Source organism: Nocardia sp. CA-129566 (genome assembly GCF_050956075.1).
Classification (GTDB): domain Bacteria; phylum Actinomycetota; class Actinomycetes; order Mycobacteriales; family Mycobacteriaceae; genus Nocardia.
In genome coordinates this window covers 7,857,210-7,914,285 of record NZ_CP192085.1, presented here as the reverse complement: position 1 = coordinate 7,914,285, position 57,076 = coordinate 7,857,210, and the positions used below count along the sequence as shown (strand labels likewise).

General features: G+C 66.0%; 55 protein-coding genes and 2 rRNA genes (2 of these 57 only partly in view). 39 read left to right on the top strand and 18 right to left on the bottom strand.

The window, feature by feature from the left end:
* The 5 genes from ACQP0C_RS35205 to ACQP0C_RS35185 form a co-directional block, all read left to right on the top strand.
* A 23S ribosomal RNA gene (locus ACQP0C_RS35205) occupies positions 1-2,643 on the top strand (it extends 490 nt beyond the left edge of the window).
* 131 nt (positions 2,644-2,774) lie between these two features.
* Positions 2,775-2,891: ribosomal RNA gene (gene rrf / locus ACQP0C_RS35200) — 5S ribosomal RNA — on the top strand.
* 207 nt (positions 2,892-3,098) lie between these two features.
* Entirely contained in the window at positions 3,099-3,830 is a 732-nt protein-coding gene (locus ACQP0C_RS35195) for a rhomboid-like protein (protein ID WP_433727133.1), read from the top strand.
* A 59-nt stretch (positions 3,831-3,889) separates the two neighbouring features.
* On the top strand, positions 3,890-4,576 hold the full coding sequence (gene nucS, locus ACQP0C_RS35190) for an endonuclease NucS (RefSeq protein WP_433680614.1): 687 nt from the start codon (positions 3,890-3,892) through the stop codon (positions 4,574-4,576).
* A 121-nt stretch (positions 4,577-4,697) separates the two neighbouring features.
* Positions 4,698-5,006: an ATP/GTP-binding protein gene (locus tag ACQP0C_RS35185; RefSeq protein WP_433727131.1), complete on the top strand. Its 309-nt coding sequence runs from the start codon at positions 4,698-4,700 to the stop codon at positions 5,004-5,006.
* A gap of 120 nt (positions 5,007-5,126) precedes the next feature.
* On the opposite strand, the gene ACQP0C_RS35180 is transcribed toward ACQP0C_RS35185, so the two are convergent.
* Entirely contained in the window at positions 5,127-6,131 is a 1,005-nt protein-coding gene (locus tag ACQP0C_RS35180) for a hypothetical protein (RefSeq protein WP_397035204.1), read from the bottom strand.
* A gap of 86 nt (positions 6,132-6,217) precedes the next feature.
* A complete protein-coding gene (gene mce / locus ACQP0C_RS35175; RefSeq protein ID WP_433734738.1) occupies positions 6,218-6,679 on the bottom strand; it encodes a methylmalonyl-CoA epimerase in 462 nt (153 codons plus the stop codon).
* Between the two features lie 224 nt (positions 6,680-6,903).
* Between mce and ACQP0C_RS35170 the strand changes: the two genes are divergently transcribed.
* From ACQP0C_RS35170 to ACQP0C_RS35160, 3 genes are all read left to right on the top strand, one after another.
* A complete protein-coding gene (locus tag ACQP0C_RS35170) occupies positions 6,904-8,082 on the top strand; it encodes an acetyl-CoA C-acetyltransferase (RefSeq protein WP_433727129.1) in 1,179 nt (392 codons plus the stop codon).
* Between the two features lie 106 nt (positions 8,083-8,188).
* Positions 8,189-8,554 carry a DUF3817 domain-containing protein gene (locus ACQP0C_RS35165; protein WP_433727127.1) on the top strand — a complete coding sequence of 122 codons (366 nt, stop codon included), beginning with the start codon at positions 8,189-8,191 and terminating at the stop codon, positions 8,552-8,554.
* A 140-nt stretch (positions 8,555-8,694) separates the two neighbouring features.
* Positions 8,695-9,546: a tetratricopeptide repeat protein gene (locus ACQP0C_RS35160; protein WP_433734737.1), complete on the top strand. Its 852-nt coding sequence runs from the start codon at positions 8,695-8,697 to the stop codon at positions 9,544-9,546.
* Between the two features lie 19 nt (positions 9,547-9,565).
* Here ACQP0C_RS35160 and glgB read toward each other — a convergent pair whose 3' ends face one another.
* The 3 genes from glgB to ACQP0C_RS35145 are packed head-to-tail and all read right to left on the bottom strand — an operon-like array spanning position 9,566 to position 14,402.
* Positions 9,566-11,722, bottom strand: a complete 2,157-nt coding sequence (gene glgB, locus ACQP0C_RS35155) for a 1,4-alpha-glucan branching protein GlgB (protein WP_433727125.1) — start codon at positions 11,720-11,722, stop codon at positions 9,566-9,568.
* Complete coding sequence (locus ACQP0C_RS35150; protein WP_433727123.1) at positions 11,719-13,722, bottom strand: maltotransferase domain-containing protein; 2,004 nt, start codon at positions 13,720-13,722, stop codon at positions 11,719-11,721. Before ACQP0C_RS35150 ends, glgB begins: the two co-directional genes overlap by 4 nt.
* Positions 13,723-13,760: 38 nt before the next feature.
* On the bottom strand, positions 13,761-14,402 hold the full coding sequence (locus tag ACQP0C_RS35145) for a LysE family translocator (protein WP_433727121.1): 642 nt from the start codon (positions 14,400-14,402) through the stop codon (positions 13,761-13,763).
* 319 nt (positions 14,403-14,721) lie between these two features.
* Between ACQP0C_RS35145 and glgP the strand changes: the two genes are divergently transcribed.
* Positions 14,722-17,292 carry an alpha-glucan family phosphorylase gene (glgP, locus tag ACQP0C_RS35140; protein WP_433727119.1) on the top strand — a complete coding sequence of 857 codons (2,571 nt, stop codon included), beginning with the start codon at positions 14,722-14,724 and terminating at the stop codon, positions 17,290-17,292.
* Between the two features lie 250 nt (positions 17,293-17,542).
* On the opposite strand, the gene ACQP0C_RS35135 is transcribed toward glgP, so the two are convergent.
* Entirely contained in the window at positions 17,543-18,235 is a 693-nt protein-coding gene (locus ACQP0C_RS35135; RefSeq protein WP_433727117.1) for a hypothetical protein, read from the bottom strand.
* 216 nt (positions 18,236-18,451) lie between these two features.
* On the opposite strand from ACQP0C_RS35135, the gene ACQP0C_RS35130 reads away from it, so the two are divergent.
* Together ACQP0C_RS35130 and ACQP0C_RS35125 are read left to right on the top strand one after the other, a co-directional pair.
* Complete coding sequence (locus tag ACQP0C_RS35130) at positions 18,452-19,813, top strand: NCS2 family permease (protein WP_433727115.1); 1,362 nt, start codon at positions 18,452-18,454, stop codon at positions 19,811-19,813.
* 110 nt (positions 19,814-19,923) lie between these two features.
* On the top strand, positions 19,924-20,469 hold the full coding sequence (locus tag ACQP0C_RS35125) for a DoxX family protein (RefSeq protein WP_433727113.1): 546 nt from the start codon (positions 19,924-19,926) through the stop codon (positions 20,467-20,469).
* 74 nt (positions 20,470-20,543) lie between these two features.
* Here ACQP0C_RS35125 and ACQP0C_RS35120 read toward each other — a convergent pair whose 3' ends face one another.
* The 3 genes from ACQP0C_RS35120 to ACQP0C_RS35110 all read right to left on the bottom strand — a co-directional run bounded on the left by ACQP0C_RS35120 (position 20,544) and on the right by ACQP0C_RS35110 (position 24,182).
* A complete protein-coding gene (locus tag ACQP0C_RS35120; protein ID WP_433727111.1) occupies positions 20,544-21,254 on the bottom strand; it encodes a methyltransferase domain-containing protein in 711 nt (236 codons plus the stop codon).
* A gap of 192 nt (positions 21,255-21,446) precedes the next feature.
* Positions 21,447-23,492, bottom strand: coding sequence for an ATP-dependent DNA helicase (locus ACQP0C_RS35115; RefSeq protein ID WP_433727109.1), 2,046 nt, complete (start codon positions 23,490-23,492; stop codon positions 21,447-21,449).
* A 123-nt stretch (positions 23,493-23,615) separates the two neighbouring features.
* Complete coding sequence (locus tag ACQP0C_RS35110) at positions 23,616-24,182, bottom strand: nicotinamidase (protein WP_433734736.1); 567 nt, start codon at positions 24,180-24,182, stop codon at positions 23,616-23,618.
* Positions 24,183-24,298: 116 nt separating this feature from the next.
* Here ACQP0C_RS35110 and ACQP0C_RS35105 point away from each other — a divergent pair, with 116 nt between their 5' ends.
* Entirely contained in the window at positions 24,299-24,574 is a 276-nt protein-coding gene (locus ACQP0C_RS35105) for a hypothetical protein (RefSeq protein WP_433727107.1), read from the top strand.
* Here ACQP0C_RS35105 and ACQP0C_RS35100 read toward each other — a convergent pair.
* The gene (locus ACQP0C_RS35100) at positions 24,504-25,799 is read right to left on the bottom strand and encodes a nicotinate phosphoribosyltransferase (RefSeq protein ID WP_433734735.1); all 1,296 of its coding nucleotides are present in this window, start codon (positions 25,797-25,799) and stop codon (positions 24,504-24,506) included. The genes ACQP0C_RS35105 and ACQP0C_RS35100 overlap by 71 nt on opposite strands.
* Positions 25,800-25,918: 119 nt before the next feature.
* Between ACQP0C_RS35100 and clpS the strand changes: the two genes are divergently transcribed.
* The 10 genes from clpS (at position 25,919) to rdgB (ending at position 32,997) form a co-directional block, all read left to right on the top strand.
* The gene (clpS, locus tag ACQP0C_RS35095; protein WP_355182354.1) at positions 25,919-26,239 is read left to right on the top strand and encodes an ATP-dependent Clp protease adapter ClpS; all 321 of its coding nucleotides are present in this window, start codon (positions 25,919-25,921) and stop codon (positions 26,237-26,239) included.
* A gap of 22 nt (positions 26,240-26,261) precedes the next feature.
* Positions 26,262-26,831 carry a DUF2017 domain-containing protein gene (locus tag ACQP0C_RS35090; RefSeq protein WP_433727105.1) on the top strand — a complete coding sequence of 190 codons (570 nt, stop codon included), beginning with the start codon at positions 26,262-26,264 and terminating at the stop codon, positions 26,829-26,831.
* A gap of 64 nt (positions 26,832-26,895) precedes the next feature.
* The gene (locus tag ACQP0C_RS35085; protein WP_433727103.1) at positions 26,896-27,942 is read left to right on the top strand and encodes a P1 family peptidase; all 1,047 of its coding nucleotides are present in this window, start codon (positions 26,896-26,898) and stop codon (positions 27,940-27,942) included.
* A gap of 268 nt (positions 27,943-28,210) precedes the next feature.
* Positions 28,211-28,633 (top strand): Mov34/MPN/PAD-1 family protein, encoded by a 423-nt coding sequence (locus tag ACQP0C_RS35080; RefSeq protein WP_433727101.1) that lies wholly within the window; start codon positions 28,211-28,213, stop codon positions 28,631-28,633.
* 33 nt (positions 28,634-28,666) lie between these two features.
* Positions 28,667-28,939, top strand: a complete 273-nt coding sequence (locus tag ACQP0C_RS35075; protein ID WP_354954923.1) for a MoaD/ThiS family protein — start codon at positions 28,667-28,669, stop codon at positions 28,937-28,939.
* Positions 28,940-28,947: 8 nt separating this feature from the next.
* Positions 28,948-29,910 (top strand): PLP-dependent cysteine synthase family protein, encoded by a 963-nt coding sequence (locus ACQP0C_RS35070; protein WP_433727099.1) that lies wholly within the window; start codon positions 28,948-28,950, stop codon positions 29,908-29,910.
* Positions 29,911-30,013: 103 nt separating this feature from the next.
* On the top strand, positions 30,014-30,736 hold the full coding sequence (locus ACQP0C_RS35065) for a rhomboid family intramembrane serine protease (RefSeq protein WP_433727097.1): 723 nt from the start codon (positions 30,014-30,016) through the stop codon (positions 30,734-30,736).
* Between the two features lie 78 nt (positions 30,737-30,814).
* Positions 30,815-31,579 carry a cyclic nucleotide-degrading phosphodiesterase gene (locus tag ACQP0C_RS35060; protein WP_433734734.1) on the top strand — a complete coding sequence of 255 codons (765 nt, stop codon included), beginning with the start codon at positions 30,815-30,817 and terminating at the stop codon, positions 31,577-31,579.
* Between the two features lie 42 nt (positions 31,580-31,621).
* Positions 31,622-32,392 (top strand): ribonuclease PH, encoded by a 771-nt coding sequence (gene rph / locus ACQP0C_RS35055; protein WP_433727095.1) that lies wholly within the window; start codon positions 31,622-31,624, stop codon positions 32,390-32,392.
* A complete protein-coding gene (gene rdgB, locus ACQP0C_RS35050; RefSeq protein ID WP_433727093.1) occupies positions 32,392-32,997 on the top strand; it encodes an RdgB/HAM1 family non-canonical purine NTP pyrophosphatase in 606 nt (201 codons plus the stop codon). Before rph ends, rdgB begins: the two co-directional genes overlap by 1 nt.
* A 24-nt stretch (positions 32,998-33,021) precedes the next feature.
* Here rdgB and ACQP0C_RS35045 read toward each other — a convergent pair whose 3' ends face one another.
* The 3 genes from ACQP0C_RS35045 to ACQP0C_RS35035 form a co-directional block, all read right to left on the bottom strand.
* The gene (locus ACQP0C_RS35045) at positions 33,022-33,378 is read right to left on the bottom strand and encodes a DUF3817 domain-containing protein (protein ID WP_433734733.1); all 357 of its coding nucleotides are present in this window, start codon (positions 33,376-33,378) and stop codon (positions 33,022-33,024) included.
* A gap of 35 nt (positions 33,379-33,413) precedes the next feature.
* The gene (locus ACQP0C_RS35040; protein ID WP_433727091.1) at positions 33,414-33,896 is read right to left on the bottom strand and encodes a transcriptional regulator; all 483 of its coding nucleotides are present in this window, start codon (positions 33,894-33,896) and stop codon (positions 33,414-33,416) included.
* A 63-nt stretch (positions 33,897-33,959) separates the two neighbouring features.
* A complete protein-coding gene (locus ACQP0C_RS35035; RefSeq protein ID WP_433727089.1) occupies positions 33,960-34,835 on the bottom strand; it encodes an oxidoreductase in 876 nt (291 codons plus the stop codon).
* Positions 34,836-34,969: 134 nt separating this feature from the next.
* Between ACQP0C_RS35035 and ACQP0C_RS35030 the strand changes: the two genes are divergently transcribed.
* From ACQP0C_RS35030 to ACQP0C_RS35005, 6 genes are all read left to right on the top strand, one after another.
* A complete protein-coding gene (locus ACQP0C_RS35030; protein WP_433727087.1) occupies positions 34,970-37,003 on the top strand; it encodes an MDR family MFS transporter in 2,034 nt (677 codons plus the stop codon).
* A 55-nt stretch (positions 37,004-37,058) separates the two neighbouring features.
* The gene (locus ACQP0C_RS35025) at positions 37,059-37,706 is read left to right on the top strand and encodes a helix-turn-helix transcriptional regulator (RefSeq protein WP_433727085.1); all 648 of its coding nucleotides are present in this window, start codon (positions 37,059-37,061) and stop codon (positions 37,704-37,706) included.
* A 225-nt stretch (positions 37,707-37,931) separates the two neighbouring features.
* A complete protein-coding gene (locus tag ACQP0C_RS35020) occupies positions 37,932-39,140 on the top strand; it encodes an FAD-dependent oxidoreductase (RefSeq protein WP_433727083.1) in 1,209 nt (402 codons plus the stop codon).
* Positions 39,141-39,253: 113 nt separating this feature from the next.
* A complete protein-coding gene (locus tag ACQP0C_RS35015; RefSeq protein ID WP_433727081.1) occupies positions 39,254-40,015 on the top strand; it encodes an ABC transporter ATP-binding protein in 762 nt (253 codons plus the stop codon).
* Entirely contained in the window at positions 40,000-41,568 is a 1,569-nt protein-coding gene (locus tag ACQP0C_RS35010; RefSeq protein WP_433727079.1) for a hypothetical protein, read from the top strand. The genes ACQP0C_RS35015 and ACQP0C_RS35010 overlap by 16 nt, the downstream gene beginning before the upstream one ends.
* Before the next feature lie 110 nt (positions 41,569-41,678).
* Positions 41,679-42,602 (top strand): LysR family transcriptional regulator, encoded by a 924-nt coding sequence (locus ACQP0C_RS35005; protein WP_433727077.1) that lies wholly within the window; start codon positions 41,679-41,681, stop codon positions 42,600-42,602.
* A 298-nt stretch (positions 42,603-42,900) separates the two neighbouring features.
* Here ACQP0C_RS35005 and ACQP0C_RS35000 read toward each other — a convergent pair whose 3' ends face one another.
* A complete protein-coding gene (locus ACQP0C_RS35000) occupies positions 42,901-43,707 on the bottom strand; it encodes a helix-turn-helix domain-containing protein (RefSeq protein ID WP_433727075.1) in 807 nt (268 codons plus the stop codon).
* A 133-nt stretch (positions 43,708-43,840) separates the two neighbouring features.
* Here ACQP0C_RS35000 and ACQP0C_RS34995 point away from each other — a divergent pair, with 133 nt between their 5' ends.
* Entirely contained in the window at positions 43,841-44,284 is a 444-nt protein-coding gene (locus tag ACQP0C_RS34995; protein ID WP_433727073.1) for a hypothetical protein, read from the top strand.
* Positions 44,285-44,358: 74 nt separating this feature from the next.
* The gene (locus tag ACQP0C_RS34990; RefSeq protein WP_433727071.1) at positions 44,359-45,378 is read left to right on the top strand and encodes a zinc-dependent alcohol dehydrogenase family protein; all 1,020 of its coding nucleotides are present in this window, start codon (positions 44,359-44,361) and stop codon (positions 45,376-45,378) included.
* 104 nt (positions 45,379-45,482) lie between these two features.
* Here ACQP0C_RS34990 and ACQP0C_RS34985 read toward each other — a convergent pair whose 3' ends face one another.
* Together ACQP0C_RS34985 and ACQP0C_RS34980 are read right to left on the bottom strand one after the other, a co-directional pair.
* Positions 45,483-45,707: a hypothetical protein gene (locus ACQP0C_RS34985; protein WP_433727069.1), complete on the bottom strand. Its 225-nt coding sequence runs from the start codon at positions 45,705-45,707 to the stop codon at positions 45,483-45,485.
* A gap of 35 nt (positions 45,708-45,742) precedes the next feature.
* Positions 45,743-46,525: an HNH endonuclease family protein gene (locus ACQP0C_RS34980; RefSeq protein WP_433727067.1), complete on the bottom strand. Its 783-nt coding sequence runs from the start codon at positions 46,523-46,525 to the stop codon at positions 45,743-45,745.
* A gap of 635 nt (positions 46,526-47,160) precedes the next feature.
* On the opposite strand from ACQP0C_RS34980, the gene ACQP0C_RS34975 reads away from it, so the two are divergent.
* Both ACQP0C_RS34975 and ACQP0C_RS34970 read left to right on the top strand, forming a co-directional pair.
* A complete protein-coding gene (locus ACQP0C_RS34975; RefSeq protein ID WP_433727065.1) occupies positions 47,161-48,033 on the top strand; it encodes a haloalkane dehalogenase in 873 nt (290 codons plus the stop codon).
* An 84-nt stretch (positions 48,034-48,117) separates the two neighbouring features.
* Positions 48,118-49,047: an RNA polymerase sigma factor gene (locus ACQP0C_RS34970; protein ID WP_433727063.1), complete on the top strand. Its 930-nt coding sequence runs from the start codon at positions 48,118-48,120 to the stop codon at positions 49,045-49,047.
* Positions 49,048-49,164: 117 nt separating this feature from the next.
* Here the strand turns inward: ACQP0C_RS34970 and ACQP0C_RS34965 are convergent, their stop codons facing one another.
* Positions 49,165-50,313 (bottom strand): TDT family transporter, encoded by a 1,149-nt coding sequence (locus tag ACQP0C_RS34965; RefSeq protein ID WP_433727061.1) that lies wholly within the window; start codon positions 50,311-50,313, stop codon positions 49,165-49,167.
* 70 nt (positions 50,314-50,383) lie between these two features.
* Between ACQP0C_RS34965 and ACQP0C_RS34960 the strand changes: the two genes are divergently transcribed.
* Complete coding sequence (locus ACQP0C_RS34960; RefSeq protein ID WP_433727059.1) at positions 50,384-51,340, top strand: LysR family transcriptional regulator; 957 nt, start codon at positions 50,384-50,386, stop codon at positions 51,338-51,340.
* Between the two features lie 24 nt (positions 51,341-51,364).
* Here the strand turns inward: ACQP0C_RS34960 and ACQP0C_RS34955 are convergent, their stop codons facing one another.
* Positions 51,365-52,033, bottom strand: a complete 669-nt coding sequence (locus ACQP0C_RS34955) for a phosphate signaling complex PhoU family protein (protein ID WP_433727057.1) — start codon at positions 52,031-52,033, stop codon at positions 51,365-51,367.
* A 100-nt stretch (positions 52,034-52,133) separates the two neighbouring features.
* On the opposite strand from ACQP0C_RS34955, the gene ACQP0C_RS34950 reads away from it, so the two are divergent.
* The 6 genes from ACQP0C_RS34950 to ACQP0C_RS34925 form a co-directional block, all read left to right on the top strand.
* Positions 52,134-52,937 carry a transglutaminase-like domain-containing protein gene (locus ACQP0C_RS34950; RefSeq protein ID WP_433727055.1) on the top strand — a complete coding sequence of 268 codons (804 nt, stop codon included), beginning with the start codon at positions 52,134-52,136 and terminating at the stop codon, positions 52,935-52,937.
* Positions 52,938-53,111: 174 nt separating this feature from the next.
* Entirely contained in the window at positions 53,112-53,504 is a 393-nt protein-coding gene (locus ACQP0C_RS34945) for a nitroreductase/quinone reductase family protein (RefSeq protein ID WP_433727053.1), read from the top strand.
* A 122-nt stretch (positions 53,505-53,626) separates the two neighbouring features.
* Entirely contained in the window at positions 53,627-54,715 is a 1,089-nt protein-coding gene (locus ACQP0C_RS34940) for a calcium:proton antiporter (RefSeq protein ID WP_433727051.1), read from the top strand.
* A gap of 199 nt (positions 54,716-54,914) precedes the next feature.
* A complete protein-coding gene (locus ACQP0C_RS34935) occupies positions 54,915-55,754 on the top strand; it encodes an ABC transporter permease (protein WP_433727049.1) in 840 nt (279 codons plus the stop codon).
* Positions 55,754-56,620: an MlaE family ABC transporter permease gene (locus tag ACQP0C_RS34930; RefSeq protein WP_433727047.1), complete on the top strand. Its 867-nt coding sequence runs from the start codon at positions 55,754-55,756 to the stop codon at positions 56,618-56,620. The genes ACQP0C_RS34935 and ACQP0C_RS34930 overlap by 1 nt, the downstream gene beginning before the upstream one ends.
* A gap of 3 nt (positions 56,621-56,623) precedes the next feature.
* Positions 56,624-57,076: the 5' portion of an MlaD family protein gene (locus tag ACQP0C_RS34925; RefSeq protein ID WP_433727045.1), read on the top strand. 582 nt of this gene lie beyond the right edge of the window; 453 of the gene's 1,035 nt are visible here — the first part of the coding sequence; the start codon lies at positions 56,624-56,626; the stop codon falls past the right edge of the window.

Here is a 57,076-nt window from a genome sequence, read left to right as displayed (position 1 = left end):
TCTGCCGGGACCACCCGGTAAGCCTGAATACTCCCTGGTGACCGATAGCGGACTAGTACCGTGAGGGAAAGGTGAAAAGTACCCCGGGAGGGGAGTGAAATAGTACCTGAAACCGTGCGCTTACAATCCGTCAGGGCCTACGCACAACTTGTTGTGGTGGGTGATGGCGTGCCTTTTGAAGAATGAGCCTGCGAGTTAGTGGCATGTGGCGAGGTTAACCCGTGTGGGGTAGCCGTAGCGAAAGCGAGTCCGAATAGGGCGTTTGTAGTCGCGTGTTCTAGACCCGAAGCGGAGTGATCTACCCATGGCCAGGGTGAAGCGACGGTAAGACGTCGTGGAGGCCCGAACCCACTTAGGTTGAAAACTGAGGGGATGAGCTGTGGGTAGGGGTGAAAGGCCAATCAAACTCCGTGATAGCTGGTTCTCCCCGAAATGCATTTAGGTGCAGCGTCACGTGTTTCACGCCGGAGGTAGAGCTACTGGATGGTCTAGGGGGCCTACAAGCTTACCGAAATCAGCCAAACTCCGAATGCCGGTGTGTGAGAGCGTGGCAGTGAGACTGCGGGGGATAAGCTTCGTAGTCGAGAGGGAAACAGCCCAGATCGCCGGCTAAGGCCCCTAAGCGTGTACTAAGTGGAAAAGGATGTGGAGTCGCGAAGACAACCAGGAGGTTGGCTTAGAAGCAGCCATCCTTGAAAGAGTGCGTAATAGCTCACTGGTCAAGTGATTCTGCGCCGACAATGTAGCGGGGCTCAAGTACACCGCCGAAGCCGCGGCATTCACACAATACATCCGCCGTTTCCTACGGGTTTCGGTGCAGTGGTGTGGATGGGTAGGGGAGCGTCCTACAGCCTTGGAAGCAGCGGCGTGAGCCAGTTGTGGAGGCTGTGGGAGTGAGAATGCAGGCATGAGTAGCGAAAGACGAGTGAGAAACTCGTCCGCCGAATGACCAAGGGTTCCTGGGCCAGGTTAATCCGCCCAGGGTGAGTCGGGACCTAAGGCGAGGCCGACAGGCGTAGTCGATGGACAACGGGTTGATATTCCCGTACCCGTGTATCCGCGCCCAATGGCGAATCAGTGGTGCTAAGTATCCTGAACCGGACCTATCACCTTCGGGTGAAGAGATGGGGATGCATACGACCCCTGCTGTAGTAGTCAAGCGATGGGGTGACGCAGGAAGGTAGCTGGGCCAGTCAGTGGTTGTACTGGTGTAAGCCTGTAGGGCGTTGTGTAGGCAAATCCGCACAACATTCAGCCTGAGAGGTGATGCGTAGCCGATTGAGGTGAATTCAGTGATCCTATGCTGCCGAGAAAAGCCTCTAGTGAGTTGGTACACGGCCCGTACCCCAAACCGACACAGGTGGTCAGGTAGAGAATACTGAGGCGATCGAGAGAACTGTGGTTAAGGAACTCGGCAAAATGCCCCCGTAACTTCGGGAGAAGGGGGACCCGGTCTGGTGATGAGATTTACTCTCGGAGCTGGGTTGGGTCGCAGAGACCAGAGAGAAGCGACTGTTTACTAAAAACACAGGTCCGTGCGAAGTCGTAAGACGATGTATACGGACTGACGCCTGCCCGGTGCCGGAAGGTTAAGAGGACCGGTTAGCGTTTCGGCGCGAAGCTGAGAATTTAAGCCCCGGTAAACGGCGGTGGTAACTATAACCATCCTAAGGTAGCGAAATTCCTTGTCGGGTAAGTTCCGACCTGCACGAATGGCGTAACGACTTCTCTGCTGTCTCAACCACAGACTCGGCGAAATTGCATTACGAGTAAAGATGCTCGTTACGCGCGGCAGGACGAAAAGACCCCGGGACCTTCACTATAGCTTGGTATTGGTGTTCGGTACGGTTTGTGTAGGATAGGTGGGAGACTGTGAAGCATGCACGCCAGTGTGTGTGGAGTCGTCGTTGAAATACCACTCTGGTCGTATTGGACTTCTAACCTCGGACCATGATCTGGTTCAGGGACAGTGCCTGGTGGGTAGTTTAACTGGGGCGGTTGCCTCCTAAAATGTAACGGAGGCGCCCAAAGGTTCCCTCAGCCTGGTTGGCAATCAGGTGTCGAGTGCAAGTGCACAAGGGAGCTTGACTGTGAGAGTGACAGCTCGAGCAGGGACGAAAGTCGGGACTAGTGATCCGGCACCGGCAAGTGGAAGCGGTGTCGCTCAACGGATAAAAGGTACCCCGGGGATAACAGGCTGATCTTCCCCAAGAGTCCATATCGACGGGATGGTTTGGCACCTCGATGTCGGCTCGTCGCATCCTGGGGCTGGAGTAGGTCCCAAGGGTTGGGCTGTTCGCCCATTAAAGCGGCACGCGAGCTGGGTTTAGAACGTCGTGAGACAGTTCGGTCTCTATCCGCCGCGCGCGTCAGAAACTTGAGGAAGGCTGTCCCTAGTACGAGAGGACCGGGACGGACGAACCTCTGGTGTGCCAGTTGTCCTGCCAAGGGCACTGCTGGTTAGCTACGTTCGGAAGGGATAACCGCTGAAAGCATCTAAGCGGGAAGCCTGTTCCAAGATGAGGTTTCTCACCACCTTTGAGTGGTTAAGGCCCCCCACAGACCATGGGGTTGATAGGCCAGAACTGGAAGCCCGGTAACGGGTGTAGGTGACTGGTACTAATCGGCCGAGGACTTACCAACAAAGAAGCTACGCGTCCACTGTGCGGTATCTGAAACAACACACAGATACAGGTAGACAGGAAACACTACCGACCCCCCGACAGGGGGGTTGTGGGGGTTTTCTGGGCTGTCTGTGGATAGTTTCATAGAGTTACGGCGGCTATAGCGGTGGGGAAACGCCCGGTCCCATTCCGAACCCGGAAGCTAAGGCCACCAGCGCCGATGGTACTGCACTCGACAGGGTGTGGGAGAGTAGGACACCGCCGGAACATCCTTGCGAAAGGCCCCCAACACAGTTGGGGGCCTTTCTGCGTTATATGGCCTGTCCTTTTCTGTGGTCCGCATGTTTTGGAGCAATCTCACAGGGAACAGCCAGTCTGTGTGCGATTCGATCACGCATGATGGAGAGAGACAGTAGGTAGTAGTCGACGCGGCATCCTCTGGGCAGGAGGGCGTCGACCCAAACGGAGGTGTTGATGGTCGCAGCGACGACAACCGCTGACCGCGCGCCGGTTGAACCCCTCAGACCGCTTCGCTCGAGCTGGTGGCAACTGAGACTCCCGGCGACGTTCGGATATCTGGCGGCCCTTGTCGCTGTCACCGTGGTCTTCTCCGTGCTGAGTGATTCCGCGCAAACGCGGATGGTGCTGCACGCGAGCACGAATCTGCACAATCTGCTGAACGGCCGCATCAGCACCGTGTTCTCGAGCGCGCTGGTGATCGGTGATGTCAGTGCCGCCTGGGTGCTGATCCCATTGCTCGGCTGTCTGCTCGCCCTTGCGGAGCTGCGGTTCGGCGCGATGCATATGGTGCGTGTCTTCATGGCCGGACATATCGGGGCCACGCTCCTTGTCGCCGTTGGCCTCTGGATCGCCATCGAGGCCGACTGGCTGCCCGCGAGTATCCGCTGGGCCCAGGACGTCGGGGTCAGTTACGGCGCCATGGCGTTGGTGGGTGCGATCGTGGTCGCCATCCCGCATCGCTGGCGTATCGCCTGGTCCACCGTGTGGTTCATCGTCGCCGCCGAGGGCGTGCTGATCGAGCAGACCTTCACCAACGTCGGCCACCTGGTCGCCTTCGGTATCGGAACAGCGGTCGGCTTCGGGATGATCCGGGCCAAAGCGGCGTCGACCCGCCGACTCACCAGGGTCGAATCCGGCCTGCTCGCCGTGAGCGCGATCCTCGCGGCTATCTTGCTCATGGGCTGACAGTCCGATGCGACAGGGCTGACGCCAGGCGGGACCGGGCACTCACCTACAGTGCTTGGGTGCGCCTAGTGATTGCTCGCTGTCAGGTCGACTACGTAGGGCGACTCACCGCCCATCTCGCCATGGCCCGCCGATTGCTGCTGATCAAAGCGGACGGTTCGGTCCTCGTGCATTCCGACGGCGGCTCGTATAAGCCGCTCAACTGGATGAGCCCGCCGTGCTGGTTGGAGGAGCGCGATGGTGACGCGGTACCGGAGGGTGCGAAGGCATTCTGGGTGGTCACCAATAAGGCGGGTGAGGAACTGCGCATCACCATCGAGGACATCGAGCACGACTCCTCGCACGAGCTGGGCATCGACCCGGGTTTGGTGAAAGACGGTGTGGAGGCCCATCTTCAGGAACTGCTCGCCGAGCATGTGCAGACCCTGGGCCCTGGCTACACGCTGATCCGCCGCGAGTACATGACCGCCATCGGCCCGGTGGATCTGCTCTGCCGCGATGCCGACGGCGCCACCGTGGCCGTCGAGATCAAGCGCCGCGGTGAGATCGACGGCGTCGAACAACTGACCCGCTACCTCGAACTGCTGAACCGCGATCCACTCCTCGCTCCCGTCGCTGGCGTCTTCGCTGCCCAGCAGATCAAGCCGCAGGCCCGCACCCTCGCCGAGGACCGCGGCATTCGCTGCCTGACCCTCGATTACGATGCCCTACGCGGCACGGAGAGCAACGAATTCCGCCTCTTCTAGCCCCTCCTTTCCCCGCTGCACAACGAATTGGGGCGTTCACGGATTCGCGCCGCGTAGAGGCGTGCGCGGGGTAGGACGGACTGTGCGCGGTGTGTGCTGGGCCACGACCTAGGCTTATGCCATGCCCCGACGGAAGCCGCGAACGGAACGCCAGGTGGGTCGCTCGCAGCCGGGCGGCTCGCCGATCGGCGATGTGTTCGGTCGGCGGGAGGCGGGGCCGGACAGCGACGAGATGTACATCGTGCGGACCATCCCGGGCAGTCGGGCGAGCAAAACCTATCGCTGCCCGGGCTGCGATCACGAAATCCCGCCCGGGGTAGCGCATGTCGTCGCGTGGGCGGTCGACGACGGTGAGGACGACCGTAGGCACTGGCACCGCGGCTGCTGGAACGGCCGTCGGACACGGCGGATTACGCGTCGCTGGTCGTGAATCGGGTTGGGGCACTGAAGCGCCCGTGCCGCACATTAGGAAGGCCGCCCCGGTTCCGGGACGGCCTTCGGTGTGAATTCGGTTGGGGTGTTGCGTTTGTCGCCGCTCAGCCCGCCGGTGTCAGTTGCTGATTTCGGCGTTCTCGCGCTCGTCGGCGTCGATGTCGTCTTCCTCGGCCGAGACCTCGGGGATCGCCTTGGCGCGCGAACCGCCGGTGACCGACTTGGTGCCACCGCCGATCGACTTGCGCTGATCCGGAACACCGTCCAGCAGTTCGCTTTCCCGGTTGACCGCCGCGAGCATGGCGGGCACCGAGTCGAGCTGACCACGGATACCGAGCAGCTGGGCGAGCACCCGGCCGCGCAGCACGCGCATCTCCTCGGCGAGTTCCTTCGCGTGCGCGATCTTGCGCTCGGAGGTCTGGGTGGCGGAGGTGATGAGGCGGTTGGACTCGTCGGTCGCATCCTTGATCCGCTGAGCGGCCTCGGCGCGGCTGGTGGCCTCGAGCTCCTCCATGGCGCGGGTGAGCTTGGTGCGACGCTCCGCCATGGTGGCTTCGAAGTCCTGCTGGGTCGCCTTGCGCTTGGCGTCGGCTTCCTTGCCGAGACGGTCGGCCTCGGCCTGGGCGGCCTCGATGATCTTTGCGGATTCGGTACGCGCATTCGCGAGAGTCTGCTCGAATTCGATTTCGAGCGCCTCGCGCTTCTCCTTGGTCTCGGCGAGCAGCGATTCGTACTTACCACGCATTTCGGTGGCCTGCTGCTCGGCGATCGACACCATTTCCGCCGCCTCGGCCTGCGCCAGAGCGCGCACCTCGGAGGCCTCGTCGGAGGCCAGCCGCAGCATCCGAGAGATGCGGTCGGACATACCTTCCGCAGTGGTCGGCGGAACCGAAAGGCGATCGACTTCCTTACGGAGTTCGTCGATCTCGTCCCGCGCGTCCTCCAGCTGGCTGGCGAGGTTACGGGCTTGCGCCGCAGCGGCATCCCGATCTGTGGCGGTGACCCTTAACTCGGCATCGAAACGGTCGAAGTAGTTGCGTACCTCGTCTTGCGCATAACCCTTGCGCACAACGGTGAAGGGCAGTGCAACGAAGCGATTGCGATCGGACTCAGGTGACGACATGGCACACAAACTACAGCCTACTTGCACCTCATGGTGACTCGACCGCGAATGTGATCGGGACGAGTTTTTCAGGCCCGATCTTGATACTAGTGCGTAACATTCGAGTTCGGCTCGACCAACTCGATCAGCACACCGCCAGCATCCTTCGGGTGGATGAAATTGATGCGGGAATCCGCGGTTCCGTGCCGAGGGGCGTCGTACAGCAAACGCAGACCTCGATCACGAAGATACGTGGAGACGGCCTCGATATCGGTGACCCGATAGGCGAGTTGCTGAAGTCCCGGTCCGCTGCGATCGATGAACTTGGCGATTGTCGAATCCGCGTTCAAGGGCGCCAGCAACTGCAGAGCAGTCGCGCCGTCGGCTGCGCCGGGCAGCGACAGCATCGCCTCGTGCACACCTTGCGCCTCGTTGACCTCACGATGGGTCTCGATCATGCCGAGATTCTCGGTATACCAGGCGATTGCGGCGTCCAGGTCCGGCACGGCGATGCCGACATGGTCGACGGCGATGACGTAGTCACCTGGGATGAAGTTCGACGGGTCCATATCGTTGCTCACTACTCGAACGTAGCGCCTGATCGGACGCGGTCGGCCGGAAGGCCGTCATTGGTCCCTTGCGCTCGGCCGCGCGCAGGATAAGGCACCGCGTACCTGGAGAGAGTCGGTCGACTAGGACAAGCTACCGTTGAGTACAGAGGTTGACGCCGCGTATGAGTCCGTGCAGTGCGGAGTGCGCGGCGCTGTTCCGATCAATGAATGCGAGGCTCGTCGTGACCACAACCGTGATCGTTTCCGGTGCGCGTACCCCGGTCGGTCGGCTGCTCGGGGGTCTGAAGGACTTCAGCGGTTCGGACCTGGGCGGCTTCGCCATCAAGGCGGCGCTGGAGAAGGGCGGCGTCGCGCCGGAGCAGGTCGACTACGTGATCATGGGCCAGGTGCTGACCGCGGGTGCGGGCCAGATCCCGGCCCGGCAGGCCGCGGTCGCCGCTGGCATCCCGATGGATGTGCCCGCGCTGACGGTGAACAAGGTGTGCCTTTCCGGCATCAACGCGATCGCGCTCGCGGATCAGTTGATCCGCGCCGGCGAGTACGAGATCGTCGTCGCCGGTGGCCAGGAATCCATGAGCCAGGCTCCGCATCTGCTCGAAAAGAGCAGGGAGGGCTTCAAATACGGCGATGTGACGATGCGCGACAGCATGGCCTACGACGGCCTGCACGACATCTTCACCGACCAGCCGATGGGTGCGCTGACCGAACAGCGCAACGACGCCGAGCCGGTCAGCCGGGAGGATCAGGACGCGTTCGCGGCGGCCTCGCATCAGCGGGCCGCGGCGGCGTGGAAGAACGGCGTCTTCGATGACGAGGTGGTTCCGGTAGCGGTGCCGCAGCGCAAGGGCGATCCGGTCCTGGTGAACACCGATGAGGGCATCCGCGCGGACACCACCGCCGAATCGCTGGCCAAGCTGCGCCCGGCCTTCCGCAAGGACGGCACCATCACCGCTGGCACCGCATCGCAGATCTCCGACGGTGCGGCCGCGGTGGTCGTGATGAGCAAGGAGAAGGCGCAGTCGCTCGGTCTGAGCTGGATCGCCGAGATCGGCGCCGCTGGCGTTGTCGCCGGTCCGGACTCGACCCTGCAGGATCAGCCCGCCAACGCCATCGCCAAGGCCTGTGCGCGCGAGGGCATTTCGCCCGCCGAGCTGGATCTGGTCGAGATCAACGAGGCGTTCGCGGCGGTTGGTATCGCCTCGACCCGCAAGCTGGGCATCGATGCGGAGAAGGTGAACGTCAACGGTGGCGCGATCGCCATCGGCCACCCGCTCGGCATGTCGGGTGCGCGCATCCTGCTGCACCTGGCGCTGGAGCTGAAGCGGCGCGGCGGCGGTATCGGCGCGGCCGCCCTGTGCGGTGGTGGCGGTCAGGGTGACGCCCTGATCATCAAGGTCTAGTTCCGGTCTCCGTCGGCCCGGCATATACCGGGTCGACGGGGTCTGCGGGCCGCGGTGTGACGAGTTCAACTACGACCTGTCGTAGCAGTCCGGCACAATGGTGGCCATGGGCAATTTCTTCGACTTGAGCACCGTGGCCAAGCGGTTCCGCTTCATCGCCGTGCTGGAGGCGATCTCCTGGGTCTTCCTGATCGTCGGCATGGTGTTCAAGCGCCTGCCCGAACCGGTCCTGTGGCCGGTCAAGGTGTTCGGGATGACGCACGGCATCATCTTCGTCCTGTTCGTCATCACCGCGATCCTCGCGGCCCGCGAGCTGGCCTGGAACACCAAGACCACCGTGCTCGCGCTGCTGTCCAGCATTCCGCCGTTCTTCACCGTGCTCTTCGAGGTGTGGGCGGTGCGCGCGGGCAAGCTCGGTGAGCTGAGCGAGGTCACTTCCGCGGACACCGGAGCCCCGGCGACCGCGTCGTAACAGCGGGACTCGCAGGCTCTGCGTGGTTACGCAAGCTACCGCCTACGAGCCCTGAACTCCCCCCGCGGCGACACCGTGACAAACTGGAAGCCGTGACTCGACCTGCCGCACGCCGCCCTTCGCCAGCCGTTGCCGCCGCTATGTCCGGTGCGGTGGATCTGTCCAGTCTGAAACAGCCCCCGGCCGGTGCGTCGGGTGGTGGGGGCGGCGATTACGCCGTCTCCGAGGTGGACTTCGAAACGAAGGTGCTGCGCCGATCGATGCAGGTGCCGGTGGTCGTCGCGCTGTACTCGCAGCGCAGTCCGGGCAGCGTCGAGTTGGTGCGCACGCTGGAGCGACTGGTCGCCGAGGGCGGCGGCGCCTGGGATCTGGCCACCGTCGAGGCCGAGAGCAATATGCGCATCGCCCAGGCGTTCGGCGTGCAGGGCATTCCGACGGTGATCGCGGTGGCGGGCGGCCAGCCGCTCGCTGACTTCCAGGGCGCCCAGCCGGAGCCGCAGGTGAAGCAGTGGCTCAGCGCGGTCATCGACGCCGTCGCGGGCAAGCTCGAGGGCAGCGACGCCGCTGAGCCGCAGCCCGCCGATGACCCGCGTTTCGCCGCCGCGGAGACCGCGCTGGAGCGCGGTGACATGGCCGGTGCCGAAGCGGCCTATGAGGCCATAATCGCCGCTGAGCCGGGCAATGAGGAGGCAAAGAACGCGCTGCGCCAGTTGCGCTTCCTGTCCCGTGCCCAGGCCATCCCGGACTCCGCGATCGCCACCGCCGACGCCGATCCGGCCGATATCGACGCCGCCCTCGATGCCGCCGATGTGGAGATGCTGCACCAGCGGCCCGATGCCTCGTTCGACCGGCTGATCGCGATGATCAAGAAGACGGCGGGCGAGGACCGCACCAAGGCCCGCACGCGTCTGCTCGAGCTCTTCGAATTGTTCGACCCGGCAGAACCTTTCGTGGTCGCCGCGCGCCGCAAGCTCGCCGCGGCCCTCTACTGACGGATGCGCCCCCGAGGAGTCAGGGCTCGGGGGTCAGCCAAATGGCGCTGTTGGGAGGTAGGGCAACGGTGGCGGAGGCGGGGCGGCCGTGCCAGGGTTCGTCGGTCGCCTTGATGCCGCCGAGGTTTCCGATGCCGGAGCCGCCGTATTCGACGGCGTCGGTATTGAGGATTTCGCGCCAAGTGCCGGTGTTCGGCAGGCCGACGCGGTATTCGCCGTGGACCGAGCCGGAGAAGTTGAAGACGCAGGCGATGACGGAGCCGTCGGAGCCGTAGCGCAGGAAGGCGATCACATTGTGGTCGCGGTCGTCGGCCTGGAGCCAGGAATAGCCGCCCGGACTGGTGTCCTGGCTCCACAGCGCGCGATGGGCGCGGTAGACCGCGTTCAGATCCCGTACGGCGGTCGTAATGCCCTGGTGCAGTGGGTTTTCCAGTTCGTGCCAGTCCAGGCCGCGGTCGTGCGACCATTCCCGGAACTGGCCGAAATCCTGTCCCATGAACAGCAATTGCTTGCCGGGGTGCGACCACATGTAGGCCAGCAGTGCGCGCACGCCCGCCGCCTTGGCGAAATCGTCGCCGGGCATTCTGGTCCAGAGTGTGCCCTTGCCGTGCACGACCTCGTCGTGGCTGATGGGCAGCACGTAGTTCTCACTCCACGCGTACACCAGCGAGAAGGTGATCTCGTTGTGGTGCCAGGAGCGGTGGATCGGATCGCGACCCAGGTAGCCGAGGGTGTCGTGCATCCAGCCCATATTCCACTTCATGGTGAAGCCGAGACCGCCGACATCGGTGCCGCGGGTGACGCCGGGCCAGGTGGTGGATTCCTCGGCGATGGTGACGACGCCGGGGTGGTAGCGATGCACGGTTTCGTTCAGGTCCTGCAGGAAGTCGACGGCCTCCAGGTTCTCCCGGCCGCCGTGCACATTGGGTTCCCAATCTCCGTCGGCGCGTGAGTAGTCCAGGTACAGCATGGAGGCGACGGCATCGACACGCAGTCCGTCGATGTGGAATTCCTCGATCCAGTACCGCGCGTTGGCGACCAGGAAGTTGCGCACCTCGTTGCGGCCGAAGTCGAAAATATAGGTGCCCCAGTCGAGTTGCTCGCCGCGACGCGGGTCGGCGTGCTCGTAGAGTGCGGTGCCGTCGAAGCGGGCCAGGGCCCATTCGTCGCGGGGGAAGTGGGCGGGCACCCAGTCGAGCAGCACGCCGATGCCCGCGGTGTGCATGCGGTCGACGAAGGCGCGGAAATCGTCGGGAGAGCCGAAGCGGGCGGTGGGCGCGTAGTAGGAGGTGACCTGGTAGCCCCAGGAACCGCCGAACGGATGCTCGGCGATCGGCAGCAGTTCGATATGGGTGAATCCGGCGGCGTGCACGTAATCGGCCAGCTGGTTGGCCAATTCGCGATAGCCGAGGCCGGGCCGCCACGAGCCGAGATGCACCTCGTAGACGCTCATCGGCGCGCGGGTCGGATCGGTGCGCTCGCGTGCGGCGATCCAGTCGCTGTCGGACCAGGTGTAGGTGCTCTGGGTGACGACGGATGCGGTGGCGGGCGGCATTTCGGTCGCGAAGGCCAGCGGATCCGCGTGATCGACGGTCCGACCGTCCGCGCCGTGCACCCGGTATTTGTACTTCGTGCCCACCTCGACGCCGGGAACGAAGACCTCCCACACCCCGGAGGAGCCGAGCGACCGCATCGGCGCGGTATGCCCGCTCCACCCGTCGAAGTCCCCGATCACGGTGACGCCGCGGGCATTCGGTGCCCAGACGGCGAACGACGTGCCGGCCACCTCGCCATCGAGGGTGGTGTAGTGGCGTGGATGCGCGCCGAGCACTTTCCACAGCTGTTCATGGCGGCCCTCGCCGATGAGATGCAGGTCCAGCGCGCCAACGGTGGGCAGGAAGCGATAGCCGTCCGCGCTGATGATCGTCTGCCCGCCTTGGTAATTGGTGACGATGCGGTAGTCCATCAGATCGGGATGCGGGACCACACCGGCGAAAACACCGTGCCCCAATGACTTCAGCGGATGCTGCACACCGTCGACCCGGGCGAAGACGGTATCGGCATGGGGGCGCAGCACTCGGATGACGGTGCCTTCGGGATGCGGATGCGCGCCGAGCACGGTATGCGGGTCGGTATGCGTGCCCGCCGCGAGCAGCATCAGATCGCGGCGCTTCATCGAAAGGTCCTGCGGAAGGCCAGTTCCGCGCGCGCCCGCTGCGGTACCGCGGGGAGTGTGAGGATATGGGCGACTGCATGTGCCGGATCCAGCCGCACGTAATTCGTCTGCGCCCAGTGGTATTCCTCGCCGCTGACCTCGTCGAAAACCACCGGATGGTCATGCCATTCCCGGCCGATCGCGGGCAGATCCAGCGAGATCATGCCCCATTCGGCCGCATAGGGATTCAGATTCACCACGACCAGCACGGCATCGCCGCTGACCGGATCGACCTTCGAATAGGCCAGTAGCGCATCGTTGTCCACGTGGTGGAAGTGGATGCACCGCAGCTGCTGTAGCGCCGGATGCGCGCGGCGGATCTCATTGAGTCGAGTGATCCATGGCTCCAGCGATTCGCCGCGCGCGAGCGCCTCGGCGAACGGACGCGGGCGCAGTTCGTATTTCTCCGAATCCAGGTATTCTTCGCTGCCCGGCCGGACCGCCTGGTGCTCGAAGAGTTCGAAGCCGGAATAGACACCCCAGGTCGGGGCCATGGTCGCGGCGAGCACGGCGCGAATGGCGAACATGCCGGGCCCACCGTGCTGCAGGCTTTCGTGCAGGATGTCAGGGGTGTTGACGAACAGATTCGGTCTGGCCTCGTCGGCCTTGGCGGCCAGCTCATTGCCGAATTCGGTCAGTTCCCATTTGGCGACGCGCCAGGTGAAATACGTATAGGACTGGCTGAATCCACGGCGGGCCAGACCATAGAGCCGGGCCGGTCGGGTGAACGCCTCGGACAGGAAGATCACATCGGGATCGGTGCGCCGCACGGCCGCGATCAGCCATTCCCAGAAGTCCGCGGGCTTGGTATGCGGGTTGTCGACGCGGAAGATCTTGACGCCCAGACCGATCCAGTGCCGCACCACGCGCAGGATCTCCGCGTACAGTCCGTCCGGCTCGATGTCGAAGTTGACCGGGTAGATGTCCTGGTACTTCTTCGGCGGATTCTCGGCGTAGGCAATGGTGCCGTCCGGGAGCGTGGTGAACCACTCCGGGTGGGCGGCGACCCATGGATGATCCGGTGCGCATTGCAGGGCCAGGTCGAGGGCCACTTCGAGGCCGAGTTCGGTTGCGGTGGAGACGAATTCGGCGAAGTCGGCGGCGGTGCCGAGTTCGGGATGGATGGCGTCGTGTCCGCCGTCCTTCGAGCCGATCGCCCACGGTGAGCCGACATCACCCGGTTCGGCGGAGAGTGTGTTGTTGCGGCCTTTGCGGTTGATCTCGCCGATCGGGTGGATGGGCGGCAGATAGATCACGTCGAAACCCATGCCGGCAATGCGTGGCAATTCCTTTGCGGCGGTGGCGAAATTGCCGTGGATGGGGTTGCCATCGACATCGCGGCCGCCGGTCGAGCGCGGGAAGAACTCGTACCACGAGCCGTACAGTGCGCGTTGGCGTTCCACCAGCACGGTGTGCTGCGGACCGCGAGTGATTATGTCCCGCAGTGGCGTAGCGCGCAGGATCTCGGCGACCTCGGTGCCGAATGCGGACGCGACGCGAGCGGGCAACTGCTCATCGCTGCGCAGCGCCGCCGCGGCCGCGCGCAGCCGCTCGAACTGCTTCTTGGGTACCGCCTGCGCAGCGCGTTCGAGCAGCCGGGCGCCGAGCTCGAGGTCGTTGTCCAGGTCGGTGGCGCTCTGTCCGACGGCCAGCTTGGCCTCCACCGCGGCCCGCCAGGTGGCGATCGGATCGCTCCAGCCCTCGATGCGGTAGGTCCACGCGCCCGGCAGGTTGGGCACGAAGGTGGCATTGAAGACATCCGGCTCGAAGTCCGGCGTCATGCGAATGCGGGTGGTCCGCGCCGATCCGGGGCCGCGCACCGCGAGCGTTGCGGAGACGGCCTCATGCCCCTCGCGCCAGACCACGGTGCGCACCGGAAAGACCTCGCCGACGACGGCCTTGGCCGGGCGGCCGCCCGGTATGGCTGGGGCAGTGTCATCGATGGCGATGCGGCCGGTCACGTCGACCAACCTACCGGGTGCGGGGCAGTTGGTCGGGATCAGCGTGCGTCGGCCGCCAGACCGAGGCCGAGCGCGACCAAGATCGCGCCGAGGGCGCGTTCCACCCGCTGGCGGATGCCGGTGCGACGCAGCCAGGTCCCGGCCCGATCGGCCGCCAGCACGATGCCGACGCACCAGGCCGTATCGATGACCAGCTGGATGGCCGCCAGGATCAGCACGGTCGGCAGCACCGGGCCGGTCGACGGCAGGAACTGCGGCAGGATCGTCAGGCCGAAGACGGCCGCCTTCGGATTCGCCGCGATCGAGATCAGCGATGCGCGGAACGCCGCGCCGGGGGTGCGGCCGGTGGGCAGCATCTTGGTCATCGTGGCGCCGAATTCGTCGTCGCCGCGCGCCCCGCGCCAGGCCTGTACGCCGAGCCAGATCAGCACCAGCGCCCCGATGACGTGCACCGCGGTATTCATGAACCGGTTCGCCACCAGCAGCACCGACAGACCCGCGCCACCGGCGAGCGTCCACCCGAATACGCCTATTTCGTTTCCCGCCACCGCGGCCAGACCCGCCGCGCGACCGTCGCGCACCGCGCGCTGGAGGAACAGTGCGGTCGCGGGTCCGGGCAGGGCGGCCAGGATGAGACAGGCGAGCAGGAACTGTGGGAGCACGTCGATCCAGTGCGGCATCAGCCGATGCTGCCACTTGCGTGGGGCGGTCGCGAGCCGTTATTCCCGGCTGGTTCGTCGACGCTTGCGATGGGTAGGCGTGCCGTCCACTCGCTGCGAACCGATCGGCCGCGATCGACAGTCCGGTTCGGTGTGCGGGGCTGCTGGGGGAGCGTGTTGGTTCAGTTCCGTTCATCGCACCGGCCCGTTCATGGTCTGCGTGCGCGGGCGTGCTGTCGGCTCGAAAGAAGCCGCGAGCGGGATCGGCCGGCGGGGCGTGGTCCGGTGACCTGGGTCGCTTCGGCGACTTGGGTAGGTCGCATTCGGTAGGGTTCCGCACGTGAAGGCACTCCGTCGTTTCACCGTCCGTGCCCATCTGCCCGAGCGTTTGGCGGCCCTGGGCGAACTTTCCACGAATCTGCGCTGGTCGTGGCATTGGCCGACGCAGGATCTGTTCGCCGAGCTCGATCCCGAGTTGTGGCGCGAGGTGGGCCGCGATCCGGTGCGGATGCTGGGGGAGGTGCCGGCGGCGCGGCTCGACGAGTTCGCCGCCGACGCGAACTATGTCGGCCGGGTGGACGCCGCGTCCGTGGATCTGCGCGACTATCTGACCCGGCCGGGTTGGTTCCAGCGGCAGACCGACGAGCCGGTGCGCGGTATCGCCTACTTCTCCATGGAGTTCGGTGTCACCGAGGTACTTCCGAACTATTCGGGCGGGCTCGGGATTCTCGCCGGTGATCATCTGAAGGCCGCCTCCGATCTGGGGTTGCCATTGATCGGCGTCGGATTGCTGTACCGCTCCGGCTATTTCCGGCAGTCGCTGACCGCGGACGGCTGGCAGAGCGAGCACTATCCGGCGCTCGACCCGCAGGGGCTGCCGCTGCGGTTGCTGACCACCGACGGCGCGACGGTGTTGGTCCATGTGGCGATGCCCGACCAGCGGGTGCTGCGGGCGCGGGTGTGGATCGCGCAGGTCGGGCGGGTGCCGCTGCTGCTCTTGGATTCCGATATCGCCGAGAACGATCCGGAGTTGCGCGCGGTCACCGACCGGCTCTACGGCGGTGATCAGGACCATCGGATCAAGCAGGAGATCCTGGCCGGTATCGGTGGCGTGCGGGCGGTACGCGCATACACGCGTGCGGCCGGACTGCCGGATCCCGATGTGTTCCATATGAACGAGGGCCACGCCGGATTCCTCGGTGTCGAGCGGATCCGTGAATTGGTCTCGACCGGACTCGATTTCGATACGGCGCTGGCCGCGGTGCGGGCGGCGACGGTGTTCACCACGCATACTCCGGTGCCCGCGGGTATCGATCGGTTCCCGATGCCGTTGGTGCGCAGGTACTTCGGCGGCGGCCACGGTGAATCCGAATCCGCCATGCTGCCCGGGCTTTCCATCGACCGGATCGTGGCGCTGGGTCGCGAAGCCGACCCGTCGGTGTTCAATATGGCGCATATGGGTCTGCGACTCGCTCAGCGCGCCAACGGTGTTTCCGAACTGCACGGCGAGGTGAGCCGCGCGATGTTCGCGCCGCTGTGGCCCGGATTCGATGCGACCGAGGTGCCGATCGGTTCGGTCACCAATGGTGTGCACGCCCCGACCTGGGCGGCGCGTGAATGGTTCGACAAGGCACGCGAATACATCGGACCCCAGCTGGTCGAGGAGGCGCGGGGCTGGGAGAAGCTGCGCGATATCGACCTGGCCGAACTGTGGTCGACCCGGAATACCTTGCGCGCCACCCTCGTCGCCGAGGTGCGGCGCCGGGTGCGGGCCTCCTGGTTGGAGCGCGGTGCCGCATCGGCCGAATTGGATTGGGTCGATGGCGTTTTCGATCCGAATGTGCTGACCGTCGGCTTCGCCCGCCGGGTGCCGACCTACAAGCGGCTGACCCTGATGTTGCGCGATCCGCAGCGCTTGCGTGCGCTGCTGCTGAATCCGGATCGGCCGATGCAGCTGGTCGTCGCGGGTAAGAGCCATCCGGCCGACGACGGCGGTAAGGCGCTGATCCAGCAGGTCGTCCGCTTCGCCGACGATCCGGAGGTGCGCCACCGCATCGTCTTCCTGCCCGACTACGACATGTCCATGGCTCGCTACCTGTACTGGGGTTGCGATGTCTGGCTGAACAATCCGCTGCGTCCGCTGGAGGCCTGCGGCACCTCCGGGATGAAGTCCGCGCTCAATGGCGGACTCAACCTCTCCATCCGCGATGGCTGGTGGGATGAGATGTACGACGGCGAAAACGGTTGGGCCATACCGACCGCCGACGGCGTCTCCGACGAACACCGTCGCGACGACCTCGAGGCCGCCGCCCTCTACGATCTCTTCGAACGCACGGTGGCCCCGCGGTTCTACGACCGCGATGCCTCGGATATGCCGGTGCGTTGGGTCGAGATGGTGCGCCACACTCTGGAAACGCTCGGGCCGAAGGTGCTGGCCTCCCGCATGGTCCGCGACTATTCGGTCGAGTACTACGCGCCCGCCGCGGTCGCCGGGAAACGCGCGAGCGCCGACGAATTCGCTGGTGCCCGAGCGATTTCGGAGTATCGCCGCCGCGTCGAGGCCGCGTGGCCTTCGGTCAAGATCATCCAGGTCGACAGTGCGGGCCTGCCCGATACCCCGATCATCGGCGCCGAACTCTCCCTTGCCGCCCGCATCGATCTCGGCGGCCTGACCCCCGTCGACGTCACCGTGCAGGCGGTACTCGGCCGAGTGTCGCCGACCGACGACCTCTCCGACACCACCGCGTTCCCGATGGTGCACACCGGAGCTGAATCCGGCGTAGACCTTTTCATCGTCGAAACCCCGGTCCCACTCTCGGGTGCCGTCGGCTACACGATCCGCGTGCTACCCCACAACGAACTGCTCGCCAGCGATGCCGAACTGGGCCTGGTCATTGCCCCGAGCGCTTAGCTGGTGTCGCCGCTGTACAGGCGCCGGATGCGGCGCTCGATGATCTCAGCGACCAGTGGCGCATTCTCGACCGGGAATGCGATGTTTCGCTCGATCTTTCGGTTCCGATGACGATCCGCGCGCCGGGGCGATCGGACCAGGGAGCTGTCCGGCGAGATGAACCAGGGTTCGGGCGTGATCTCCGCCGGTGCGCACGTGGACGATGTCGATAGCTGTGTGAAAATGCCTGGTGCGGTCGGGAATCCGAGTGTTACTCGGAGATCTTGGCGAGTTGGACCAAGCCCTTGGGGTCCCAGGGCAGCGGGCCGGTGGGGAAGCTGAAGCGGAGCATGCGGTGTGGGGCGGCGGTGTCGAAGTGCAGGGTGAAGGCGGGCAGGATGCCGTGGATCACCTTGTCCAGCAGGCCGTTGATGTGGGCGAAGCTGGGTTTGGCTTTGACCTGCCAGGCCTCGAATTTGCCCGCGGGGACGTCGATGGTGGTGCGCTTTTCGACTTTGACTTCCACGGGCCAGTGGATCGAATAGGCGAGCCAGAGGTTGATCGTGGCCTTGGCGCCCTTGGTGAAATCCAGGCCGCGGAAGGTGGTGGCGCCGCCGAGCAGTGAGGTCAGGGGGCTGGGGAAGGGCTCGACCTTGCCGCCGAACTGGAGGTGCGCGGTGCCGTCGAAGTTGCCTTCCTCGCGGCTGACCAGGGTGTCGCCGAATGTGCTCTCCGCGACGTAGCTGCGGGTGGAGAGGAAGCCGCCGGTGCGGTCGAAGATCTGCTCGACCCGCATAGTGAAGTCGTTGGCCATATCGAACGTCAGCTGGGTGCGATAGGCGTCATCGCCGTCGTGCTCGACCAGCGACGTTACCTGGTACTCGGTCGGATCGGTGCCAACGGTCGCCACATACTGGGACAGTTCGCCGTCGGCAATGCCGGGATCGCGAAAAGTATTGCGCACGTTTACGTCCCCTCAAATGGTCCAGGCTGCCGATGCGAGCGCCGATGCGCACGCAACGCCGTGCGAAGTTAAGTTAGATGAATCTGTCTGAGATGGCTACCGTGACGCTGCTCACGAATGCTTGCGCCGGCCCATTGGGGCGAGTTCTCGGATCCAGTGAACTGTCGGCTACCGTGCCCTGGCACCCTCGTACTTATTTTTCGACTGGAGAACCCCATGGTCACCGACGTTCTGAGCCGAACCCGAGGACGTTTGGACGCGTACTTCGGCATCAGTTCGAACGGCTCGACCATCAAGCGTGAGCTGATGGCCGGAACGATCACCTTCCTGGCCATGTCCTACGTGCTCGCGGTGAATCCATCGGTACTCGGCGACCAGGGCGCGCTCGGCGCCAAGGGCATCCCCATGCAGGCGGTTTTCACCGCGACGGCCGTCGCCGCGGTGTTCGGCACGCTGGTGATGGGTGTATGGGCCAAATATCCGATCGCGCTGGCGCCGGGCATGGGCCTCAATGCCTTCTTCGCCTACTCGGTGGTACTCGGGATGGGAATCCCGTGGCAGGCGGCGCTGTCGGGGACCTTCCTGTCCGGGGTGATCTTCTTCGTGCTCGCGGTCACCAAGGTGCGCGAGCGCATTCTCAATGCGATTCCGATGCAGATGAAGTTGGCCGTCGGCGCGGGTATCGGCATGTTCGTGGCATTCCTCGGCCTGAAGAATGCGGGCATCGTGGTCAATAGCGACGCCACGCTGGTCACGCTCGGCGACTTCACCAAGGGCACCACCCTGCTCGCGCTGTTCGGCCTGGTCATGACCGTGGTGTTCCTGGTCATCGGCTGGCACGGCGCGGTGCTGTACGGCATTGTGCTCACGGCGGTGGTCGGTGTCATCAGTGGTCTGGTGGATCTGCCGCACGGTGTGGTCGCGATGCCGAGGGGGCTCGAGCACACCTTCGGTCAGGCGATCATCCATCTGCCGGACGCCTTCACCGGCCAGATGGCCGTCGTCATCCTCACCATGCTGTTCGTCGACTTCTTCGACTGCTCCGGCACCCTGATCGGCGTGGCCAACCAGGCCGGGTTGCTCGACAAGGACGGCAAGTTGCCGCGCGCGGCCAGCGCGCTCGCCGCCGATTCGGTGGGCACCATGGCGGGTGCGGTCATCGGCACCTCCACCACCACCGCCTATGTCGAATCGACCGCGGGTGTCTCGGCGGGCGGGCGGACCGGCATGACCGCCGTGACCACGGCGGGTTGGTTCCTGATCGCCTTGTTCTGCTACCCGATCTTCGCGGTCGTCGCGGGCTCGGCCGCCATCACCGCGCCCGCACTGATCGTGGTCGGTGTGCTCATGGCCCGTGCGCTCGGCGAGATCGACTGGAACCGGCTGGAGTACTCGATCCCGGCCTTCATCACCGTCATCATGATGCCGCTGACGTACTCGATCGCGAACGGCCTGGCGATGGGGATGCTGTTCTACCCCATCGTCATGACCGCGAAGGGGCGCGTCAAAGAGGTGCATCCGGCGATGTGGGCGCTGATGGTGATGTTCCTCGGATACTTCTTCTTCCTGGCGGAATAACACCGAGGATCGCGCGGTTGGGCTGCACTGTGCGATAATCGGACCGCAGTCCGATTCATTGCCGAGGCTAAACAGTCACTGTTCGAACCGATGCAGGGATGAGGACCAGCATGACCAACAACAGCACGCTCGAGCGCCCAGGCGGCTCGAGTATCACGACTCTCGACAACTCCGCCGCCGATCTCGGCCTCTTGGTGCTGCGCGTCGTCTTCGGTGGCCTGCTCGCCGCGCACGGCAGCCAGAAACTGTTCGGCTGGTTCAACGGCATGGGCTGGAGCCGCAATGCCGCCACCTTCGATTCGATGGGTTACAACCCGGGCAAACTGTTCGGCACGCTCGCCGGACTGAGTGAATTCACCGGCGGCATCCTGCTGCTGCTCGGCCTGCTGACCCCGCTGGCCTCGGCCATCGTATTGGGCACCATGATCAACGCGATCAATACCACCTGGCACGGCGGCCTGCTGAGCGGCAAGGGTTATGAAATGCCCCTGCTGTTCGCCACCGTCGGCGCGGTCGTCGCCTTCACCGGCCCCGGCAAGTTCTCCCTCGACAGCGGCCGCCCGTGGCAGCGTCAGGGCGTGGTGTGGGGCGTTGCCTCGATTGTGGTGGCCGTGATCGCGGCCGTCGTGACGCTGATCCTCAAGTGGACGCTCTGATCCGCTGGTACGTGCGGCGCGGTGACCGAGGCGGGGGTCGCCGCGCCGCTGCTTTATCTGGGGCACAATTGATTTCACGCCGCATCGGGGTGTGAATGTAGGACCAGGACCGTGGTCGCGCCGTGATGGAATTCGTAGCGGGTTTCTTGGAGCGCGGAACTGATCCCCTTGTCGTGCAGTTCTTTTCGCAGGTGCGCGACCAGATCGTCCTGGCGGGCGCCGGTGTGATCGACGAGGGGGTAGAGGCGGGTTTCGCCGCAGGACACCCTGGACAGTTCGAGCAGGGACGCCAGATGGAAATCGGGGTCGAGGCGGTCGGCGTAGGTGAAGAGCAGATGTGAGCTCAGGGCCAGGTCGAAACTGTTGTCGGGGAAGGGCAGCGACGGTAGTCGGGCCGCGACGTAACGATCGCGATGGGTGGTGAGGTCGGTGCCGAAGCGAGCCGCGGCGGCGAGGCGTATTCGTCGGTGCTGTTGTGGATCGCCATAGAAGTCCCAGCGGTAGCGGTCCAGATGCGCTGTTGCCCAAATGTTTCCGCGATCGGTTTCGGACCGGGCGAGGGCGCGCAACTGCTCCGCGGGTAGGGCGTAGATCGGGTCCGCCGCGATGACGGTCGCGCCGAATTCACTCGCTTCCGCCGTGAAACTTGCTGCGCCGCCGGGGCAGTCGAGGATGCGTCCGCTGAGGTCGGCATCGGTGAGTGCGAAGATTGCACGATATTCGGCCAAAGATCTTGCGCTGATCAAGAATTCGCCGAGAGTGTCGATATCTGGCTGGTGCGTCATTGAGAAACGGTCTCATGTGCGGATCGGCCACGACAGGGGTTCATGGTGTCCCCGCGCCGCGTGCAGGGCTTGGCGCGGGGACCGCCGATACATCCGGTGTGGGAATTGGGGTCCACCGAAGTATCGAATCTCAACTTACTTCTGTATGGAAATAATGGACCATATTGTGAGCGGTGTCACAGTTCGAGCTGATCAGGCGCTGGCGGCGGTCAGGCGCCGGAGTGCTTTGGTGACGACTTCCGGATCCGAGGTCTCCCAGTACGGCGGCAGTGAGGCGCGCAGGTAACCGCCGTAGCGTGCGGTCGCCAAACGCGAATCCAGGATCGCCACGACACCGCGGTCATCGACGCTGCGCAAGAGCCTGCCGGTGCCCTGGGCCAGCAGCAATGCGGCGTGATTGGCCGCGACGGTCATGAAGCCATTGCCCCCGCGCGACTCCACCGCGCGCTGCCGCGCGGTCAGCAGTGGGTCGTCGGGGCGCGGGAACGGGATGCGATCCAGAATGACCAGGCTCAGCGACGGACCGGGCACATCGACGCCCTGCCACAGCGACAGCGTGCCGAACAACGAGGTCTCCGGGTCGTCGGCGAACTTGCGCACCAGTGCACCGGTCGCGTCGTCCCCTTGACACAGAACGGGCGTGTCCAGCCGCTCGCGCAGGGCCTCGGTGGCCGCGCGTGCGGCGCGCATCGAGGAGAACAGACCGAGTGTGCGGCCGCCCGCGGCGGTGATCAGCCGCTCGATTTCGTCGAGATAGGCCGGTGCCAAACCGTCGCGGCCGGGGGCGGGCAGATGTTTGGCGACATACAGGATGCCGGATTTGGCATGGTCGAACGGCGAACCGACATCGAGCGAACTCCAGCGCACGGTATCGGCGTCCGAGGGCGCCTCGGCGCCGTTCGCGGTTGCGGTATCGCTGCGGTTGGCCGATTGCGCGGGCAGACCCCAGGTGATGGCGAGTCCGTCGAAGGAGCCGCCGATCTGCAAGGTGGCCGAGGTGAGCACGACGGTGGCGGTACCGAAGAGTCTGCTGCGCAGTAGCCCACCCACCGAGAGCGGCGCCATCCGCAGTGTGCGCCGGGCGACGCCGCGGATCTCGTCCGCGGCGAGCCAGATGACATCGTGGCGTTTGGCCGGATCGGGCTCATCGAACGCGGTCAAGGCGCGCACGGCACTGTCGTGCACCTCGTCGATGGCGGCCAGTGCCTGGGTGCGGGCGGCGGCGCTCTCCGGATCGCCCTGGGCGGTGGTGCCGCCTTGCGGCGCGAGCGCGGTGCGGGCATTCCAGGCGGCGTCGCGCACCAGCGCCAGCACCGGCGCGATGCCATCGGGCAAGGCGTCCCAGCGCGCGGCGGGCAGTTCGTCCAGCACCGTGTGCCAGGCCTCGGCGGCCTCCTCCAGCCGGTCCACTTCCTGCTGGTCGATGAGTTTGGCGCAGCGCCGGGCGGCGGCGCTGATCGCCGAGGCGGCCAGTTCGGCGGTGGCCACGCCGGTGACCCGGTCGACCAACTCGTGCGCCTCATCGATGACGACCACATCGTGTTCGGGCAGGACCTGGATGCCGCTGATCGCGTCGATGGCCAGCAGGGCGTGATTGGTCACCACCACGTCGGCCTGCGCCGATTCCGCCCTGGCCCGCTCGGCGAAGCAATCCTGGCCGAACGGGCAGCGCGACTTGCCGAGGCATTCCCGCGACGACACGCTGACCTGCCGCCAGGCCCGGTCGGTGACGCCGGGGACGAGCTCGTCCCGGTCGCCGGTCTCGGTGTCGGAGGCCCATTCGTTGAGCCGCTGCACCTCCCGGCCTAGGCGCGAGATGGCGAACGCGTCGAAGAGTTCGGCCTCCTGCGGCTCGTCCGGAATCGCGCTATTGATCTTGTTCAGGCACAGATAGTTGTTGCGTCCCTTGAGTATCGCGAATTTCGCGGCCCGGCCCAGCGGCTTGCTCAGCGCCTCTGCCAGTCGCGGCAGATCTCGATCGACGAGCTGACGCTGCAGGGCGATCGTCGCGGTCGACACCACCACTGTCCGCCCGGTCCGGACCGCGTGACGCAAGCTCGGCACCAGATACGCCAGCGACTTCCCGGTCCCCGTCCCCGCCTGCACCGCGAGGTGCTCCTTGGCATCGATCGCATGGTCCACCGCCGCCGCCATCGTCAGCTGCCCGCCGCGCTCCTTCCCGCCCAGCGCGTGCACAGCGGTGGCCAAAAGTTCGGGGACGGGCGGCAGTTCGGGCACGCGAAGAGCCTACTGCGTGGGCCCGACAGAGATCACCGCCCGATCCGGTCCGCGCGGTACTTCGCACACCTTCGCTGCGCCATCCCGGCGTGTCCTACGGCAGGTCGGGGTGCGCGAACCGGGCTACCGGGCGACCGACCCCTCGAGATCCACGCCCGCGGTGCGCATGCGGTCGAGGGCGGCGGTGGTGGTCTCGGCGGCCACGCCCGCGGTGAAGTCCAGCAGCACCCGGGTGTCGAACCCTTCGATGCGGGCATCGAGGGCGGTCGCGCGGACGCAGTGGTCGGTGGCTATTCCGACGATGTCGAGTTCGTCGATGGCATGCTCGCGCAACCAGTCGGCCAGGCTGGTGCCGTCCTCGGTGGCGCCCTCGAAACCGGAATAGGCCGCGGAATATTGGCCCTTGGAGAAGATCTCCTGGATCGGGGCGGTATCGAGATTCGGGTGGAAATCCGCACCGGAGGTGCCGACCCGGCAATGCGGCGGCCAGGTGTCGACGTAATCGGGGTGTTCGGAGAAATGTCCGCCCGGATCGATGTGGTAATCGCGGGTCGCGACGACCGCGCTGTAATGCGTGGAGTTCAGATAGTCGGTGATGCGACGGGCGACCGCGGACCCACCGGTGACGGCGAGTGATCCGCCCTCGCAGAAATCGTTCTGCACGTCGACGATGATCAACGCTCGGTTCATGTCGACCTCACTTTCCCAGGATGTCATGCGCCGAGGTGTAAACGCTCGGGCTCCTGTCTGTGGATTACATTGTGCCGCCTGATCGATCGGGCGGGCCACGGCACCTGGAGGAACACGTGAACAGCACCGTCAGAATTTCGATCGCACTCTTCATCGGCTACACCGCCTATCTCGCCACCGCCTTTCTGCTCGGCGACCGCCCCGACGCGGCCGGTGACTGGGTGCGGCTGCTGATCAAGGGGGTCCTGATCGCGGTGATAGCGGTTTCGACCGTCGAATGGCTGACCAAGCGGCGCAATGCCAAGGCCGCCACTGCCCCGGTCAGTTCAGAAATGTCGTCGGGATCGCCGGCTCCCCATCCGACAGTTTCAGGCCCTCCCACGGCAGGCTGACCAGCCCGCGCGAAACCAGTTTGCGACTGTCGGCGAGCGTGGGCAGTCCATCGACCACCTCGCCGCCGCGGACCAGCGGAACCACGAGCTCGCGCACTTCGAATCCGTTTGCGGCGGGCTGCGTTCCGGCGGCCGGGTAGATGATCTCCTCGACCATGGTGCCGGTCCGGCGGGACAGCCGGACCGCCTTTTTGGTGCCGCCGCGCGACTCCTTGTGGCTGCTGCGTTTGGCGACGGGCAGCCCGTCCACCTCGACCAGTTTGTAGACCATGCCCGCGGTGGGCGCTCCGGACCCGGTGACCACCGACGTCCCGACGCCGTAGACATCGACCGGTTCGGCCCGCAATGCCGCGATCGCGTATTCGTCGAGATCGCCGGAGACCACGATGCGGGTCTTGGTCGCGCCGAGCCGGTCGAGTTGCTCGCGCACCTGCCTGGCCAGCACGCCCAGATCGCCGGAGTCGATACGGACACCGCCCAATTCGGGTCCGGCGACCTCGATGGCGGTGGCCACGCCCTTGGTGATGTCGAAGGTGTCCACCAGCAGGGTGGTGCCCAGGCCGAGCGCGTCGATCTGGCCGCGGAAGGCGGCCGCCTCGTGCGCGCCGTCGGCGGCGCTGTGCAGCAGGGTGAACGCGTGCGCGCTGGTGCCGGCGCCGGGCACGCCGAAGCGGCGCACGGCCTCCAGATTGGAGGTGGCGTCGAAACCGGCCAGATATGCCGCGCGCGAGCTGGACGGCGCGGCGAGTTCGTGGGCCCGGCGCGAGCCCATCTCGATCATCCGGCGCCCCGCGGCCGCGCTCACCATGCGTGCGGCGGCCGAGGCGATCGCGCTGTCGTGGTTGAGGATCGACAGGGCCAAGGTCTCCAGCAGGACGCATTCGGCGAAGCTGCCGCGCACCGAAAGAATCGGGGAGCCGGGGAAATACAGCTCGCCCTCCGGATAACCGTCGATATCGCCGGTGAACCGGTAGTCGCGCAGCCAGTCGACGATCTTCGAGTCCAGGAAGCCCGCCGCGATATCGAGCTCCGGTTCTTCGAAACGGAAGTGCGCCAGCGCGTCCAGCAGGCGGCCGGTACCCCCGACCACACCGTAGCGGCGACCGTTTGGCAATCGGCGGGCAAACACCTCGAAGCTGCAGCGGCGCTGCGCCGAGCCGTCGCCGAGCGCGGCCGCGAGCATGGTCAGTTCGTACTGATCGGTCAGCAGAGCGGTGCTGCGCATGTCCACCAAGTCACTCTAAACAGCTGCCGTGCGCATGGTAGGCCGGTGCTGCCGGGGCGTCCGCCAAATCCTGGTGTGCGGGTGTTGTGTATCCGGAGTCGAGTCGTACCCTGAGTGTTATGGCCTTGTGCAAAGCGAACGCGACACTGTCGGCGGCACAGGCGACTCCGGAGGCGGTCGAGTACACCGAGATCCTGGAGGCCGAGGACCGTCCGTGGGTGACGGTCGTCTGGGATGATCCGGTCAACCTCATGCACTACGTCGCCTACATCTTCCAGAAGCTTTTCGGCTACAGCAAAGCGAAGGCGACCGAATTGATGCTCAAGGTGCACAACGAGGGCAAGGCCGTGGTGTCGTCGGGTTCGCGGGACAAGATGGAACAGGACGTGCGAAGGCTGCACGCGGCGGGACTCTGGGCGACCATGCAACGGGATGACTGACCGTACGACTACGCTGACGTCAGTGCGGAAGTGGAGCCGGAAGAACTCGCTGAGCGGCCTCAAGCTGCGATCCGAGATGGACGCGCGTGAGGCGAGTGTGCTGCGGTCCCTGGTCGGCGCGGTCTCCGGGCTGCTGACCGAGCGGGCCGAATCCGCGCCCGCCGACGAACTCACCGAACTGACCGGGCTGCGCAGCGGCAATACGACACCGCCCGAGGATCCCCGGCTGCACCGGCTGCTGCCGGATTTCCACCGCAGCGAACCCGGTTCCCCCGACGCCGACCGCGCCGATCTCAATAGCGCCCTGCGCGGCCTGCACGAGCCCGAGATCATCGATGCCAAGCTGGCCGCGGGGTCGGTGGTGCTGAAGACGGTGCCCACCGATGGCGGGAAGATCGTGCTGACCCCCGAGCAGGCCGATGCCTGGTTGACCGCGCTCACCGATGTGCGGCTGGCATTGGGCACGGTGCTCGGAATCGATGCCGACACACCCGATCACCTCGAACCCGATGACCCGCGTGGGCCGCATCTGGATGTGTATCACTGGCTGACCTGGATGCAGGATTCGCTGCTGCAGGCCCTCGCCCCCTGACGCTGCCGCGGCTGGCCGGAAGACGCCATCCTGGATCGGTGCCGAGTAGTCAGGAGCAGCAGCTGTGAATGCGCAAGCGGGACCGAGGAATTCGCTCACCGACGTCACCGGCCTGTTGGTCGGGCACCAGCACGCGCTCGATCCGGACGCGACGCTGGGTTCCGGCGCGGCGACCGGGTGCACCGTCGTCCACGCGCCCGGCGGCGCCATCGCCGCGGTCGATGTGCGCGGTGGTGGGCCGGGGACCAGGGAAACCGATCTGCTCGACCCGGGCAACACTGTGCGCCAAGTGAATTCGATCCTGCTCACCGGCGGCAGCGCCTACGGACTCGCGGCCGCCGACGGCGTCATGCGCTGGCTGGAGGAACATCGCGAGGGCATCCCGATGGATCCGGCCGATCCGAGCCGCGTGGTGCCCATTGTGCCCGCCGCGGTCATCTTCGATCTTCCGGTGGGGGACTGGGGAATTCGCCCCACCGCCGACTTCGGGTTCCTGGCGGCCGAGGCGGCGGCGGTCGAGTTCGAGCGCGGTTCGGTCGGGGCGGGGGTCGGCGCGCGTGCCGGTTCGATCAAGGGCGGCGTCGGCACCGCGAGCGTGGTGCTCGGTGCGGGCATCACCGTCTCGGCGCTGATCGTCGCCAACCCCGTCGGCTCGGTCTTCGACCCACGCACCGGCCTGCCCTGGGGCGTCGGCACCGACGGTCCCGAGCACTTCGGGCTGCACCCGGCAACCCCGGACCAACTGGCCGCGGCCAACGCACTCCCGGTCAAGGGCACCGTTCTCAACACCACCATCGGCGTGGTCGCCACCGACGCACCCCTGGACCCCGCAGGCTGCCAGCGCATGGCCGCCACCGCCCACGACGGCCTCGCCCGCGCCATCCGCCCGGCCCACTCGCCCCTGGACGGCGACACCCTGTTCGCCCTCGCCACCGGCACCGCCGAGATCACCGCCCCGCCGATGCCCCCGGCCTTCCCTGCCGAGCTGCTCGTTCTCGACGCAGTCTGCACCGCCGCGGCGGTTTGCGTGGAGCGCGCCATCGTCGACGCCATTCTCTCGGCCCGCTCCGTCGCGGGCATTCCCGCCTATTCCGATCTCTTCCCACGCTGATCCCCCGGGGCGACGCGTCGGAGGCGAACGCGATCGGGCCGACGAACGCGAAAGTGTGCGTGCGACTTGGGAACCACGCTGGTCCGGGTGCGGGTAGGCGGGAACTTCCGTTTGCCGACGCGCGATCGCCGGTCGGTGGGGGCACCGCGAGCGCGGCCGCCGGAGGGGTACCGGCCGACAGGCGGCCGGGAATAGCCGAATATTCTTGGTCGTTGTCGGGTGCGTTATGTCGGCGGCGGTGGTGCCGAAATGCGGAAGGGTTTGACTCGTGCTGGTGATAAGGGCCGACCTCGTGGAGGCGATGGTCGCGCATGCGCGTGCCGATCACCCGGACGAGGCGTGCGGTGTCATCGCCGGTCCGGAGGGGTCCGATCGCCCCGAGCGGTTCATCGCCATGGTCAATGCCGAGCGCTCGCCGACCTTCTACCGGTTCGACTCCGGTGAACAGCTGAAGGTGTGGCGGGCCATGGACGACGCCGATGAGATCCCGGTGGTGATCTACCACTCGCACACCGCCACCGAGGCCTACCCGAGCCGCACCGACATCTCCTACGCGTCCGAACCGTTCGCGCATTACGTGCTGATCTCCACCCGTGATCCCGAGCAGCACGAGCTGCGCAGCTACCGGATCGTCGATGGTGTGGTCACCGAGGAGCCGGTCGAGGTCGTCGATGCGTACGAGACCGTTTAGTACCCCCATGTTCGTCGAATTCGAGGAGTCCCCGTGCCGGTAACCGTGTCCATCCCGACCATCATGCGTGGCCTGACCGGAGGCGAGAAGCGCGTCGACGCCCAGGGCTCGACCCTGTCCGCGCTGATCGAGAACCTCGACGCGAATCATCCCGGCCTCGCCGAGCGGCTGCTCAAGGACGGCAAGCTCAACCGCTACGTCAATATCTACGTCGACGACGAGGACGTGCGCTTCGCGGGCGGCCTCGAGGCGGAGGTTCCGGAGGGTGCGAGCGTCACCATCCTGCCCGCCGTTGCCGGAGGCTGATCAACCCCGTGGCGCGCTATGAATCGCTGATCGCGACCCTCGGCAACACTCCGCTGGTCGGGCTGCGCAACCTGTCCCCGCAGTGGGACGGGGAGCATCCGGTGCGGCTGTGGGCCAAACTCGAGGACCGCAACCCGACCGGTTCCATCAAGGACCGCCCGGCCCTGCGGATGATCGAACAGGCCGAGGCCGACGGTCTGCTCACACCCGGCTGCACGATCCTAGAGCCGACCAGCGGCAATACCGGTATCTCGCTGGCCATGGCGGCCAAACTCAAGGGCTACCGGCTGGTGTGCGTGATGCCGGAGAACACCTCGGTCGAGCGTCGTCAGCTGCTGACCATGTTCGGTGCGCAGATCATCGATTCCCCGGCCGCCGGTGGTTCGAATCAGGCGGTCGCGCTGGCCAAGCAGATCGCCGCGGAGAATCCGGACTGGGTGATGCTCTACCAGTACGGCAATCCGGCGAACGCGTTGGCGCACTATGAGACCACCGGCCCGGAAATCCTGGCCGACCTGCCCGAGATCACCCATTTCGTCGCGGGTCTCGGCACCACCGGCACGCTGATGGGGACCGGGCGGTTCCTGCGGGAAAAGGTGCCCGGTATCGAGATCGTCGCGGCCGAACCGCGCTATGGCGAACTGGTTTACGGACTGCGCAATATCGACGAGGGCTTCATTCCCGAGCTCTACGACGAGTCGGTGCTGACCACACGCTTTTCGGTCGGCCCGTACGACGCGGTGCGGCGCACGCGCGAGCTGGTGCTGGAAGAGGGTATTTTCGCGGGCATTTCGACCGGTGCGATCCTGCATGCGGCGCTCGGCGTCGCGCGCAAGTGCGTGCGGGCTGGTCAGCGGGCGGATATCGCGTTCATCGTTGCCGACGGCGGGTGGAAGTACCTGTCCACCGGCGCTTATGACGGGACTCTGGAAGAGGCGGAACAGCGCCTCGACGGCCAGCTCTGGGCCTGAGCCGCGATCCGATCCGGGCGTGATTTGCCCCGGTACTCTCGAAAGAGCGAGCCCTGGTGGGCATATCTCGACGGCCCGGGACTCGCTCGACGAGGAGGTTGCGATGACCGGCGGTTCGGGAATCGGTTCGTCGTTCGATCCGGAGCGGATCGCCGCACTGCGTGCCCAACTGGGTCAGCCGATCGGTTCGACTCCCGGTGTGCCGACTCCGGGGAAGTCGAACAACTTCGCACCCGTCAAACAGCTCTGGCTGCGCGCGGGAGTCATCATCACCGCATTCGTCGCCCTGCTCTACAGCGTCGAAGGCGTCGACACCCTCGACGACAACAAACTCGACTACAACGGCATCGAGCCGCGCGAGGCCGATGGCCTGTGGGGAATCCTCTGGGCCCCGGTCCTGCACCATGGTTGGGACCACCTGTTCGCCAATACGCTCCCGGTCCTCGTCCTGGGTTTCATCACCCTGCTCGCGGGCATCGGACGCGGACTGGCCGCCACCGCGATCATCTGGATCGTGGCCGGAGTCGGCGTCTGGTTCACCGGCGCCACCGGATCGGTGCATCTCGGCGCGTCCTCACTGATCTTCGGCTGGCTCACCTTCCTGATCTCGCGCGGCTGGTTCGCCCGCAATATCGCCCAGATCGGCATCGGCTTGGTGGTGCTGGCGATCTACGGGTCGGTGCTGTGGGGTGTATTGCCCGGACAGCCCGGAATCTCTTGGCAGGGGCATCTTTTCGGGGCGGTGGGTGGAGTGCTTGCTGGCTGGGTACTCTCTGGAGATGCACGTCGAAACCGTCGCGGGGATCGAGCCGGAGTCAATGCGTAGTCGCGGGATGTGCGCGGCTCGTAGCGGAATGTGGGGGATCGGTTCTTGAGTGAGAAATCGTCGTGGGAGCATGGGGGAATGCGCCTTACCGTCCTCGGGTGCTCGGGCAGTGTGTCCGGCCCGGACTCCCCTGCGTCGGGGTACCTGCTGACCGGGCCGGATATGTCGCCGGTGGTCATCGATTTCGGGCCCGGCGTGCTGGGCGCGCTGCAGCGCTATGCCGATCCCGGTGAGGTCGATATCTTCCTCACCCACCTGCACGCCGATCACTGCCTGGATCTGCCCGGACTGCTGGTTTGGCGGCGCTACCATCCGACACCCCCGGCGGGACAGGCGATCGTGCGCGGCCCGTCGGACAGCGCGGTGCGCATCGGCAATGCCTCGGCCGAGGTCGGCGGCGAATGCGACGACTGGTCCGACGTCATCGATCACCGCACGTGGGTCGAGGGCGAGGCCGTCGAATTCGGCCCCGGCCATACGGTGCTCGCGCGCCGGATGTATCACCCGCCGGAGTCCTATGGACTGCGCATCACGACCACGGCCGGACGGACCTTCGTCTACACCGGCGACACCGCCATGTGCGATGCGGTGCTCGAACTCGCGCAGGACGCCGACATCCTGATGTCGGAGGCGTCGTGGACGCACGATCCGGCGAATCGGCCGCCCGGCATCCATCTGTCCGGCACCGAGGCGGGCATGATCGCGGCGCGCGCGGGCGTGAAAGAGTTGCTGCTCACCCACATTCCGCCGTGGACATCGCGCGAGGATGTGATCGCCGAGGCGAAGGCCCAGTTCTCCGGGCCCGTACACGCCGTGGCACCGGGGGAAACCTTCGACATCTGACCGGTTGCCGCGCGCGGCGGGTCGTATGACTAGGCTTGGCGCGTGTCGAGACGAGCCGATGGCAGGGCGGACGATGAGCTCCGCGAGGTACGGATCACCCGTGGATTCACCACGCATCCAGCCGGTTCGGTGCTGGTGGAGTTCGGGCAGACCCGAGTGATGTGCACCGCGAGCGTCACCGAGGGCGTGCCCCCGTGGCGTCGCGATTCCGGACTCGGCTGGCTGACCGCCGAATACGCGATGCTGCCCGCCGCGACGCATACCCGCAGCGGACGGGAATCGGTAAAGGGCAAGGTCGGCGGGCGCACCCAGGAGATCAGCCGGTTGGTCGGCCGGTCGCTGCGCGCCTGCATCGATCTGGCGGCCATCGGTGAGAACACCATCGCCATCGACTGCGACGTGCTGCAGGCCGATGGCGGCACCAGGACCGCGGCCATCACCGGTGCATACGTCGCGCTCGCGGATGCGGTCACCTACCTCGGCGCGGCGGGCGGATTGGCCGACCCGCAGCCGATCTCGTGCGCGATCGCGGCGGTGAGCGTCGGCGTCGTCGACGGCCGGGTGCGACTGGACCTGCCGTACGAAGAGGATTCGCGCGCCGAGGTCGATATGAATGTGGTCGCCACCGACACCGGCACCCTGGTGGAGATCCAGGGCACCGGCGAGGGCGCCACCTTCCCGCGCTCCACGCTGGACAAGATGCTCGACGCGGCACTCGCCGGATGTGAACGGCTGTTCGTGGTGCAGAAAGAGGCGCTGGCGCTGCCCTACCCCGGCGTGCTGCCGCAGCCGTCCGAGCCGAAGAGGAAGTAATGTCGCGCCGCGTCCTGGTCGCCAGCCGCAATGCCAAGAAGCTGAACGAATTGCGTCGGATCCTCGCCGACGCGGGTATCGCGGGCATCGAGATCGTCGGGCTCGACGATGTGCCCGCCTACGACGAGGCGCCGGAGACCGGCGCGACCTTCGAGGAGAATGCGCTCGCCAAGGCCCGCGACGGTGCGGCCGCGACCGGATTGCCTTGTGTGGCAGATGATTCCGGCATCGAGGTGGACGCACTGAACGCGATGCCCGGGGTGCTGTCCGCGCGATGGTCCGGCGGGCACGGCGATGACGCGGCCAATAACGCGCTGTTGCTGGCCCAACTCGGTGATGTGCCCGATGAGCGGCGCGGCGCGCGGTTCGTCTCCACCTGCGCGCTGGTGGTGCCCGGCGGTGCCGAGGCCGTGGTGCGTGGTGAATGGCCCGGCGCGATCGGCCGCAAACCCGTTGGAGACGGCGGTTTCGGCTACGATCCGCTGTTCATTCCGGCGGGCGGCGATATCAGCGCCGCCCAGCTGACCCCGGCGGAAAAGGACGCGGTCTCGCACCGCGGCCGCGCCCTGACCCAACTCCTCCCGGCGCTGTCGGCGCTGGCCTGATCCGACGGCGGTTGTCGGCGCGGGTCAGAGGTCGAAGTCGCGCTTGACCTTGTTCGCGTTGACGTGCTCGACGAAGAACGACAGCAGCGGGATGGTGCCTGCGATCAGTGTGCCGATCGTGCGCAGGATCGGCCAGCGCACCTTGACCGCGAGGTCGGCGGTGACGAGCAGGTACACGAAGTAGACCCAGCCGTGCACGACCGCGATCCAGTTCGGGGTGTGCACGTCGAAGCCGTACTTCGCGATCATCTCGCCGGTCAGCAGCAGCAGCCACAGGCCGGTCGTCCAGGCGAGGACGCGGTAGCGCAGCAGCGCGGGCCGGATCTTCGCGACGCCGGTGCTCGCGGCGGTGGCGCTGGGCCGCGCCGCCTCGGTCGTCAGCGCCTGGCTGGATTCGGTTGAGTTCTCGCTGGTGGTCAACCGGCGCTCCTCTGCGTGTCGTGTAGGCCCGCATCCCGGACTTGTTGGTCGATGTCGCTGGCGTGTAGTTCGGCCAGATACCTGTTGTATTCGGCGAGTTCCGGATCTTCGTCCCGGATGGCCTTGGGACGCTCGGGCAGCAGGCCCGCCGGAATCTCGCGCGGTGCATCGGCTTTCGCGGATCGCCGCGCCGAGGTCCGCGCCGTCTGCACGGGAGCCTGCTCGGCCGGCGGCTCCTGTGCGTTCTCATCCGACTCGGATTCGGTCTCCAGTCGCACGAACCGGAAGTACGCGAAGACCGCGAATCCGGCGAACAGCGGCCACTGCAGCGCGTAGCCGAGATTCTGGCCGGTGCCGCTGGCCGATTCGAACCGCTGCCACTGCCACCAACCCAATGCCAGGCAGGCGAGGGCGGCCACGATCACCAGCACGATAAGGGCCGGGCGATTGTGTGCCGAGCGGCGGGGTGGAGCGGACACGATTACTACGGTACCCGTCTACTACACGATACGTAGGAGCAGGTCGGCGGCGCGGTCGCGCCGTTAGAACTTGTAGGTGATCCCGGTCATCCGCTCGGATTCCTCCCACAGGCGGCGCAGCAGCTCCGGGTCGTTCGACAGTTTGCTCGACGGCGAGGGCTCGACCGGGCCCTGGCTCTGGAACAAGCGGTTCGGACCCCAGTAGATGGTGGGATCGGCATCGGGCATGGTGGCCGCGAACAGCGTGGAGTGGGCGGCCTTGGCCGGGGGATGACCGATGATGCGGATGAACGGCTTGCTGAACCGGTCCAGCAGGGTCTCGGTCCTGGTGAAGAGATCGGTCGCGGAGACGCCGGGGTGCACCGCGTAGGACCGCTTGGTGGATGCGGCCTCGGTCAGTCGCCGCTGCAGTTCGCGGGCGAACATCAGGTTGGCGAGTTTGGCCTGGGCGTAGGCGAGGTTGCGCTGGTAGCGACGGTTCTCGTAGTTGAGATCGTCGATCCAGAGTTTCGGGGTCTGCTTGTGCGCGATGCTCGCCAGGCTCACCACCCGATCGCGCAGGCGATCGAGCAGCAGTCCGGTCAGTGCGAAATGTCCGAGGTGGTTGACGCCGAACTGGGTCTCGAATCCGTCCTTGGTGCGCGAGAACGGGACGTTCATCAGACCGGCATTATTGATGAGCACATCGAATTCACCTGTCTTGTCGGCGAATTCGCGCACCGATGCCAGATCCGCCAGATCCAGTCGCTGGACCCGGATATCGCCATCGATCCGGTCGGCGATCGGCTGCGCCTTCTCGACATTGCGGCAGGCCATGACCACCGTGGCGCCCTTGCTCGCCAGCACGGTGGTGGTCTCGACGCCGAGGCCGCCATTGGCCCCGGTCACAATGAAGGTGCGCCCGCTCTGGTCGGGTATCTCATTCGGGTTCCACGCCATGAGCCGACCTTACTCTGGAGTAAGTTCTGGGGGAAGGGCGGCGCGCATCCGATCGCGGAAATGAGTGGTGGCGCGGTGATTCGCTGTCGTGTCGCTGGACGATCGCAATGACGGCAACCCACCATACTGGATCAATGACCGGTGCACTCGCTGTCGCCGAAAAAGTCCCTGAACCGTTGAGTAGGGCCAAGACCAATATCGTGTTCGCCACGATTGTGCTGGGTATGTTGCTGGCGGCCTTGGATCAGACGATCGTGTCCACCGCATTGCCCACGATCGTCGCCGATCTCGGCGAGGCCGGGCGGATGGCGTGGGTGGTCACGGCGTATCTGCTGGCGGAGGCGGTGGCGACCGCGCTGGCGGGCAAACTCGGCGACCTCTTCGGTCGCAAGCTGATCTTCCAGCTCAGCGCGCTGATCTTCATTGTCGGTTCGATGATCGCGGGCCTGGCGAACGGGATGACGCTGCTGATCATCGCCCGCGGCATCCAGGGTTTCGGCGGTGGCGGCCTGATGGTCACCGCCATGGCGCTGATCGCCGATACCATTCCGCTGCGGCAGCGCGGCAAATATCAGGGTGCGCTCGGCGCGGTCTTCGGCGTCACCACGGTGATCGGCCCGACATTGGGCGGGCTGTTCACCGACCACGCCAGCTGGCGATGGTGCTTCTATGTCAACGTGCCCATCGCGGTGATCATGATCGCGATGGCCGCACGCACCATCCCCCGGGTGCGGGCCGTCGTCAAGCCGATCATCGATTACGCGGGTATCGGGCTGGTTGCGGCCGGTGTCTCCTGCTTGATCCTCGCGCTGGAGTGGGGCGGACAGGAGTATCCGTGGGGCTCCCCGATGATCATCGGCCTGTTCGCGGCCGCGGTGGTGCTGCTTGGCACATTCGTCGCGGTGGAGTTGCAGGCCAGGGAGCCGATGCTGCCGATGGGGCTGTTCCGCAGCCGCGTCTTCACGGTGTGCTCGATCCTCAGCTTCATCGTCGGGTTCGCGATGCTCGGTTCGATGACCTATCTGCCCGCGTATCTGCAGTACGTGAACGGTGTTTCGGCGACCGTGTCCGGTGTGCGCACCTTGCCGCTGGTGGTCGGGTTGTTCATCACATCGATCATCTCCGGGCAGGTGGTCGGCCAGACCGGTCGCTACAAGTACTTCCCGATCGTGGGCACGCTGGTGATGGCCCTCGGGCTGTATCTGATGTCGACCATGGGCCGGACCACCAGCGTGTGGTTGGAATCGCTGTACATGCTCGTACTCGGTCTCGGCCTCGGCCTGACCATGCAGGTGCTGACCATCGTCGTGCAGAACACCGTGCCCTACGCCCAACTCGGCACCGCGACCTCGGGTGTCGCCTTCTTCCGCACGGTCGGAAGCACCTTCGGCACCGCCATTTTCGGCACGCTGTACACCGATCGGATCGGTCCCGATCTGACCGACGCGCTGATGCGAGTGCGCGTGGTACCGCCGGAGGTCGCCGCGAATCCGCAGTCGCTGCGGGCGCTGCCGATCGAGGTGTCGGCGCCGATCATCGACGCGTACGCCGAGTCGATCGGTCACGTATTCCTGTGGGTGGTGCCGGTGGCGCTGGCCGGTTTCGTGGTCGCCTGGTTCCTGAAGGAAGTGCCGCTGCGCGATAGCGCGCGGGCGGGTGCGACGGACGTGGGCGAAGGCTTTTCGATGCCGGAGCCCTCGGACCGCTTGGTGTACCTGGAGCGCGCCGTCTCGGCCACCATCCGCAAGGCGCAGGGCGAGGGGCCCGTCGGTCCGCGCATCCTCGCCGACGCGGGCAGCGATCTGAGTCGCGGCGAAGCCTGGGCGCTGGGGCAGGTCTACCTGCACACCCGGATCAGGGGTGCGGCGACCCTCGACGCGATCGCGCAGGTGTACAAGCTGCCCGATGAGGTCATCGAACCGATCTACGACCGGGTGATCGGCCGCGGCTATCTGACCGAAGACGCTGGCGGCCTGCGACTTACCGATACCGGCCGGACCGAGGTCGATCGGATCCGGGCATCGTGGCAGCGCTGGCTCGGCGCCCGGCTCGACGACTGGGACTGCGCTGATCCCGCCGATCGGGCGCTGCTCGATCAGGCCTTGGCGAATATCGCCGCCAAACTCCTCGATGAGCAGGCCAGGGAGCAGGAAGTCGCGCACGTCTAATACTTGTGCCCGAATACTCGTAGACGTATATTCGTAGACGAGTAAGGAGGTGTCCATGGCCACGAAGCGCAAGGTGAACAATCTGATGGCGCTGGCGGTGCTCGCAACCGTCATCGAACGGCCGATGCACCGCTACGAAATCGCGTCGAAGATGCGTGAGCGCGGCAAGGACCGCGATATGGATATCAAGTGGGGCTCGCTGTACACCGTGGTGCAGAACATGGAGAAGGCGGGTTTCCTCGAGGTCGTCGGCAGTGAGCGCGACGGCGCTCGGCCGGAACGCACGATCTATGCGATCACCGATGCCGGTCGGGCCGAAATGGCCGACTGGACAAGGGAATTGATCGCCCAACCAGAACCGGAGCCCAACCGGTTCATCGCCGGACTCTCCGTCGCGGCGGCCCTGCCGCCGGACGAGGTCGTCGAGTTGCTCGGCCGGCGCATCGACGCGCTGAGCCGCACCATCGACGCTGCGCGCCGAGAACTCGATCAACTCGCGGCGGCCGATCTGCCCAGGCTGTTCGTCATCGAAGCCGAATACGGCATTGCGATGCTGGAAGCCGAGGCTGCGTGGGCCGCGTCGCTGCGCGACGAAATCGCCGCGGGCACATTTCCCGGTGTCGATCTCTGGCGGCATATGCATGCCGTCGGCATGACGCCCGCCGAGGTCGGCGAGCTGGTGGAAAGGGGGATGACGGAATAGACGTCCCGCTCCGGATTTCGGCAGGCGCCGGGCGGAGCGATCAGTTGACACCAGGCCCGGCGGGGTGCGGCAACACCGCCGCCGAGCCCGATGGAACCGTCTCGAACCGCGTCCGCATGCGCGCACCCGGCCACAAGGCTGGCAACCACAGGATAACTGGGTGTGCGGTGGGGCGGTCGGTTCGGGCTTCGAATGAACCCGTATCGCTCACATTGGAGTACACCCATGTCCAAGACGGAAACAGCCATTGTCGTCGGCGGCGGTATCGCCGGACCGGTCACCGCCACCGCGCTGCACAAGGCGGGCATTGCCGCACGCGTCTACGAGGCCTATCCCGGTCCGACCTTCGGCATCGGAAGTGGGTTGGCACTGGCGCCGAATGGTGTTGCCGCCCTTGATATCGTCGGCGCTGGCGATTTGATCCGCGCGATTGCGAGTCCGGTATCGCATACCCAACTGTCGGTCGGCGGCAAAGTGCTGCGTATGCCCGACATGCCGGATGTGCCATCGTTGAAGATGGTCGACCGCAACGAATTACACCGAACGCTGCACGACCACGCGGTCGCCACCGGCATTCCCTTCGAATACAACAAGCGACTCGTACGCGTCGATGAGGATGCCGACGGAATTACCGCGCACTTCGCCGATGGCAGTTCCGCCACCGCCGATGTGCTGATCGGCGCGGACGGCATTCGATCCACCGTGCGCGGTCTCATCGATCCGAACAATCCGGGACCCGAGTACACCGGAATGATCGGATTCGGCGCGATGATCGACAATGAAATCGGACTCGAGCCGGAGACAATGGTTTTCGCATTCGGCAAGAAGGCCTACTACCTCTACGGAACGGTCGACAACGATAAGATCATGTGGGGTGCCAACCTGCCGCACAAAGAGTATCTGACGCTGACCGAGGCGCGGGCGATTCCGGCCGAGCACTGGCTGCGAATCCTGCGGGAGACCTATGCCGAGGACACCCCGGGCGGTGAATTCGCCAGAAAGACCACTGCCGAAAATCTGGAAACGACTGGGGCACTGCATATTATGCCGTCGGTGCCGACCTGGCACCGGGGCCGCATGGTGCTGGTCGGGGATGCGGTGCACGCGCCGTCCAATAGTTCGGGCCAGGGGGCATCGCTGGCCATCGAGAGTGCGGTGCAGTTGGCGCGGTGCCTGCGGGACCTGCCCGATCACAGCGCGGCCTTCGCCGCCTATGCGGGGGTGCGGCGGCCGCGAGTGGAGGGTGTCGCGGCTCGGGCGCGCAAGATCAACCACAGCAAGACGCCGGGGCCGGTGGCGCGCCGGATGATGGCATTGCTGATGCCACTGCTGATCAAGGGGATGAACCCGGAGAAGACGATGGGTGTCGAGCAGCGGTATCGGATTGATTGGGATGCACCGGTGCAGCGGGAGTTGGCGGCTGCGAGGGCGTAGTGAGGTGCTGCCTGTCCCCGGTGTGGGGGCAGGCAGCAGTCGGTTCCGGTTTCGAACCCGACCGCTGCGTCGTCCGTATGGTGAGAGATGAGAGTCGAAATCGAGGGGGGATAGTGCCTACCGATCCTGCGCTGCAACTGACCGGGCTGTACAAGCGATTCGGTGGTCCGTGGGTGGTCGACAATGTCGGTCTCACGGTGCCGCCGGGCTCGTTCTTCGGGCTGGTCGGCCCCAATGGCGCCGGCAAGACGACCACCTTGTCGATGTCCTGTGGGCTATTGCGGCCGGACGGCGGTCAGGCGCATATCTTCGGCGTCGATGTGTGGGCCGATCCGATCACCGCGAAAACACTGGCCGGTGTGCTGCCGGACGGGCTGGCACTGCCGGAACGTCTGACCGGACGAGAGCTGTTGACCTACACCGGTTTACTGCGCGGTCTGCCCGCGAAAACGGTCGCCGAACGGGCCGAGGAATTGCTCGGGGTGTTCGAATTGACCGGTGCCGAGCGCACTCTCGTCGTCGATTACTCCGCGGGCATGCGCAAGAAGATCGGATTGGCCGCGGCGCTGTTGCATGCGCCGAAGCTGCTGGTGCTCGACGAACCGTTCGAGGCGGTGGATCCGGTGTCCGCGAGCACGATTCGCACCATTCTGCAGCGGTTCGTCGCGGCGGGCGGCGCGGTGGTGCTGTCGAGTCACGTGATGGCGCTGGTGGAGAACCTGTGTGACCGGGTCGCGGTGATCACCGCGGGACGGGTGGTGGCCGTGGGCACCCTCGCCGAGGTGCGCGGGGACAGCAGCCTGGAGGCGGCATTCGTGCAGTTGGTCGGCGGCCGGGTCGGCGGGGAGGACGGGCTGTCGTGGTTGGCGTCCTGATCCGGATGCGGTTGCTGCTGACCAAGCGTGCGCTGGGCAATGGCTGGCAGGGGGTCACCTTCGTCAGTGGCGTGGTCATCGGTCTCGTCTTCGCGCTCGGCACCGCGGGTCTCATCGGATTCGCGGTTCGCGACGGCGATGTGGCGGGTGGAATCACCGTCGCCGCCGCCTGGTACGGCATCTGGACACTCGGCTGGCTGTGCGGACCGGTGCTCATGGGCAGCAGTGATGAGACCGTGCAGCCCGAACATCTGCGGCTGCTACCGCTGAGCCATCGGCAGTTGGCCACTGGGCTGTTGGCCGCGGCCTTCGTCGGGCCAGCGCCGGTGATCAACCTGCTGGCCTTCTCAGGGCTGATCGTGCTTGCGGTGCAACTGAGTTGGGGTGCGGCCGCGGTGGCGCTGGTCGGCGTGGTGCTGCAGTTGATCTTCGTGGTGGTGCTCTCGCGCGTGGTATTGGCGTGGATCGGCGCGGCGATGCGATCGCGGCGGGGCCGCGATATCGGGGTGCTGCTCGCCGGTCTGGCGGGGCTGGCCTACTACCCGATGAGCTTCCTGCTGAATCACGTGGAGGCGGTGCGGGAATCGGCACCATGGCTGGCGGGTCTGCTGCGCGTCCTGCCCTGCGGCTGGGCGCCCGATGCGGTGGCAGCGGCGGCGCGTGGCGACTGGTTGTTCGCGCTGCTCGCACTCGCCGGGTTGTTCGCACTGACGGCGGTGCTGTGGCAGGCGTGGTCGGTGCTATTGCGGCGGCGGCTGATCGCGCCGATGGGAGCGACATCCGGTGCGGCCGGGCGGGGGATGTTGCTGAGCCGGGTGCGGCCGAGCGGTCCGGTCGGTGCGGTGGTGGTCAAGGAGTTGCGGACCTGGTCGCGCGATAGCCGACGGCGCGCGGCGCTGCTGCCGGTGCTGTTGGTCGGGGCGCTGCTTCCGGTATTTCCGGCGATACAGGGCGGCAGTTCGCGTGGCGTGGTGTTCGCCGGTGTGAGTGCGGCATGGTTCGCGGGGCTGGCCGCCAATAATCTCTACGGCTACGACGGCACGGCGCTCTGGCAGACCCTGGTGACACCCGGTGCGGTGCGCGCGGATGTGCGCGGACGACTGCTGGCGCTGCTGTTGGTGATCGGCCTGCCGACGCTGCTGCTCGCGGTGGTGTTGCCGGGTGCGCTCGGCCGCTGGTCGACGTACCCGTGGACGCTGTCGATGCTGTTCGTCGTGCTCGGCGTCGGCGCGGGTTCCGCGGTATTCCTGTCGGTCATCGCGCCCTATCCGCTCCCACCACGAACCGGAAACCCCTTCGCCTCCTCCGGGAATCCGGGCTGTGCGAAGGCTTTGGTCCAAGTCAGCACCAGTTTGGGCCAACTGGTCGCGGTCGTTCCGGTACTGATCGTGCTGGTCATCGGCCGAGTTCTCGACCTCGCGGCCGTGCAGTGGCTGGCGCTGCCGCTCGGCATCGCGATCGGGGTCATTGGTGCGGTTGTCGGTGCCCGCCTTGCCGAGCGGCGTTTGTCGGACCGTGGACCGGAAGTTCTCGCGGCCGTGCAGCCGCGTTGACGCTTGTGAGTCGGCGGGGCCGAACCGGGCCCGGATTTCAGGTGGTCGAGCGCGGGGCCGTGCTCGGGAACGGGGCTGTTCGAACATCGGAAGAGAAATACACTTGGTGTGTGAGCAATAGGGATTCCGATGGCATTCTCGATCTGAATCAGCTGCGGACATTCCTTGCGGTGCATCGGGCGGGTTCGGTGACGGCGGGTGCCCGGCTCGTCGGGTTATCGCAGCCGACGGTGACGACTCAGTTGCAGGCGTTGGAGAAGCGGCTGGGTTATCGGTTGTTCGAGCGGCTGCCGCGCGGGGTGGTTTCGACCGCGGCGGCCGTGGAGTTGGCGGCGCGGGTGGCGGGGCCGGTGGACGCCCTCGATGGGATCGCTGGTCGTGCCGCGCCCGCCGAACCGGTGCCGCAGCCGCCGGTGCGCTTGGCCGGACCCGCCGAACTGCTTGCGGCGCAGGCACTTCCGGCACTGGCGCCCTTGATCGCGCGGGGTGTCCGGCTGACGGTCACCGCGGGGCTGTCCGATGACCTGCTGACCGGGCTGCGTGCCGGGCACTACGACCTCATCGTGTCCACGGTGCGCCCCCGCGGCCGGGCCCTGGTCGCCGAACCGCTCGTCGACGAGGAATTCGTCCTGGTCGCCGCGCCCGAACTGGCCGAACGCATCGACACCGCACGGTTGCGCGCCGAGGGTCCGGCGGCCCTGACGGGCCTACCCCTGATCAGCTATTCCGCCGACCTACCGATCCTGCGCCGCTACTGGCGACACGTATTCGGCGTTCGCCTCACCGCCGAACCCTCGATGGTCGTCGCCGACCTGCGCGCGATCACCGCGACGGTCGCCGCGGGCGCGGGCATCAGCGTTCTCCCGCGCTACCTCTGCGCCGCCGAACTGGCCGCGGGCACCGTCGTCCCGCTACTGGAACCCGATGACCCACCGATCAATACCGGCTTCCTGGTCCGCCGCCCCGGCACCGCCTCCCGCCCCCACATCGACCTGGTGTACGACCACCTGCGTGCCGCCGGGCGTACATGGTGAACGGGTGCGTTAGCGGGGTGTTCGCCGTCCGGACGCACACCAAATCGATGCGAGGTGTCGAGAACCTGATGTCGCATATCTGCCCGTGCCGGTTTCCGACTCGGCCCACTGAGGCTGCCGCAGTGCTCGACGTGGAAGACGGATGAGGTCGCCTCTGGTGATGGCGAGAACTTCCGCGTCCAACGCGAGGTCGATGCCCGGCAGGCTGATGATCACATCCGAGCCCGCGACAAATCCCGCGCATCGGTGACGCATGGCGGCGGCCAGGGAATCGTCGATGCGCGCGGATGCGACATCGCTAATTGGACAGCGTGTGGCGTTGGTCGGCGCGGCGGCGGAGGATTTCGGCGGTTTGGTCGTCGGCGGGGAGGAAGGCTTCGAGGTGGAGTTCGGAGAGGGTGATGTCCACCGCCGTCGCGAAGCTGGTGATCGTGGTGATGAGGCGGAGTTCGCCGTCGGGGCTGCTCAGGCGTAGGGGGACGGCGAAGCCGAGGTGGTCGGGGCCCGGGGTGGCCTCGGGGAGGTAGCGCTCGAGTTCGGCGATGAATTCGTCGAGGTGGGTGTCGGGGCTGCGCAGCGCCTTGCCGCGCAGGCTTTCGGTGACGTGGCGGCCCCATTCGGGCAGGTTCTGTACGCGTCGGGCCAGCCCATCAGGGTGCAGGGCCAGGCGGAGCACATTGATCGGCGGGGTGATCAGTTGCGGCGCGGCCCCTTCGGTGAGGATGTCGAAGGCGGCGTTGGCGGCGACCAGTCGGCCGTAGGGGCGGGTGACGACCGCGGGGTAGGGCAGATGTCCGTCGAGAATGCGCTCCAGGGCGGTCCGGATCGGGCCCAATTCCGGTGTGTCGAGGTCGGATTCGGGGAAGATCGGGGCAAATCCCGCGGCGAGCAGCAATGCGTTGCGCTCGCGCAGCGACAGCTCGAGCGATTCGGCCAGCCGCACCACCATGGTACGACCCGGTCGCGAGCGTCCCTGCTCCAGGAAGCTCAGATAGCGCTGGCTGGTATCGGCGCGAATGGCAAGGTCGAGCTGGCTCACGTGCCGCTGTGTACGCCAGTGCCGCAACTGCTGCGCGAACGGACTTGGCTCTACCACCGTGGTCATGACTTCAGTGATATCCGACCCGCCGCACCCGCGCCATTCCCCGCAGGGAATGACCGAGCGGCATCCGCACTGCCGCGGTGTCATTCCCTGGAGGGAATCGCGTCGCGACGGCGTGCTCGCCAAACTCTGAGCCATGAGCAAGCGATTCGATAGCAACGACCTGACCGCCTTCGCCGAGCGCTACATGGCCCAGTGGAACGAGGCCGACCCGGAACTGCGCCGCAAGCTGATCCACGAGATCTGGGCCCCCACCGGTGCGCAGACCCTGGTCGATCCGCCGCTGGAGATCCGGCAGGCCGCGGCCCAACTGAACTTCGCGGTACCCGCACTGCAAGTACGCGGCCACGACGCGATGGAGGCGCGGGTGACCAGGGCCTACGAGATGTTCGTCGCCTCCGGCGAATACCTCTTCGAGGTCGGCGAGGCCAGCGAACTGCCCGCCGGTCTGATCGGCCTGCCGTGGTCGATGGTCGCGCGCGCCGACGGCACTGTCGCGGGCGGCGGCTACGAGGTCATAGGCCTCGACACCGACGGCCGCATCACCTCCGACCACCAGTTCATCGAGGGCGTGCGATGACGGACGCGCCCTTCGAGGCGCTGTTCGTGCCGACCACTGATCTTTCGACTACTACTGAGAACTGAGAGCAGATCATGAATGCCATTGCCTACCACCTCGATCCACTGCACGGCTTGGCCGGGCTGACCGTTCGGGAGCAGGAGGTGCCGGTGCCGGGGCCGAATCAGGTGGTCATCAAGGTGCGGGCGGCCTCGGTGAATCGGCGGGATCTGATGCTGATGGACGGCAGCTATCCGCTGCCGGCGACCCCGGATATCGTTCCGCTCTCCGATGGTGTGGGCGAGGTCGTCGCCGTGGGCGACAACGTGACTCGCGCCGTACTCGGCGATCGGGTCACCGCGACGTACTTCGTGCGCTACATCAGTGGGCCGCAGCGGCTGGCCCAAGTCGCCGAACAGTACGGCGCCAACTACAACGGCATGCTCGCCACCTACGCCGTCATCGAAGAGGATTCGGTGGTGCATGTGCCCGACCATCTCACCGATATCGAGGCGGCCACGCTGACCTGCGCGGGAGTCGTGGCCTGGGCGGCGCTGACGAAACCCGCGCCGGTCGGACCGGGTGAGACGGTGCTGACCGTGGGCAGCGGCACCGTTGCGCTGTTCGCCGTGCAGTACGCGAAAGTTCTGGGTGCCCGGGTCATTTCGATCACCTCCGGCCCGGATAAGGCCGAGCGGCTGCACAAGCTCGGCGCGGACGAGACCGTCGACCGGAGCGAGACACCCGACTGGGACCAGAAGGTACTCGAACTCACCGATGGACACGGTGTCGAACATGTGGTGGAGGCGGTCGGGCTGCCCACCCTGTCGAAGTCGGTGCGCTCGGCCGGATACAACGCGATGATCACCATGATCGGCGCATCGCAGCTGCCGAAGGGACAGCCATTGGAGAATCCGTTCGTCGGACCGTATCTCGCGATCCGCCGGATCGCGGTCGGCAGCCGCGACGATTTCGAGGCGATGAACCGCACCATCACCGAACACCGCGTGCGCCCGGTCATCGATCGGACCTTTCCGCTCGATCAGGCGGTGGAGGCGTACCGGTACTTCCGCGACGACAATCCGTTCGGCAAGGTCGTCATCACGATGCCCTGAGTCAGGGGCAGCCGTTGAGTTCGCGCGTCATGGTGTCCTTTCGGCCTGGGCGATCCTGAGCTGATGGGCCGCCATGACCCGAATCTGCCTGGTCACATAGGTGGTCAGGCGTCGAACGGCACGATATTGCCCGCCACATCACGGGTTCCGGCAGTGGCTTCGATGGCGGCCGCGAGTTCGGCGACGGTCGTCCAGGTGCGCGGTGGTTCGGCTTCGATATTGCCGATGGTGTACCAGGTCTGGTTACCGCGATAGCGGACCAGACCCTTACCCATGTCGTCCAAGGCGACATCGAGCTCGCCGGAAACCGTCCCTTCCTCTTCGGTCATGACGGCTGCCTTGACGGAAATCTCGATGATGTCGCTTATTTGAACTCTCCTCGACGGACGCAGTCATCGACCGCGTTGCGCAGTGCGGTGTGTTCGGCGGGATCAACGGTCAGCGCATATTTTACTTTGATCTTGACGTAGTGCTCGATATAGCCACAGTGGAAGTTTCCCGGCGGCAGATAGTTCGCGGCGTCCTGATCACCCTTGGAGCGATTCGCCGACGGATCGGAGGCGATGAGATTGACGGCGTCATTGGCAATGCGGCGGCGGGTATCCTCATCGCGCTTGTCCGCACCCGAGCGCCAGGCCTCGGCCAGGGGGACGATGTGCTCGGCGTCGACCGTCGCCGGATCGGTCATCCACTTGTAGGGCTTGAGTTTTCCGGTCTTCGAGTCGAGGAATCCGTACTGGTCGCGCCAGCCGCCGTCCTTGCCGACGGTGAGTTGGCAGGTCTTCGCGTCGAGTTTCACCGAGCCGGTGGCATCGCGCAGCATCATCACATCTCGGGTGGTGCACTTGCTGTATTGCTCGAATTCGGGACCGAATCCGTGCTCGGACTTATTCGTATCCCAATGCGGGAACTTCTCGCGGCTGTAGCCGTCCATCGATGCCTCCGGCGCATCGACCAGCTGCCCGACCAATGTGGTGATGTCCTTCCCGGAAATCGTTGCGGCGCTTGCCGCACCGGGGGCTTTGCCGCCGCTCTTGCCGGTCCAGTCGTCGAAAAAGGAATAGGCGACGGCGACCACAATGGCCAAGACGACGGGTGCGCACACGGCGAGTACGCGACGCACGGGGCTGGACGACAACCACTTCACAACGATCGAACTTCCTAGCCTCGCACCGATGAATTTGTCGGGCGTCAAGCTACCGTCGGCCGCTCGTCCCGTATGTGATTGTCGCGTATGACGTTCGGCACATCCAGTGGGAGAACATTGTGTGCGGCAAAGCGACTGAGCGGGCACAGACGAAACCACCCCTGAGTCGCCGTGCCGGCGCCGACTCAGGGGTGGTCGTGTCACGAAGGAGTCGGTCCCGCGGGCGAGTGAACGGGCCGGGTGTCCAGTCCAGATGATCCGTTCGGGCGGCTCCACGAGGCTGATGAGGGAAGTCTCGTCGAGTCGTCATACCGCGGGTGGCTCCGTGTGACGGTCTGTGTGCGAACTTCATTGTTCTTACGTAGATAGACAGTAGATCAATCGGAAATCCTTTGTAAACCCTTTACCTAATTCTGAGAATCTCCTGAATGCTGCGATGAGTGTTTGAAGTATGTACTACTCACATACGGAAGTTAGGTTTACCTGCGGTTGTGCTGAGATTCGTCGCGGACGGGTGGTGATGGCTGTGATCCGATGAGTGACGAGCGTCACATCGCACGGCTGTCACAACGGGTCCGAAGTGTGTGTCGAAACCGGGTGCAGGCACAGAGCAGGATCAAGGAAGGACCCGCATCATGGCTACCGTCGACGTTCTCGACTCGTTCATCAACTACACCGATACCGGTGCCGGTTCGGTACCGGTGGTGTTCCTGCACGGCAACCCCACCTCATCGCACCTGTGGCGCAATGTGATCCCGCATGTCGCCGAACAAACCCGGGTGCTCGCACCGGATCTGATCGGCATGGGCGCGTCCGGGAAGCCGGACAGCGCCTACCGGCTCGAGGACCATGCCCGCTACCTGGACGCCTGGTTCGACGCACTCGGCCTCGACCGGGTCGTCATCGTCGGCCACGACTGGGGTGGCACGCTCGGCATGCACTGGGCCGCGCGGCATCCCGATCGCATTCGCGGCATCGCGCTGATCGAGACGTTTCTGCGGCCGATGAGCTGGGACGATCTCCCGCCGCTCGGTGCCGAGCTGTTCCGCAAGTTCCGCTCGGCCGAGGGCGAGCGAATGGTGCTAGAGGAGAATATGTTCATCGAGTTCAACCTGCCGAGGGGCGTCGTCGACCTGTCGCCCGAAGATCACGATGCGTACCGCGCCCCCTTCCCGACACCGGAATCGCGCAGGCCGATGCTGGCCTGGTCGCGCGAATTCCCGCTGGACGGCTCGCCCGCCGATGTGGTTGCGCTGGTGCAGAACTACGACCAGTGGGCGGCCCGGACTCCCGAGGTGCCGAAGCTGCTGATGGGGCTGGACAACGGGGTCGGGCTCGGCTCGCCCGAGGTGATCGCCTGGGCTGGCGAGACTTTCGCCAGCGCCGAGATCGTCTCGGTCGGCGAGGGCGGACACCACGCTCCGGAGGATCAGCCCGATGCGATCGGCGCGGCGGTCGCGAACTGGTTGCGCGCGCATTCGCTGACGACGGCGACCGCGAGTGCGTAAGAGGGTGCGCCGCGCGGAGCCCTGAACGACAGGCTCCGCGCGGGGGGACTTGCGTCCGGCCGGATACCGCCGAAGGATTGTGCGGTGGAACCCGAGCTATCGCAGTCCGAACAAGATCCCGCCGCTCATGTGACGAGGTTCGGCCTCGGCGATGATGTCGAGGCCGCGGTGACGGCCGAGGCGCGGGCTCGGGAGCGGGAACTGGTCGATCGGGCCATCGCCGGTGACGGTGCCGCCATCTCGGATGTGGTGCGGCATCTGCAGGATCCGCTGTATCGGCTGGCGCTGCGCATGGTGTGGCGGCCCGCGGAGGCCGAAGACGCGACGCAGGAGATCCTGTTGCGGGTGGTCGGGAATCTCGCGACCTGGCGGGGGGAGGCCAAGCTGCTGACCTGGGCCTACCGGATCGGGGTCAACTATCTGCTGAATCTGAAGCGCCAGACGCCACAGGAGGCCGCGCAGCTCAGCCTCGACGCATATCGCGAGGGTTTGGCCGACGGGCTGGCGGCCGAGGACTACCGCGGGCCCGAGGCCGAGGTGCTATTGCATGAGGTGCGGCTCAATTGCAGTCAGGCCATGCTGCAGTGTCTGGCTCGCGACGAGCGGGTCGCATTCGTACTCGGTGAGGTCTTCGAGCTCGGTTCCACCGATGCGGCCTGGATTCTGGGCATCACCGCATCCGCGTATCGGAAGCGGTTGGAGCGGGCCAAGAAGCGGATCGCGACGTTCTTGAATTCGACCTGCGGGGTGGCGAATCCGGAGGCGTTCTGCCGCTGCTCGCGGCGGGTCGACAAGGCATTGGCACTCGGGCGTGTCGATCCGAAGCAGCCCGTATTCGCCCGCCATGCGGTCAGTGCGGGCGGGCGCACCGTCAAAGCGGCCGAGGAGCAGATGATCCGACTGCACGATGCCGCGGCGGTGATCCGGGTCCATCCCGATTACGCGGCACCGCAGGCGAAGATGGACGCGATCGCCGGACTGCTGCACTCGGGGCGCTTTCCCCTACTCGACTGAGGGGTCACGCATTGGCCGGTATCCGGCTCTCACCGCGCTCAGCGATGTGTTCTTCCCGCGGGTGATGCTGCGACTCGGCCGCGTCGTCCCGGCTGGGACGGAGGCAGTCGTTCGTGATCAGGCGGCGGGCATCGGGCGCAGGAGCGGACCGGTGTTGGCGCCGCGGATGGTGCGTGTCGCGACGACCGCCCAGGCGGCGACCAGTCCGAGGTACAGCACGACCGCGGCGACGGCGAAGAGGTCGGCGCCGGTGTGGCTGTAGAGCACGGTACTGCCGGTGATGCAGGTGCCGAGGGGGAAGGTGAAGCCCCACCAGGTCAGGTTGAACTTCAATTCGCCTGCGCGGGCGGTCTTTACGGTGACCGCGGCCGCCAATGCCAGCCACAGCATTGCGAAACCCCAAGTGACGACGCCGAAGATGACCGAGAAGACCATCAGGCCCTTGGCATAGAGGTCGGGCAGCGCGGATGGTCCGGCATTGGCGAGAAGTCCTGCGGCGGTGACGGATTGGCCGAGCGGGCCGAGCACGAGCCAGAGCGTGGGCACCATGCCGCCGTGCGGGATGTCGTGGTGCACCAGGCGGGACCAGATCATGGTGGTGGTGACAATGGCGGCGATCAGGCTCAGGCCGAACATGGCCAGGCAGAGCAGGATCATGGTCAATCGCGGCTGTCCCTCGGGGGTGTAGGGAACCAGCAGTGCACCCATGCCCGCCGAGACCATCGGGGGCACCACGGGCATCATCCAGCCACCGAAGGCGGCGTCGGGTTCGATGCGGTGGTGGATGAACATCCGGTAGGGGATGGCGACGGCGGTCATCAGACCGAGCACGGTGCCGATCGACCACAGCACCCAGTCCACGGCGAGTGCGGTGCCGAGGCCGATCACGTCGCGGCCGAGTAGCAGGGTGCCCGCGCCGACGGTCAGCAGTGCCATGGGTGGGGCGCCGTAGAAATGCGCCATGACCGGGTGGTCGCGGTGGCCGCGGGCGGTCTCGGGATAGCGCATCCAGTGCATGACGAAGGCAACGGTCAGTACCACCAGCAGCAGTGCGGCCGATGCCCAGACAATCGTCGCCGCGCCGCGCAGTCCCGGAAACTGCAGGGGCAGGGTGGCGGCGGCATTCGCGACGATGCCGGTGCCCATGACGGTGGCGAACCAGTTGGGTCCGAGGTGTCGCAGCGATCGTGGCTCGACGGGGTGGCGTTCGAGGTCGCCCAGGAGATGCCGCGCAGGTGCGGGGCGGAAGGTCGCTGTGGCGGTCATAGGTCCAGATTCGTCCGCGCGGGCGGCGTCGAGTAGCCACCGCGTTCCTATGGGTGCATAGACTCGTTCTATGCCCCTGTCTCCCCGCGTTCCGGATCTGGCCGCGCTCGACCTGCTGCTTTCGGTCATCGAACTGGGCAGCCTCGGGCGCGCGGCGCAGGCGCACGGGATCAGCCAGCCCTCGGCGTCGTCGCGGATCCACTATCTGGAGAAGCTGGTCGGCCTGCCGGTGCTGGAGCGCAGCACCCTCGGTTCGCGGCCGACTCCGGCCGGGGTGTTGATCGCCGAATGGGCGCGCGGGGTGATCGACGCGGCCGGGCAACTGGACGCGGGCATCGACACATTGCGCGCCCAACGCGATTCCCACCTGCGCGTGGCAGCCAGCCAAACCATCGCCGAGTACCTGTTCCCCGGCTGGCTCATGACCTTGCGCGGTGCCGCACCCGATACCACCATCGCGCTGGAGTCCGGAAATTCGGTCGAGGTGGCCCAGGCGGTGCTCGATGGCAAGGATGCCATCGGCTTCATCGAGAGCCCGCGGAACTTCGGTGGCCTCGAGAGTCACATCGTGGCCCGCGACCGGCTTGTTGTCGTGGTCGCCCCGCAGCATCAGTGGGCGCGGCGCGGTTCGGTCGAACTCGCCGACCTCGCCGCGACCCCGCTGATCCAGCGCGAAACCGGATCGGGCACCCGCACCTGGTTCGAAAATGCTGTCGCGCGGGCCATTCCGGGGTGGAAACCCACGGTCGCCCTGGAACTCTCCTCGACCACCGCGATCAAAACCGCGGTCGCCTCGGGCGTCGGTCCCGCGGTCCTCAGCTCCCTGGCCGTAGCCGCCGAACTCGCCGCGGGCACCTTGGCGTCTCCGGCCATTACCGGCCTGGACCTGACCCGAACCCTGCGTGCGGTCTGGCCCTCCGGCCAGCGCCTCACCGGCCCGGCCCGCGACCTCTACGCCATTGCCCGCCGGACGACCCGATCCGGACCGAGTTCCGACCCCACCCAAGCAGGATCCGCACACGCCTAGCGTCAGGTCGGTGCGGCGGAGCTGCTATTCGGCGTCGGAAGGCTGTGCGGTCGGGGGAATTCCGGTGTCCAGAAAGCGGATCAGGCGATCGATGCGGTTGGTGTGGTCGATGCAGCGCTCCAGTTTGTTGCCGACCATGGCGATATCGATGGCGGCGTCGGTGGTATGGGTGTGCGTCGGGTCGGCGAGGGCGGTATGGAGCGCCCGGTGGAGCTGATCCATTGCGAGGGAACCGGATTCGGGAGTGGCGGACTCACGCCCGGTGGCGACCGTTTGGCCCGCGAGGGCGGTGTAGTGGGCCGCCAGGCGGCCCATGGCGGTGAGGATGTCCATAACATGTTGGGGCGCAACGGGTTCCGGATGATATTTGTAGACCTGGTCGGCGACGCGGCTGATCAGCCAGCCGATCCTGGACAGTTCACCGGCGATCTGGATCGCGGTCACGACGTGGCGTAGATCACGCGCGACCGGCGCCTGCAGCGCGAGCAGCACCACGGTTCTGGCCTCGCAGGCCGAGTACATCTTCTGTAGCTGTTCGTCGTGCGCGAAGGCCTCGTAGGCGGCGGCGAGATCGGCGTCGCCGAGCGCAGCGGTGACGCGCTCGGCGGCATCGTGGGCGAGCCGACACATGAGCGTCAAATCATTGGTCAACGCGAGGAGCTCGCGAGTGAACTGGGTCCGCACTTGGCACATTGTCGCTCATCGGCGCGCTATCGCGTACATGAATCTCGACTCGGTCGCAACGTTGGCAGGAACGGGCAGGCCACGATGCTCGGGCTGACAGGATGATGAGGTGAAGCGCGATGTCTCGGCCCATCTCGATATCGGTATCACCGCGCCGACCACCTTGGAGTTCCAGCTCGCCGTCGCCAGACAGCCGGGTCTGGAGCTCGATGAGTCGCTGGTATTCGAACTGGACGGTCGCACGATCTGGCCGCAGGAGATATCCGGTCCACACGGCACCCGCATACACAAATTCGCCACCGGCACCGGCAATCTGCGGGTCGACTACAGCGCAACGGTATTCGGCGCCGCGACCCCGGAACCGGCCTCCGACTACGACATCGCGGTCTACCTGCGACCGAGCCGATTTGCCGAGTGCGACAAGCTGTTCGGCTTCGCCGCACTCGAATTCGATGGCACCGCAGCACCCGCCGAACTCGCCGCCGCCGTGACGGACTGGGTCCGTCGCCGCCTCAGCTATGTGGCCGGTAGCAGCGATCCCATCGACGGAGCGGTGGAGACATTGCTGTGCGGCGCTGGCGTATGCCGGGATTTCAGCCATCTCGTGGTGGCACTGCTACGCGCGGTGAAGGTGCCAGCGCGCCTGGTCGCGGTCTACGCGCCCGGCCTGTTTCCGATGGACTTCCACGCCGTCGCCGAGGCGTATATCGACGGTGTGTGGCGCGCCTTCGACGCCACCGGTCTGGCCCCGCGCTCATCGCTGGTCCGAATCGCCACGGGCAGAGACGCTTCCGATACCGCGTTCATGGACAACCACGGTGGCGAGGTCTTCGTGAACAGCCTGTGGGTCACCGCGCTCATCGATGGCTTCCTACCGTTCGACAACGGTGCCGACCCGGTCTCGATCGTCTGATCGACCCCACGATGGAAGTCGTTCCCGACGACGAATCCACCTGCGCCGCGAAATTGATGGGTCCCGGGGCGGTGCCAGCGGACAGCGCACCGCCGACGTGGCCGCCAGGACGTTGGCGCGGAAGCTCATCGTCGGTTCCGACTGGTCTTGATCTCCCCGGAGTAGCGTCGGGGTATGGCGAATCTGCGGGATGTGCAGCATCGGGTCGTGACGACGCTGCAGCGGCGGGTGGGGAATCCGATGCTGCGGAGGTTGCCGACGCAGCAGTTGCTGGAGACCGTTGGGCGGGTGAGTGGGCAGCCGCGGGTCACGCCGATCGGTGGTCGCCGGGTCGGCGATGCGTTCTGGCTCGTCTCCGAATTCGGTGATCGCTCGCAGTACATCCGGAATATCAAGGCCGACAACCGGGTTCGAGTGCGACTGCACGGGCGTTGGCATACCGGTACCGCGCATGTGCTGCCCGACGATGATCCGCGCGCTCGGCTGCGGACATTGCCCAAAGCCAATAGTGCGGCCGTTCGGCTGGTCGGCACCGACCTGCTGACCGTCCGGATCGATCTCGACTGATCGGACCGTGCCGCGGTTCGGGGCTCGCGGTATCCCAGCGATAATGCTCTGACGTGCGCAAACCCGCACGCCTCTGATCACACGTGATCGAATGCGCACAATTTGCTGACACGATGGAAGTCATGATCCGTGCGTTGACTTCCCGCTGGACCGTATTCATCCCACTCCTGGCCGCGATCGCCCTGGCCGCCACGTGGGGCCGATCGCTGCCGGGTATCGGTGTGGTCGCGGTGGGCGCGGCTCTGGTCGGTGCGGTGCTCGCGGCGGTACATCACGCCGAGATCGTCGCGCATCGGGTCGGACAGCCGCTCGGATCACTGGTGCTCGCGATCGCGGTGACGGTGATCGAGGTGGGACTGATCATCACAATGGCGGTCGCCAGCGGAGAGAAGTACGCGTCGTTGGCCCGCGATACCGTCTTCGCCGCGGTCATGATCACCTGCAACGGCATCTTCGGGCTCGCCCTGCTGGTCGGTGCGGTCCGCAGGCGGGTGGCGGTATTCAATGCCGAGGGCACCGGCGCGGCGCTCGGCACGGTGGCGACCCTGTCCACACTCAGTCTGGTCCTGCCGACCTTCACCACCAGTAAGCCGGGGCCGGAATTCTCCGCCGCGCAATTGGTATTCGCCGCGGTGGCCTCGCTGTCGCTATACGCCCTGTTCGTCACGGTGCAGACGGTGCGGCATCCGGACGACTTCCTGCCCGTCGAGGAGCCCGCTGACGGCGCGGCGGCCGAGCACGGCAAGCGGCCCGCGGTGCGCGCGAGCCTGCTCAGCCTGGCCATGATGGTGGTCGCGCTGGTCGCGGTCATCGGTCTGGCCAAGGTGGTGTCGCCGTCGATCGAATCGGCGGTCGCCTCGGCGGGTCTGCCGCAGTCCGCGGTCGGTGTGGTCATCGCGCTGCTCGTGCTGCTGCCGGAAACCCTTGCCGCGGTGCGTGCGGCGCGTCGCGATCAGGTCCAGATCAGCCTCAATCTCGCGCTCGGGTCGGCGATGGCGAGCATCGGTCTGACCATTCCGGCGATCGCGGTAGCAACCATCTGGCTAGACGGTCCGCTGGTGCTCGGCCTCGGTGCGACCCAGATGGTGCTGCTCGCATTGACGGTCGTTGTCGGCGCGCTGACGGTGGTGCCGGGCCGGGCGACCCTGCTGCAGGGCGGCCTCCACATGGCCCTGTTCTCCGCATTTGTGTTCCTCGCCGCCAGCCCCTAGAGGATGTGACCGCAATCATGAATCACTGTGCCGAGCGGGGCGAACGGCGAGTAAGTGGCGAGCATCACACCTTGCCGATTTTGTTGTAACCCGGCGTAACGATTAGCTTGCTGGATGTTGGCATCGACGCCGAATCCGGAGAGTGCGGCATGAACTTCGACACACCCCGCACCCTGTGCGCGGCACCGGGGCCCGGTCTATGACACCGGATCTGCACACCCGCGAATCCGCGAGTTCGGTTGTCAGGAAGAACTTCTCGGATACGGTCGTCTCATCGCTGCGCACCTTCGGTCGCGCCTTCGGCGTGGCACAGGAGTCGGTCCTCGGCGCGGTCGGTGATATCGCCCGCGGCCAATTCCAGTGGCGCGAGGCCGTGCTCCAAGCATGGCGATTGATCACCGTCACCACCGTTCCCGCGATCTTGATGGCGATTCCGTTCGGCGTGATCGTCTCGATCCAGGTCGGCAATCTCATCCACACCCTCGGCGCCGATTCGCTGCTCGGCGCGACCGGCGGACTCGGCGTCATCAAACAGGGTGCGCCGATGGCCACCGGCTTCCTGCTCGGCGGCGCCGGCGCGGCGGCCATCGCCGCCGACCTCGGCGCACGCACCATCCGCGAAGAGATCGATGCGCTGAACACCATGGGCATCAGCCCGATTCACCGCCTGGTGATTCCGCGGATGGCGGCGATGCTGGTGGTCGCACCGCTGCTGAATATCCTGATCATCTTCGTCGGCATCCTGGCCGGTTATGCGGTGGCCATTGGCGGCCAGGGCGTCACACCGGGTAGCTACTGGGCCACCTTCGGCTCGTTCACCACAACCGCCGATGTCTGGGTCTCACTGGTGAAGGCGCTGATCTTCGGGTTCCTCGTGGTGATCATCGCCTGCCAGCGCGGGCTGGAGGCCAAGGGCGGACCACGCGGTGTCGCCGATGCCGTGAACGCCGCCGTGGTGCTCTCGGTCGTCTCGATCACCGTGGTGAATCTGGTGCTCACCCAGGTCACCGCCATGTTCCTGCCGACAAGGCTGGCCTGATGGCCGTATCGTCCTACACCCCGAAGGGATTGGGCTGGGTCACGCGGTATTTTCGGCGCGGCAGCCGGGTGCTCGGCGCGGTCGACGGTTTCGGATTCGTCGCCGTTTTCGTCTGGCAGGTGCTCGCGGCGATTCCGTTGACGCTCAGGCGCTATCGCGGCGAGACCATGCGCGCGATCACCGATATGACCTGGGGCCGCGGCTCGGTCGTCGTCGGCGGTGGCACGGTGCCGATGATGATCGTGCTCGGCCTGGTGATGGGCGCGTCCGTCGCGGTCGAATCCTTCGCCACGCTGAGCATGCTCGGGATGGGCCCGGTCACCGGCATCGTCTCGGCCTACGCCACCACCCGCGAATTGGCGCCGATCGCCGCCGCGGTGGGATTCGCCGCGCAGGCGGGCTGCCGGATCACCGCGGAGATCGGTTCGATGCGCATCTCCGAGGAGATCGACGCGATCGAGGCGCTCGGTCTGCGCTCGGTGCCGTTCGTGGTCACCACCCGGGTGCTCGCGGGTGCGCTGGCGATCGTGCCGACGTTCCTGATCGCGCTGATCCTCAGCTACGCGGCCTGCCGCGGCATCATCACGCTGGTGCACGGCCAGTCCGCCGGCGTCTACGACCACTATTTCTACCAATTCGTCTCCGGCTTCGATGTGATCGCCGCGGTGATCAAGGTCGCCATCTTCGGAACGGTGGTGATCCTGGTGCACAGCTATTACGGATTCTTCGCCACCGGTGGGCCCGAGGGGGTCGGCATCGCGTCGGGTCGCGCGGTGCGCACGAGTTTCGTGGCCATCATTGCCATCGACATGGTGCTCAGCATCGTGCTGTGGGGCTTCAACGCGGCGATCAGTTTTACGGGGTAGCGGATGCCGAAATACGGAATGCCCGGTGTCGCCGCGGATAAGAAGCGTTCGCGGACAGTTGGTTCGGCGATTGTCGCATTGATCGCCGTTATCGCCCTCGCGACCACGCTCTCTCGGAACCTGCGCACCGACGACGGTCTGCGGATCGCGTTGCACACCCAGGAGATCGGTGACGGTGTCGGCGCGGGCACGCAGGTGCGCCTCGATGGTGTCTCGGTCGGCACGGTGGCGAATATCGCACCCGACGAGCGCGGCACCCAGCGGATCACCTTGCGGCTGGACCGGTCCCGGCTCTTCGGCATCGATGACAGCCTGCGGGTGGACTACGCACCGGCCAACCTGTTCGGCATCAGCGAACTCGAATTGCGCCGTGGCCCAGGGGGTTCGCCGCTGCGGCCCGATGCCGTGATCGATCTGACCGGGCAGCGCGCCGCGGATGTCTACGACGCGACGATG

Coding starts and splice junctions, on each gene's coding strand:
- ACQP0C_RS35195 (WP_433727133.1), top strand. CDS start 3,099: ATGGTCGCAGCGACGACAACCGCTGACCGCGCGCCGGTTGAACCCCTC.
- ACQP0C_RS35185 (WP_433727131.1), top strand. CDS start 4,698: ATGCCCCGACGGAAGCCGCGAACGGAACGCCAGGTGGGTCGCTCGCAG.
- ACQP0C_RS35180 (WP_397035204.1), bottom strand. CDS start 6,131: ATGTCGTCACCTGAGTCCGATCGCAATCGCTTCGTTGCACTGCCCTTC.
- mce (WP_433734738.1), bottom strand. CDS start 6,679: ATGGACCCGTCGAACTTCATCCCAGGTGACTACGTCATCGCCGTCGAC.
- ACQP0C_RS35165 (WP_433727127.1), top strand. CDS start 8,189: ATGGGCAATTTCTTCGACTTGAGCACCGTGGCCAAGCGGTTCCGCTTC.
- ACQP0C_RS35160 (WP_433734737.1), top strand. CDS start 8,695: ATGTCCGGTGCGGTGGATCTGTCCAGTCTGAAACAGCCCCCGGCCGGT.
- glgB (WP_433727125.1), bottom strand. CDS start 11,722: ATGAAGCGCCGCGATCTGATGCTGCTCGCGGCGGGCACGCATACCGAC.
- ACQP0C_RS35145 (WP_433727121.1), bottom strand. CDS start 14,402: ATGCCGCACTGGATCGACGTGCTCCCACAGTTCCTGCTCGCCTGTCTC.
- ACQP0C_RS35130 (WP_433727115.1), top strand. CDS start 18,452: ATGGTCACCGACGTTCTGAGCCGAACCCGAGGACGTTTGGACGCGTAC.
- ACQP0C_RS35125 (WP_433727113.1), top strand. CDS start 19,924: ATGACCAACAACAGCACGCTCGAGCGCCCAGGCGGCTCGAGTATCACG.
- ACQP0C_RS35120 (WP_433727111.1), bottom strand. CDS start 21,254: ATGACGCACCAGCCAGATATCGACACTCTCGGCGAATTCTTGATCAGC.
- ACQP0C_RS35110 (WP_433734736.1), bottom strand. CDS start 24,182: ATGAACCGAGCGTTGATCATCGTCGACGTGCAGAACGATTTCTGCGAG.
- ACQP0C_RS35100 (WP_433734735.1), bottom strand. CDS start 25,799: ATGCGCAGCACCGCTCTGCTGACCGATCAGTACGAACTGACCATGCTC.
- clpS (WP_355182354.1), top strand. CDS start 25,919: ATGGCCTTGTGCAAAGCGAACGCGACACTGTCGGCGGCACAGGCGACT.
- ACQP0C_RS35065 (WP_433727097.1), top strand. CDS start 30,014: ATGACCGGCGGTTCGGGAATCGGTTCGTCGTTCGATCCGGAGCGGATC.
- ACQP0C_RS35060 (WP_433734734.1), top strand. CDS start 30,815: ATGCGCCTTACCGTCCTCGGGTGCTCGGGCAGTGTGTCCGGCCCGGAC.
- rdgB (WP_433727093.1), top strand. CDS start 32,392: ATGTCGCGCCGCGTCCTGGTCGCCAGCCGCAATGCCAAGAAGCTGAAC.
- ACQP0C_RS35035 (WP_433727089.1), bottom strand. CDS start 34,835: ATGGCGTGGAACCCGAATGAGATACCCGACCAGAGCGGGCGCACCTTC.
- ACQP0C_RS35030 (WP_433727087.1), top strand. CDS start 34,970: ATGACCGGTGCACTCGCTGTCGCCGAAAAAGTCCCTGAACCGTTGAGT.
- ACQP0C_RS35025 (WP_433727085.1), top strand. CDS start 37,059: ATGGCCACGAAGCGCAAGGTGAACAATCTGATGGCGCTGGCGGTGCTC.
- ACQP0C_RS35020 (WP_433727083.1), top strand. CDS start 37,932: ATGTCCAAGACGGAAACAGCCATTGTCGTCGGCGGCGGTATCGCCGGA.
- ACQP0C_RS35000 (WP_433727075.1), bottom strand. CDS start 43,707: ATGACCACGGTGGTAGAGCCAAGTCCGTTCGCGCAGCAGTTGCGGCAC.
- ACQP0C_RS34995 (WP_433727073.1), top strand. CDS start 43,841: ATGAGCAAGCGATTCGATAGCAACGACCTGACCGCCTTCGCCGAGCGC.
- ACQP0C_RS34990 (WP_433727071.1), top strand. CDS start 44,359: ATGAATGCCATTGCCTACCACCTCGATCCACTGCACGGCTTGGCCGGG.
- ACQP0C_RS34985 (WP_433727069.1), bottom strand. CDS start 45,707: ATGACCGAAGAGGAAGGGACGGTTTCCGGCGAGCTCGATGTCGCCTTG.
- ACQP0C_RS34975 (WP_433727065.1), top strand. CDS start 47,161: ATGGCTACCGTCGACGTTCTCGACTCGTTCATCAACTACACCGATACC.
- ACQP0C_RS34965 (WP_433727061.1), bottom strand. CDS start 50,313: ATGACCGCCACAGCGACCTTCCGCCCCGCACCTGCGCGGCATCTCCTG.
- ACQP0C_RS34960 (WP_433727059.1), top strand. CDS start 50,384: ATGCCCCTGTCTCCCCGCGTTCCGGATCTGGCCGCGCTCGACCTGCTG.
- ACQP0C_RS34955 (WP_433727057.1), bottom strand. CDS start 52,033: ATGTGCCAAGTGCGGACCCAGTTCACTCGCGAGCTCCTCGCGTTGACC.
- ACQP0C_RS34945 (WP_433727053.1), top strand. CDS start 53,112: ATGGCGAATCTGCGGGATGTGCAGCATCGGGTCGTGACGACGCTGCAG.
- ACQP0C_RS34940 (WP_433727051.1), top strand. CDS start 53,627: ATGATCCGTGCGTTGACTTCCCGCTGGACCGTATTCATCCCACTCCTG.
- ACQP0C_RS34935 (WP_433727049.1), top strand. CDS start 54,915: ATGACACCGGATCTGCACACCCGCGAATCCGCGAGTTCGGTTGTCAGG.
- ACQP0C_RS34930 (WP_433727047.1), top strand. CDS start 55,754: ATGGCCGTATCGTCCTACACCCCGAAGGGATTGGGCTGGGTCACGCGG.